This is a genomic window from Bacillus luti (assembly GCF_001884105.1).
GTDB classification, from domain to species: domain Bacteria; phylum Bacillota; class Bacilli; order Bacillales; family Bacillaceae_G; genus Bacillus_A; species Bacillus_A luti.
The window spans coordinates 57,672-115,342 of sequence record NZ_MACI01000057.1 but is presented as its reverse complement, the minus strand read 5'-3'; the positions used below and the strand labels follow the sequence as shown (position 1 = coordinate 115,342).

Sequence of the window (57,671 nt, the reverse complement as noted above, 5' to 3'; positions counted from 1 at the left end):
TAGAAGAGAAAATAAAGAGCTTACTAAACTTGCAGAACAATATAACAGCAATTGCATTTTTCATTCCCTAGATCTTCAAGATGTACATAACTTAGAAACTAACTTTAAAGAGATCATTTCATCTATAAAAAAAGACAATGTATCCTCTTTTCATTTAATTAATAATGCGGGCACAGTTGCACCTATGAAGCCAATTGAAAAAGCTGAAAGCGAACAATTCATTACGAACGTTCACATTAATTTACTTGCACCTATGATTCTTACATCTACGTTTATGAAACATACGAAAGACTGGAAAGTAGATAAACGCGTTATTAACATTTCATCTGGTGCAGGAAAAAATCCTTACTTTGGCTGGGGCGCTTATTGTACAACGAAAGCTGGTGTAAATATGTTTACACAGTGCGTAGCAACTGAAGAAGTGGAAAAAGAATATCCAGTAAAAATCGTCGCTTTTGCACCTGGTGTTGTTGATACAAATATGCAATCACAAATTCGTGAAACAAATAAAGAAGATTTCATAAATTTGGACCGCTTCATTGCATTAAAAGAAGAAGGAAAACTATTATCACCTGAATATGTTGCGAAAGCTATTCGTAACTTACTAGAAACTGAGGACTTCCCTCAAGGCGAGGTTATTAGAATTGATGAATAACAAAAAGGTGTGCTAAAATAGCACACCTTTTTGTTTTACTTCTCTAAAAATATGAGCACAGACTCCGCAATTTGCTCATAACCAATTTCTTGATAAATTTTATTCGATGTCGGATTCGCCAAATCAGTATATAACGTAGTTGTCTTGTACCCTTCGTCTAACATACGTTGACTAAGTGCTGCTACACAACTAGATGCATACCCATTTTTCCGCGCTTCTTTTGGCGTATACACAAAATTAACTGTTATATTATTTTTAGTTGGACGTGTTTTTGCAGCTACAGAAACAAGTTTTCCGTCTACTTCTAGACCGAATAGATGATGATTATTGATTAATGTATGTGCCGTTTGTTCCGCTTCTTCTTGTGTAGTTGGGAGCTTCACATCTTCGCAAAATTGATATATCCATTTTTCTATTAATGGTAGCTCATCACTGTTTACTTCTCGAAAAACCCCATCCTTGTTCCACTTCTGCTTAACTTGTTCTAATGCATACACCCCTTGCTCCATTACAACATTCGTTTTCTTATTTTCTAACGTCGCAATCTCTTCCGCTAATTGTTGTACAACTTTTTTATTACCGATCAATCCGGGAATATCCGGATATACTTTCTTTAACTCTTTTGCAAGTTCTTCGATTGCAACTCCCGAAACTTCAGAAGTTGCAACAATCATTTGTATCTTCTCTCCTGTTTGAAGAAATACAACTGCAATTTCTTCCCCTCGTTTCGCTACACCCATAAATACCGCTTCTGTAATATCTTGTAAAACACCTAACATTAAATTATTTTCTTGCGCATTCTCTTCTAAAAATGGTGTAACCTCTTCTTTAAAATTAAGTATCTCTTCATATACATGTAATTGAATCATCGACAATCTCTTCTCTCTATTTATAGTTTAATTACGTATTGGCGATTAATTCATTAAATCCTTCTTTTACGATTCAATAATATTCAAAACTAACGCATTCAAATCATTTTCAGCTTGTAAAATTCTCTGTTTTTCCTTTTCAAATACCTCTTCTTCTTTTTGAAACGACTCTTTTCGTTTTTTAATCATGCGCTCCATTTCTTTTTTACTCGGTCCACCGTATACATTTCTCTTTTGAATAAACTCTTCTGGCGATATAATTTCTTTCCACTCTTTTTCTAATAAATTTATTTTTAATTTTTCTTGTAAGTATACATTAACATCTTTCAAATGTAATTCATGAAGCTCTTTTTTCTGCTCCAATGACATATTTGCAATCGCACTTGCTGCATGATGCGCTTGCCGAAACGGAATGTCATAGTTTTTTGTTAAAACATCTGCAAAATCAGTTATCGTAATTGCATGTTTATAGGAACGACTTTTTAACGTTTCCTCTTCTACTTTCATCGTTCGAATGACTGCATTCATTATACAAAAAACACGAATGGTCTTTTCGATTCCTTTATATAAATACGGCTGCAAGTCATCTTCCGTATCGACAATGTCACCAAATGGTGTATTATGAATCATTTGAAACACTGTAAATGCTTCTCCTAAAGCGCTACTCGTAATAGCACGCGCATGCTCAATTGAAACCGGATTTCGTTTTTGCGGCATAATACTACTAATTTGTACATATGGCTTCGCAACAGTAATACCCTCATATTCTTTCGTCGCTAATAATAATAAATCATGAATCCATCTACTCGTATTTGTCATCATTACCATAAGTAACGAGCTAACCTCTAATAAATAATCCGCTCCAGCAACTGCATCATATGAATTCTCGATTACATTTGTAAATCCAAGTAAATGGGCAACTCGTTCTCGTTTAATTGGGAAACTTGTTGTAGAAAGAGCAGCTGCTCCCATTGGGGACTGATTTAAAAGTTTGTACGTTCTTTTCATTCGGTCTAAATCTCTTTGCATCGTATCATAAATCGCTAATGTATAATGACCAAATGTTGTTGGCTGTGCTGGTTGTGTATGTGTATAAGCTGGCATAATTGTTTCCTTATGATCATCTGCAAGTTGCAATATACTTTCTTGCAATAATAAATGATGTTCCATTAACCTTAGTACATATCGCCTTAAACTCATACGATACATCGTAACGCCCATATCATTTCTACTTCTACCAATATGCATATTACTTACAAAATCACATTTTGCTTCTTGAAAAATTAAATGTTCTACTAAAAAAAAGAGATCTTCATGTTGCTCTGTATATAGCAATTGATCTTTTGACATTCCTTCTATCTTCTTTAGTGCGTTTAATATAACTTTAGCTTCTTCCTTTTTCATTAAATTTTCTTCCGTTAGCATCGTAATATGCGCTTTGTGCACTTGAAACATATCTTTCAATAAGTAGTTACGCTGAAATTCAAATACATGTTGTAATACGCAATCTACATATGTTTTCCCAGGGAAATCAGCGCCTTCACTCTTTATAAACTCTTCTTTACTTTGTTTCATCACCTTTTCCCCTCTCACCTAAGTATTACTACCCATCATACCCAGAGATGGCGAAAAAGTGCTTGTACATAAAAATAAACTCGGCGCTTTAAGCACCGAGTTTACTTAATAAAAGTCGCATCATACTTATCACTTTGCAACACTTGGAAATGTAAGTTTGCTAAATGTTTCCGTATTTCTGCACTGTCGTCCTCATTTAAATCATTTGCTAAGAACACTATTTCTGTACAGTTCCCGCGTTTATCCATCGCATAAACTGCTTTTGTAACTGTCCATGGCGTATAGCCATTTTTTTGCCCTGCATGTCTAAATGTTTTACGATATTTCTTAGCACTCATATCTGTCTCAACGATATTCGCCCATACTTTTTCTTCTGCTTCTGTCAGGCCACCTTTATGATTTGCCTTTTGAAGCAGTACCATATAATCGTTTGCAGAAGCAGCCGGCAATCTATCTGACCAAATTTTGTCGTAACGTTCCTCCAAATAAAGAGGAATTTCCTTCTGCAATAATGGTCCTTTCTGTTTTAAGCGTTCATGAATAATCATCGCATACTCACGATATTGCTCTTGAGACATTTCTTTTAATTTTTTCTCTATTTTATATTTCGGAACATGTAGTTCTTTATGCAAATATCCAGGGATGTATAAAGATGAAACAATCGGAAATAGTGGTTGATGTGCAGGAAGCGATAAACTTTTTAAATTTCGATTAATGTTATCTAATCCTAGTACTTCCATTAAATATTCAGCATTTGCATTCGAACTAAACTTAACCATTCCTTTTGCCACTTCTTCTAAAGAAACCGCTCCTTCAGTTATCTTGCCTGTTTTCTCCAAATACCGTTGCCATCTATCTTGCGCACCACCATCTGTATTCGGTACATAATACCGATTCACATCATTAATAGAAACGAAACTAGACGGGTCAATTTTCCCTTCTGTAACTTGTTTCGTATATTCAAGCGCCACTATTAACTTCATCGTACTAGCAACTGGCAATACAATATTTGGATTTACCGAATAAACAACTTTATCATTTCTCTTTACTAAAAGCGCGCTATTTTTTTCATCTTTATGTTCTTCAATAAAAGATGCTATATACTGTGCATCATCATTATTTGAACTCCAAACTGTTTTCACTAAAAAATTACCCGATATTAGCAAAACGAAAATACCCACAATCACTGCGCATACTATAGTTTTTTTCAAGTAAAATTCCTCTCCTATTGTGTCACTCTTCTCTATTTATCTTTAAAAAACAAAATAATGGAGATGGTTATTTGAATAACCATCTCCATTATTTTAACTTGTATGCTCCTATTATGTCTACGTCATGATTTTCACAAAATCCTCAAGGAATTGTTTATAATGTAATGACCAACCAATTCGCACCCAATTTTTCAAGGCTTTTGAGTCAGGTTGAGGACGGAAATCTGCAATACTTTCTCCTTTTGCAATGCCAACTGTATCTACGTCGACACGACGATATACATAATCTAATAGAGACGGATTCGCCGCAACCATCATTGTAACAACGTCATGTACTGGACTACCTGTTATTTTCGGGTTTAACTTTTTATACGCTTTATAATAATACGTAAATATCGGCTCGATTAACTTATTAAAACTCGTTTTAGAGTGTTTCGTAATATATTTCACCATTTCTGGCGTAATAATTGCTTCAGATGTAACGTTAAGTGGCACTAATGTCACATTCTTAGCATTTTGCATAACTAATTGTGACGCAATCGGATCACCATGAAAATTCGCCTCTGCGACTGGTGTCACATTGCCAGGCATTAAAAAAGCACCGCCCATTATATAATATTCTTTCACATACTTCATCATCGGTTTTTCTAAAATAAAAGCTGTCGCAAGCGTCGTTGACCTGCCGGCATCAACAATGATTAACTCTCCCTTATACTTTTCAAGAATATCAAAAAAAGCACAAAAAGGTTTTATGTTCGGTGAAAAAGTTTTTGGAGGTTTAATTGGTCCTAATCCATCTGCCCCATGAATTTCTGGATAATACGTTGTAACATCTCCAGATAAAGGGATTTTCGCACCATTAATAACAGGTATATCTTCTCGCCCTGCCATTTTCAATAAATACGCCGCGTTGCTCGTTGCTTTTTCTTGCGTTACATTTCCATATCCCGTTACAACACCAACAATATCAATATCAGGATGCATAATTCCATACATGATGGCTAAAGAGTCATCAATTCCTGGGTCTCCTAAAAATAATACTTTTTTCATCGACCTCAACTCCATCCCCTCGATTGTTATTAATTTATGAATAGCCATACATATACAGAATAAAAAAGAACAAATTTATACGAAAAAACGCAGCCCTATACGGACTGCGTTCTCCATTTTATCTAGATTTTTTTCTTCATGGTAACCATGCTACCAATGATGTAAGCAATAAATGCAAAGCAGATTGGGAAAACAACTGTATGTATACCGAACGGATTTGGATAGAAAAGATGAACACACATATATGAGCCTACCCCAACTAAAATGGAAGCGAGTGCCCCAGTTGCATTCCCCTTTCTCCAATATAACCCTAACACAATCGGCCAAATGAAAGCCGCTTCTAATCCACCGAATGAAAATAAATTTAACCATATTAAAAAATCTGGTGGCTTAATCGCTGCTGCATAAACGAGCATCCCTACGATACCAGTAATCCACAGACTTCCTTTTTTTATTGTACTGTCTGCCGCATCTTTATTTATGTAGTTGACGTATATATCTTTAATAATCGACGAACTTACAAGTAACAATAACGAGTTTACTGTAGACATAATCGCTGCCATTGGTGCAGCTAAGAAAACTCCAGCTAACCAAGGTGGTAACACTTCCATCGCGAGTAGCGGCATAACTTTATCCGGTACCGTTATACCCGGAAGTACTACTCGTGCAAATACACCCGTTAAATGCATACCAATCATAATTGTACCCACAACAATCGTTCCAATTATAAGCGCTTGATGCATCGCTTTTGAATTTTTATACGACATTGCACGCACGCTAATTTGCGGTAAACCAACAACGCCAATTCCAATTAAAATCCAAAACGATGTCACATATGATTTCGTTAAACTACCATCTGCTCCAAACGGTGTAATTAAATTCGGATTAATTTGAACAAGCTCTTGCATAATCTTCTCAATTCCACCACCAGCAATGACAGTAGCAATTAAAATGATTGTCGTTCCAACTAGCATAATGATGCCTAACAGCGTATCTGATAAAGCGACTGCACGAAATCCACCGATTAATACGTACACAAGTACAGAAAAAGTAAATAAAAATAATGCTGTTGTATAAGATAAACCCGTTAGCGACTCAATTAATCTTCCACCGCCAACCCACTGGGCTACTGTTGCTGAGAATAAAAAGATAATAATACATAACGCAGAAAGGATCACGACTGCTTTATTATTATATCTTCCCTTTAAATAATCGATCAGAGTAATTGCTTCCATCTTCCTAGCGATAATGGCGAACTTTTTACCGATAACCGTTAATACGATATATCCAGTTACAACTTGAATCGCTGATAATAGTACCCATCCAAGCCCCATATTGTATGCTATACCAGGCCCACCAATGAAGCTACTTGCACTACCGTACGTAGCAATCATTGTCATTGCTAATAATAAACCGCCAAGCTCACGCCCACCAAGAAAGTATTCTTGCAAAAATTTATTTTGTGCCGTTGCTTGTACACGCCTTGAAGCATAAACACCAATTAAAAATACAACGATAAACGAAATTATCATTGGAATGATTACATACCAATTCATCTATTATTCCTCACTTTTTTCTTCCTCATCGAGTGAAATATCTTGAAATACAAAACGAACAACTAAACTAAGCAAAATAACCATAACGACAAATCCAACAATACAGCTATAAAAAAACCATGCTGGAAAACCGAATACGTATGTATAATCACTTGGGTTTTTACTGCCAAGCCCATAAGCAAATCCGTACCATATTATAAAATTAATAATAGCCAGTCCAAGACCAATTAATGCTTCTCTATGGGCGATTCGAAAGCGTGGATCATCATGATAATCCTTCATTTCTCTCCCTCCTCTCACGATGTATTATTGTACCATTGTTCTTCTAGTTTTTCCTACTAGAAAGCAAAAACAAGCAGGATTTTTTATCATCACATAGAAGACTCTCTTACATTACATATTTTTTACAATTGTAACACAAATGAAATTTGAATTTTCAGCATTTGTTAATTATGATTTTAATTAGAGGCTTTCCATCTAGTTCCCACATCCTTGATTTCGGAATAAACGCCGTCTCGTACTGCGTTTACATTATATTTTCAAGGGGGTTATACAATGAGTCAACTAGCTGTAAATCTTCATGAAAAGGTAGAAAAGTTTCTTCAAGGTACGAAAAAGTTATATGTGAATGGATCTTTCATCGAAAGCGCTTCCGGTAGAACGTTTAAAACACCTAACCCAGCAACCGGTGAAACACTTGCCGTCGTTTCTGAAGCTGGTCGCGAAGATATTCATAAAGCTGTAGTTGCAGCTCGCATGGCTTTTGATGAAGGCCCTTGGTCTCGCATGAGCACAGCTGAGCGAAGCCGCCTTATGTACAAATTGGCTGATTTAATGGAAGAACATAAAGAAGAGCTTGCACAGCTCGAAACATTAGATAACGGAAAGCCAATCCGTGAAACAATGGCAGCAGACATACCACTTGCAATAGAGCATATGCGCTATTATGCTGGCTGGGCTACGAAAATCGTTGGTCAAACAATTCCTGTTTCCGGTGATTATTTTAACTATACACGCCATGAGGCTGTTGGTGTCGTTGGTCAAATTATTCCTTGGAACTTCCCACTTCTTATGGCAATGTGGAAAATGGGAGCAGCACTTGCTACAGGATGTACAATCGTTTTAAAACCTGCAGAACAGACTCCACTTTCCGCTCTATACTTAGCTGAATTAATTGAAGAAGCTGGATTCCCGAAAGGTGTTATTAATATCGTTCCTGGATTCGGTGAATCAGCTGGACAAGCTCTCGTTAATCATCCACTCGTTGATAAAATTGCATTTACTGGTTCTACTCCAGTTGGTAAACAAATTATGAGACAAGCATCCGAATCATTAAAACGCGTTACACTTGAATTAGGCGGTAAATCACCAAATATCATTTTGCCAGATGCTGATTTATCTCGCGCGATTCCTGGTGCACTTTCTGGTGTTATGTTTAACCAAGGACAAGTATGTTCTGCTGGATCACGCTTATTTGTTCCGAAGAAAATGTATGATAATGTCATGGCTGATCTCGTCCTCTATTCTAAAAAACTAAATCAAGGTGTCGGTCTTAACCCTGAAACAACAATCGGGCCTCTCGTTTCCGAAGAACAACAAAAACGTGTAATGAGCTATATCGAAAAAGGAATTGAAGAAGGTGCTGAAGTACTTTGTGGAGGAAGTAATCCATTCGATCAAGGTTACTTTGTTTCCCCTACAGTATTCGCTGATGTAAATGATGAAATGACGATCGCAAAAGAAGAAATCTTCGGTCCAGTTATTTCGGCAATACCGTTTAACGATATTGATGAAGTAATTGAACGTGCGAATAAATCACAATTCGGCTTGGCAGCTGGTGTATGGACAGAAAATGTTAAAACAGCACACTATGTTGCAAGTAAAGTACGCGCAGGTACAGTATGGGTAAACTGTTATAACGTCTTTGATGCAGCATCTCCATTTGGAGGATTTAAACAATCTGGGCTTGGCCGTGAAATGGGCTCTTACGCATTAAATAACTATACAGAAGTGAAGAGCGTGTGGTTAAACTTAAATTAACGAAAAAGAACCTGACCTATCCGGTCAGGTTCTTTTCAATATGTATTCCTTTAAACTTGTAGCCCTCCGCTCACATTCAACACTTCTCCTGTAATATAGGATGCATATTCTGACGCTAAAAAGGCCGCTGCGTTCGCAATATCTTCTGGCGTTCCAATTCTACCAACTGGAATCGCTCCAACCATCTTTTCTTTCACTTTTTCTGGTATCGTTTTTGTCATATCTGTATCCATAAACCCTGGACAAATTGCATTACAAGTAATACCGAAACTTCCAACTTCTTTCGCCGCTGTTTTCGTTAAACCTACAACTCCTGCCTTTGTAGCCGCATAATTCGCTTGTCCAATATTCCCATCTCTACTAATAGAAGAAATATTAATAATCCTTCCATACCCTTGCTGTCTCATATAAAGAAGCGCTGGTTGCATGCAATAAAAAACACCGGTTAAGTTTACTTGCAGTACTTGTTCCCAAGAAGACTTCTCCATTTTATGTAACATTGCATCTCTTGTAATTCCAGCATTATTCACCAAAATATGTAATGTACCGAATTTTTGAACCGCATATTCAATTAACGACTTCGCTTCATTTTGATTACTCACATCGCATCGATATAAGCTCACTTCATATCCTTCATCCGATAACTCACGTGTCGTTTTTTGTAGCTTCTCTTCATTTACATCACTAATTAATACTTTCGCCCCTAGTTTTGCATAAACCCTTGCAATCTCTTTTCCAATTCCCTGTGCAGCTCCTGTTACAACAGCTGTTTTCCCATTTAGAAACTCCATCCCTATCCCCCATTTCTATTACTTATACTGTATATTTCGGCTCGTTGCTTTCCAAATCCTCTTTGTATAAAAAAGTCTATTTGTGTCAAACTAACTTTGCAACGTCGCATAAACACAAGGAGATTGTGTCGAATGAACAAAAAAAATTTCAAACAAAACAAAGCTACTGATGGCATTGATGTAGAGTTCTCTCGTGAACTTGCTGACCACAATGACTTAGAAGCAAACGCACGTGCAAATGCCGCTGATGCACGTCAAAAACGCCAGTCAACAGAAAAATAAGGAAAGCACAACCTTATTCTTTTCAACAGGGACCTACTACCCAACAAAATAAACCGAGAGATATCTCTCGGTTTATTTTCTATATTTTTTTATATAATGTGCCAAAGTAAGTAACGGATATATATGGGCATAGCTATGATAACGAATATAAAACCCACCTGGTAAACCTGTTCCAGTAGGATATTTTTCATTCACATAAGGATTCGCAAGTAAATATGAAATACCTTTTCGAATAATTGGTGTTTCTTTATCATAATAAGAAATGAGAGCATCTAACGCCCATGCCGTTTGAGAGGGTGTACTAAACGGTAAAGTAACGAACCTTTTCTCCACACTACTGTGGCAAGATTCTCCCCAACCACCATCTTCATGCTGTATATGTTCAAGCCATAAAGCTGCTCGTTTCATTGATGGATTGCTAGATGGAATTCCGAGTGACCGTAAACCTGTCATAACAGCCCACGTACCATATATATAACAAATCCCCCATTTCCCATACCATGATCCATTTTCCTCTTGTACATTCATTAACCAATTTATCGCACTTTGTTTTTGTTTCTCAGGTAATTCATTTTGCGCATATGTCCCGAAAAACTCTAATACCCTCCCTGTAATATCTGGTGTAGAAGGATCTGTAATCATATCACTTGCATTTTCGATTGGTAAATTTGCTAATATATTGCTCGTCACACCTTTTTCAAAAGCTCCCCAGCCACCATCATTATTTTGTAATCCTTTAACCCAATTAATCCCTTTCGGCCAAGCATTATCTACCTTTTCGTTCCCTCTACTTCTTGCCAACGCTCTTAACACAGCTGTTGTATCATCAACATCTGGAATTGTCGTATTCACATCCGAAAAACCCCAACCACCTGGAGTAAGCGCCGGAGCATGTACGCTCCAATCAGCTTTTTGTGTATGTTGTTTTTTTAATAAATATGTTGCTGCATGTTGAATCATCTTGTCATCTTTCGGAAAATGGGCCTCTTGTAACGCATAGCTGATTAAAGCCGTATCCCATACTGTTGAAGGAGAGTTTTGCAAATGATTCCCCCTTTCCATCTTCCATATATAAGATGTTATCCCGGCTATTGCCTTTTGAATCATTGATGATTGAAGAGAATACCCTAACGCAAGTAAAGCATAAATCATATAAAACGAGGCAGTTGCGTAACTATATAGCGTTCCATTTTCATCAATACGTTCTTTCATAAAACGTTCGACTTCCTCATATCCCTTATGATGTAACGAGAGTGGATACGAGATAATTTGTTTTACATCACTTACTAACGTTTGAAACATCGGAGACCGATTCTCCCGAAACCATTCTCCGCCCCCGCCCGCAATGTGATTTAAACTTGGCAATAACTTTTTACCTACTCGAAATCTTTTATTTAAACACAGCATCATCGGAATTAAATGGATACGTGCTGAGCTACTCAATTCAAATATACTGAGGGGGGAATCATTCTGTAGAAACATGATTGGTGTTGGTAAATGAAAGAGTGAAGGATATTCATATTCTCCATGAATCGCTAATAAAAACTTCGTCATAAAATGAGCACGCGCCACGCCTCCGCGTTCCTTTATAAAATTTTCCGCTCGCTTCATATTCGCATCTTCTTTTGTATATTTTTTCGAAGTAAGTAAGGCAGCATAAGATTGAATTGTAGCTGATAAATTACCTCCCACTTCATCTTCATACAATTTCCATGTCCCTTCATTCGTTTGAAGTGATGCTAATCTTTTTACAAACGGTTCTATCTCTTTATCTCTACCTAATAATTTTAATAAAAAAATCATATGGCAATCTGTTAGCGGAGCTCCTTCAAAACAAAATCGCCACGTACCATCTTGCCGTTGCATCGTTTGAAGTGCAGTTGCTCTTCTCGCTATTTCTTCATGCACTTTTTCATATAGTAACAAGTTATTCACCCATCCTTTCGAAATCCGTATAACGATATTCAAGAAGATAGCTGAATATGTATGAAAATAAAGAAAAGCAGAACATATAGTATGTTCTGCTCATAAGCAATATCCTACTCCGACAATAACCCCTAATAAAGCACCGACTACTACTTCATACGGTGTATGTCCGACAAGCTCATTTAACTTCTTATATTCTGTTTGTCTACCGTGAAAAAACTCATTCAATATTTTCGCTTGTTTACTTACGGCAAGCCTTACTCCTGAGGCATCATACATAACAATAATGGCAAAAATAGCAGCAATGGCAAACATGGAACTTTCCACGCCTTCCACAACTCCAACACCTGTCGCAAGCGCTGTAACAGTTGAAGCATGAGAACTTGGCATACCACCTGAAGCGAAAAACTTTGCAAAATCAAATTCACCCGTTTTGACTAATTTAAAAACTACTTTCGTAAACTGTGCTAAAAACCACGAGATTACAGCGGCCATAAGCGGATCATTATGTAAAATTGTTTCCATGTTCTCAGCTCCCTACTAGCTATAATGGAAATTCTATATAATATAAGTATAAAGAAAAATGCGTAGAAAATACTACGCATTATGATACTTTTGCTGATTTATTTTTTATAAATTTCGGTTGTTTCTGCACTAAGAACTTTGTTTTCGCTACCGAGAATACAAATAATGCAACCCATATACAGAAAAATGCAATCATATGAATAGATGTGAAATGTTCACCAAATACGAATACACCCAAAATTAAACTAATCGTTGGCGCAATATACTGTAAAAAACCTACCATATAAAGCGGAATAAGTTGCGCTCCTTTTGCGAAATAAAAAAGTGGTAACGCTGTAACAATGCCTGCTCCAATTAAAAGTAATGTCGATAGCATTGAAATAGAGCCAAAGGACCCGAAACCATGTACTCCTGTCATAACGAGATAAATGAGCGCAAACGGTGTCACTAACATCGTTTCCATCGTCAGTCCAATTGTTGCATCATAATTCAACAATTTTTTCGTTAATCCGTATAGTCCAAATGAAAAAGCAAGTGATAGAGAAACCCACGGAATAGCTCCGAAACGTACTGTTAAAATGATAACCCCTAATCCAGCTAAACCAACTGCAACATATTGCCAAAAGTTTAACTTTTCCTTTAAAACGACTGTCCCAAGTAAAATACTAATAAGTGGATTAATATAATAGCCAAGACTTGCTTCAATGACATGATTATGATTTACGGCCCATATATAGACAAACCAATTTCCACTAATCAAGACTGACGCTATTGTTAATGACATTAATAATTTAGGTCGTTTAAAAAGGTTCACAAACTCCCCAATAAATTGACGAAATCTCTTCGTCACACCTAAAACGATTAACATAAAAACGAACGCCCAAACGATGCGGTGCGCTAATATTTCATCCGCTGGAACTTCCTCAACCCATTTCCAATAAATCGGTAGAATTCCCCACATCGTATAAGCACCAGCCGCATATATTATCCCTTTTTTTTGCTGTGCTGTTTGACTCCCCATCTTCCATTTTCTCCTCTTCTTTTCTCTTTTTTCTCCATTATACGGTCTCACATGCTTACTTTACCAATAATCAATCCGCAATTCTTTCGACACTTCTCATACAACCCAAAATAAACATACTGTTAGAACGACAAGTAATGGTATACCGAAAACAAATTTCTTTTTATGTGTTTTATGATGAAACATATACATACCAATCCAAGCCCCAACTGCTCCCCCAGCTGCTGCTGATAAAAATAGCGTACTTTCTGGTGTTCTCCACTGTTTCTTCTTCGCTTTTCGTTTATCAAGCCCCATAAGGCTAAAAGCTATAACATTAATAATAATAAAATAAATCCATTTCATCGCTTTCTCTCCCTATGAAAAATTCGCTTAATGGTAACATGAAAAAACGATGGAAACAACTGAAGAACGCTTTTTAGCATGCTAGTTTAGTTGGTTGCTCTTAATTCATTACTTTCATATTTACATAGCCAATAGAAAGCGCGATTACAGCTATTAAAAAGAAAGATATTATGAGTATATATTTATATTTCTTTTTCATTTCCTTCACCTACTGTAGTCATATCACCCCAAAAGCTTCTCTCAATCTCTTTCTCATCGAAATGAAGCACTACAAGTAAACCAACGTATAAAGAAACCAAATTTAAAAACCATTCCCCATTATCATCTTTCTTAGCTAGACATTTAAATATCTCTTGAAATTGCATGCGTTCATCTGAAGTAACAACCGGTCGCACACCAAAATATTTCAATACGAAATGTAAATCCATCTGCACGGATAATGATAAAATATATTTTAATAGCTCCGTATACTCTGCACTATCTTTTTGACTATACAACTTCACAAGCTTTTGATGTAAATGAGGAATCGATAATGTTACGTCATTCATTTTTGTTGCTTCTATCGTTTCAATCATCTTTTTCATATTCATCACATTCACCCCTCCTGGAAAAATTCTAAAGCCAAAGAGTATTTACCTTACCTTATAATGTGCAATAATTGTGCCTTTCTCGTCTCTCGTTCTTCTTCACTAACTAAATCATACTTTTTTAGAAGATGGAAAATATCATTTAATATTTCCTGTGAATGATTCCCTTGTAAAAATCCCTTTAATCCTATAAAAATCTCTTCAGATAAAAATCTCTTCTGACTTTCAAGCTTATTCATCACATCTTTAATAGAATGATCAATGTTACATGCCATACTAAACTTCCTCCCCTATCCTCTATAAATAATATCCTCCGCTAACGATGTAAATACTTCTCCAACAAGAGAATCTTCATCATATACAGATGAACCGTTATTTTCTTCACGTTTTGCAAAAGGTATTTTGGCAATTACTTCTGTTTGCAATTGTTCTGCAAGCATTTCACCGCCACCTTTTCCGAAGAGGTAATTTTTCGATCCATCTTGTTCTTCATAATAAGCCATATTTTCTACAATACCTAAAATCTCATGATTCGTATGTTTTGCCATTACACCGACTCTTGAAGCAACGAATGAAGCTACATTGTGCGGAGTTGTAACGATTATTTCTTTCGCCTGCGGGATCATCGCCGCAACATCAATGGCAACATCTCCTGTACCTGGTGGTAAATCAAGCAGTAAATATTCTAAATCTCCCCAGTGCGTATTCGCAAGGAAATTTTGAATCCATTTATTTAACATCGGTCCGCGCCACATCACTGGATTATTTCCTTCTGTAAAAAATCCCATCGACATGATTTTAACACCGTGACTAACGACTGGAATTGCCATTTGATCAATCATAGTTGGTTTTTGATTCGTTTCCATCATAGCTGGAATACTAAAACCATATATATCTGCATCTAATATCCCCACCTTTTTGCCCATACGAGCTAGTGCAGTTGCAAGATTAATTGTCACTGTTGATTTTCCCACTCCGCCTTTTCCGCTCGTTACAGTAATAAACTGCACTCCTGAATCCGGGCGAAGCATGCTTGGCATACCAGTTTCTGTTCTAGTATTTTTCTTTAATTTCTCTGTTAAAGCTGCACGTTCTTCACTTGTCATAGAACCAAATGTTAAATCCACTTTAGAGGCACCAATTGCATGAAGTGATTCTTCAATATCTTGCTGAATTTTTGCCTTTAACGGACAACCTTGAATCGTTAGCACTACTTCAAGTTTAACCTCAGTTCCATTCATTTGTATATTTCTAACCATGTTTAATTCTACAATACTTTTGTGTAACTCCGGATCCTCCACATGTTTTAAAGCATTCATGATTTGTTCATGAGTAAGCATAGCACTCATCCCTTCCCGTCTTCTTAACTTATTTATAACATCATGTCCCAATACAGTTTTTTGTACTACATCAATCTAGCTATTTTTCAACCAATGAGAAATGACTCATCGTATAACACGTATTATCCTCCACTAACAGGTGGAATGAATGCGACTACATCTCCAACTTGTATCGTGTCTGCATTTGTTACAAACTCTTCGTTAACTGCTACCATTACCGTATCTAAAGATTGCAAGTGATAGCTTTCTTTCATCCATTCTTTTAATTGCCCAACAGTCATTTCTTGTTTTTCTAAAATTACTAGTCGATCTAATCCGACTTCCTCACGCAAATTTGCAAACAGTAAAATTGTAATCATTTCTCATTCTTCCTTCTTTGGTTTTCCTTCTGGATAAGGCGTATTTTCAAGTTGATCTCCAATCCACATCGTCCCATCTTCCCAAAATTCTTTTTTCCAAATTGGAACGATTCGTTTTATACGTTCAATCGCGTATTCATTCGCTTCATAAGCTACTTTACGATGCGGTGATGAAACAGCAATAACAACTGCAATATCCATTTTTTCGAGTCGCCCTACCCTATGTGTAATTGCTACTTTTACGTCCGGCCATTTTTCATTCATTTCTTCACCAATTCTCGTAAGTTGTTTTACCGCCATCGGTTTATATGCTTCGTACTCTAAATGTAGCGTTCGTTTTTCTTTTGTTAATTCTCTCACCGTACCAATAAATGTCGTAATTGCACCTGCTTCTCTTCTTGCTACTTTATTCGTTACTTCTTCAACTACAATCGGTATATCTACAATTTCAAATAGCGCTTGTCCCATTAGAACCACCTCTCACTTTACAAAATGTCCAAGGCCATTCACTACCCTCGTTATCCTCCAACAAGAGAATGTCTACGAACATACCTTTTTTATAACCTCTCGTACCACCTGGCAGTACAATAAATATATTTGTCTCCGCTAGAGAAGAAACCGCGCTAGATTTATCAAACCCTGACGGATAAGCAATTAATTGTCCTTCGTTATATGTCAGTTTTGCTCGCACAAACCTTGTAAATGGATTTGGTTTTAGAAAATCTTCTCCTAATAACGCCTTTTCTCTTTTTAAATGTGCTTTTTCACTAAACATATACGTCCGAATACAAGGTCTTACAAATAATTCAAACCCCACGTAACAAGCAGATGGATTTCCTGATAAACCAAATAATAACTTGCCATTTAATTGCGCTACAGTCGTAACGCTCCCTGGTCGCATTGCAACTTTATTGAAAAGAACCGATGCACCTAACTTTTCGTAAATAGCTGGTAAATAATCATAATCTCCTACTGATACACCGCCTGTTGTAATGAGCATATCTACTCGGCTTAACGCTTCTTTTACAGCTGTAAAACATGTATTAAAATCATCGCTAAACTTCCCAAAATATTTTACTCTTCCGCCTGCTCTTCGAATTTGAGACAATATCATATACGTATTACTATTTCGGATTTTCCCTGGCTGTAAGGAATCATTTACATCCAATAACTCACTACCGGTCGCTAACAACCCAATTACAGGCTTTCTCGCCACTGGCACCTCGCTATAGCCAAACGTAGCAAGAAGGGCTGAAATACCTGGATTAATGTATGACCCTTTCTTCGCAAGAACTGTTCCTTTACGAACATCTTCACCTTGAAAAGAAATATTGTCGCCTGTTTTGAATGATCGCTTCACTTCCATATAATTGTTTCCGACATCCTCATATTGACGAGCTAGTTCTAACATGACAACTGCATCACACCCTTTCGGAATCTGTGCTCCTGTCATAATTCGAACCGCTTGAAACGGACCGATTTCTTCATGAAATATCGATCCTGCCCCAATCTCTCCAACTACCTCAAATGCAATCGGTTTTTCATAACTCGCTAAAGTAGTGTCTTCTGCTCTAATAGCAAACCCGTCATACGGTGAACGATTGAATGAAGGCACATCATGGTCAGCTACTAAATCCTCTGCTAATATACGTCCGTAAGCTAATTCAATAGGTAGCAGCTCCTTTAATCCCTCATTAGCAAATCCCATTACTTTACGAACAGCTTCTTCAACCGTAATTGGCACTCTTCTTTCCATTGTTGACAACCCTTTCTATTAACCGAATACGCGATAATATAGCTGCTTCGCTTTCGAAATATCATTTGTACCATGAATAAAAACTCGACCATCTTGAAAAATAACAATGCGGTAATCGTCTAGTTGGTAAGATAGTAAATACGGATTTCGTTCTACTTTCCCAAGTTTTTTTAATACTGTTTCTATATCATCAAAATTGTACTGTCTATTTTCTACTGGTCTAATTTGAACTGTATTTCTTCCGCACAAGACAGCTACCCTCGTTTGATTTTCGTATGATAAATAAGGATAAGTTCGATTCAAACCGCAAGAAGGGCAATTGTCTGTTTTGATTTTCCCTAGTTTTATAATATGGTTTTGGTTACTCCATATATCAAACATGAAAAACGTTTTTCTAATTGCTGAGAAATCTTCCACTAAAATTTTGAGAGCTTCTGCCACTTGATATGCTGCGACGATTTGAACAGTCGGACTAATAATTCCAGCGGTATCACATGTCACACCTGTAACAGGAACATTTTTCAGTACACAATGTAAACATGGCGTCTTTCGCGGAATAATCGTATAACTCATACCGTACGAGCCAACGCAAGAACCGTATATCCAAGGAATATTATGTTTTTGTGATAAATCATTTATTACAAATCGAATATCAAAATTATCTGTTGCATCAATTATTACATCTATATTTTTTAATAGATCTCCCATATTTTCTACACTTGCATCCATCACGAAAGCATGTATTTGTACTTCCGAATTAATTTGTTCTAACCGATTTTTTGCAGCAATTGCTTTCGGCATTTTCTCTCTCGCATCTTCTTCAGAGTACAATTGTTGCCTTTGTAAATTACTCCATTCAACGTAGTCACGATCAATAATCGTTAACTTTCCAATACCTGCACGTACGAAACTTTCTGCACTTGCACTTCCTAATGCCCCTGCGCCTACAATTAACACATGTTTATTCCGAATTTTTTCTTGCCCTTTACTACCAATTGGTTTGAATAACTGTTGTCTTGAATACCGCTCAGCCATTACATACCCTTCCTCTCAAGAACTCTTTTTCATATTAGAGTGTTGTTTTTGATAACAAGCAAAATATGCAAATCCAACAAACCCAGCTCCTCCAATTACATTTCCGATAAAAACAGGAACAAAATTTTTAGCAAGGTCCATCCACGTTAGATGCCCTGCAAAAATAACAGCTGAAATGACAAACATATTTGCCACTACTTGTTGAAATCCGATCACTACAAATGCCATAATTGGAATCCATATTCCGATTATCTTTCCAACAAAATCACTCGTCCCATAAGCGAGCCAAAGCGCAAGGCAAACGAGCCAATTACAACCAATTGCTAAAATTAAAGTTCTCCCAAATGATTCATGTAACTTTCCTTCTGCTATCGCTACCGTTTTATTTAAATAATCTCCCTCTGTTAATCCCCCAAGATGACCAAAGCAATATGCAACGAAAATAGCTCCAACAAAATTCATAAACGTAATCCAAACCCAATTATTGAGTACACTTATCAATGTAATTTTCTTTGCATAAAGCGCCATAGACATTGACATCATATTTCCAGTAATCAATTCCCCTCCTGCTAATACTACGAGCATGAGTCCAATAGGAAAAACAGCGCCTCCTAAAATATTCACTAAACTCCCCCAGCGATCAGGTAAATTACCTAAAACTCGAATGTTAAGTAAAAATCCTAATGAAATAAATGCTCCTCCTAAAAAACCGAGAATAAGCATTGCTGGCAAGGTCTGACTTACTTTTTGAACACCGGCCTCAATTACGAGTTCAGCAATTTGTTCCGGTTTATGAAATGACATTACCAATTCCTCCATTTTCTCCAAATAAAAAAGCAGCTTCAAAAAACCTCCTCAAAATAAAGGTTTTTGAATGCTGCTTAACCTCTCTGCACATCTTTTACAGAGATATCAATCATCATTTTTACTATAAAATAGAAAATCTACAAACGTTGCACATTTTCCATTTTGTCTATGCTTTACCATAACGTCACTTATATATTAACCACCAATATGTGACATTTCAATTTTAGGCACTCTTTTTTTACTTGTATTACTTAAGCGTTCATCCGAATAGCGATCTTCTCGGTTATTCCATATATCGCGTACTACATCTGTTATTTCCTCGTCAGTGTATTCAGATCGAAGCACTTCTCTCAAATCATTTCCTTTAGAAGCGAACAAACAAGTATATAATTTTCCTTCTGCAGAAATACGGGCTCTCGTACATGATGAACAGAAAGAATCTGTGACAGATGAAATAATTCCTATTTCTTCATCACTTCCAACGTAACGATAACGAGTAGCTACCTCACCAGTATAATTCGCTTCTATCCGTTCTAATGGCATAACTTGATGAATCGCATCTACTATTTCTTGTTTCGAGACGACCTCTTTTAACTCCCAACCGTTATAATTTCCAACGTCCATATACTCAATAAAACGAAGAATATGTTTATTTTCTTTAAAATATTGTGCCATTTGCAAAATATCTTGTTCATTTTTCCCCTTTTGCACGACCATGTTTATTTTGACTTTCATACCAACTTCAGCCGCAGCCTGTATTCCTTCTAGAACCCTTTGCACTTTGCTTCTATTACCATTTAAATAGAAAAACCGCTCTTCTTCTAAGGAATCTAAACTAACTGTCACACGTGATAAACCCGCCTTATATAATTCAGGAGCAAATTTTTTCAGTAACGATCCATTTGTTGTTAAACCGATGTCTTCCACACCATCTATTCTATGAAGCCGCTCAATAAGGTTTGGAAGCCCTTTTCGAAGTAACGGTTCTCCTCCTGTAATTCGTAACTTTCTCACACCTAAAGAAACGAAAATACGTGTTATCCTTTCAATTTCATCAAAAGATAAAATTTTATCATTAGACAAAAACGAGTAATCAGGACCAAATATTTCTTCTGGCATACAATATCGACAGCGAAAATTACAGCGATCAGTAACTGAAATACGTAAATCCTTTAACGGGCGTTGCAATTTGTCTAATGTAACTGATTTCATCTTCATTGCCTCACTTTTACTTATTTTATATTTAAAACACGTTCTGGATGCGTATATACATTTAAAGACTCATTACGAATAAAACCTATTGTAGTAATGCCCAGCTCTTCTGCTAGCTGCAAAGCCAACTCAGTTGGAGCTGATTTTGACAATATAATTTCACAACCGATTTTTGCAACTTTCAATAATATTTCCGAAGAAATACGACCACTAAATACAATGATTTTATCTTTTATAGAAATATTATTTTTTAAGCAATATCCGTAAATTTTATCTAGCGCGTTATGTCTACCGATATCCATTCGGCTTAAAATAATACCATTCACATCGCACAAAGATGCATTATGAACTCCGCCTGTGTGACGAAATGTCTCCGCAGATTGCTGCATTTCTTCCATCAATCGAAAACAATCTTCTACACCAACCTGTACATGGACACCATTCATTTTCTTTGTGCTTAGTGCATCATTTGCAAAAACAAAACCTTGTCTACTCATACCACAGCATGACGTAATATAACGTTTATTTTGCATTTGTTCGTAATACGGATTCACTTTTGCCGTCGTGACATGTACAAATCCTTCTTTCTCTTGTACCCATATGTCATCAATATCTTCATACTTCCGAATGATTCCTTCAGACGCTAGGAAGCCTATTACCATATCTTCTATATATTCTGGAGTACTAACCATTGTAACAAACTCCTGTCCATTCATTTTAATCGTGACTGGAAACTCTGTTACAATGCTGTCCTCTATATGCTTAAATGACCCTTTGTCATAACGGAAGATTTCTCTTTCTACTTGTATCGGTTTCACGATCAGTATCCTTCTCTCACGTTATATTTTTATCAAAAACAAATACCGAAACCGCAATATCTTCTTCTACTTTCATATCTGAAAATAGATTTACTAATTTCGCTCCAACAAGTTCCTCCAAATGTTCACGGGAATTCGCAGCATACACTTCTTGAATCATTTTCGTTCTAGCCATATGAACCATTTCTGCACCATCCATCGTACTTGAAATGAATTTTTCAGTAGGTGTTAAGTTTCCATAAAGTGTTGCAATCGCCATATTTTCAGCAAATACAGTATGAATCCGCTCTGGTCCTTTTCCGAAAAGTTCCTTTCGAAGTTTTCTTAACATATCATTAAATTCATGTACTTTTTTTGACATACAGTCATACCCCCAAAAACACTCATTTTACTTTCGTATATATTTTACCAAAATGACCCTTTCATCCAAACTATTTCGTACGAGCATTTAGATGAAAAGGTTCATTTGTTAAAACTTATTCGTCTTTTAACCCTTTACCCATACCTTTTAAGAAGTGTAAACCAAATCCGATAGCACGGTTAATATCAGGATCTTTCAATACTTTCATAAGATCGAATACCCCGACTTTTTTATTACTCTCTAGATGTTCATTACCTTCTTCTAGCCCTACTAATAAGCTACCTATAAGCTTTTTCGTAAGTTCCGGATCAAGTTCTGTTAAAGCCCCCGCAGCACCCATCATATTATTAATTAAATTTGTAACAGGTTCACGAGTTACTTGGCCAAGAACAATTTTTGCGATTGGCTCTTTCGCTTTCAGCATAGAATTTGCCGCTTCTAGCATACCAATATCATTCAATTCTCCTACTATATTAAACATTTGATTTAGAGCGTCTTCATTATTAGCTAGAAGCTCCTTTAAATCCTCTAATTTTTGCTGTTTTATTTCTTCTTCAGTTAATTCTTGTCTTTGAATCGATTTTATAGGTGCAGCCATATTTTTCTCCTCCTACTTATCCGTTAAATGCACATACCCTGGACGTGCCCACTTACGATCTACCTCAATACCCGCTTGAGGATGACGTTTTTTATTACGTGGGTTCGCTTTTGGCATCGGATTTTCGCCATCAATTTCTAGCACTTCCATACGCACTTTCGTCTGTTTATAAGCAGGTGTGTTCGTACGCACGTCCACAGCTGGACCTGTTAAGAAATTAATTGCTGTTTCATTATCTGTAGAGTTCATCGGTAAATATAACTCATTCGCTTTTACACGATCTGTAACGAGTACACGTAATTTTAATGCTCCAAAAGGAGAGACAAGACGAACTAATGAACCTGTTTTCACTCCACGTTCTTTTGCAAGTTCTGGAGAAACTTCAACAAACACACCAGGTACTTTCTTTTGAATACCTGTTGATTTATTTGTCATATTCCCTTCATGGAAATGCTCAAGCATACGACCGTTGTTAATGTGAAGGTCGAACTCAGCTGGGAATTCAGCTGGACGTACCCAGTCAGCAATCGCAAAACGAGCTTTTTTATCTGGGAAGTTAAATCCGTCTTGGAAAAGAAGTGGTGTATTCGTTCCATCAAAACTTCCCCAATGGAAACTATTCCATCCTTCCAGTACTTCATAATTTGCTTGTGAGAATAGTGGTGATAAACTTGCCATTTCAGCAAAGATTTCACTTGGATGACTATAATTCCAATTTGCACCTAATTTATTCGCAATCGCCTGCACGATCCACCAGTCTGGCTTCGCATCCCCAAGCGTAGGAAGAACTTGATATAGTCTTTGAACACGACGTTCTGTATTTGTGAAAGTACCTTCTTTCTCAAGAGATGGTGCTGCTGGTAATACAACATCTGCATATTGAGCAGTTTTAGAAAGGAAAACATCTTGCACAACGAAGAAATCAAGGCTCGATAACACTTCATGTACATGGTTCGCATTAGAGTCTACAAGAGCCATATCTTCTCCGACAAGATACATAGCTTTCATTTTTCCTTCGTCAATTGCATGAAGCATTTCAATATTATTAAGACCTGGCTCACTATTAATTTCCACTCCATATGCAATTTCAAATTTCGCACGTTCCATATCGTTAGTAACGTGCTGGTATCCAGGAAGCCAACCTGGTAAAGTTCCCATATCGCAAGCACCTTGTACGTTATTATGGCCTCGAAGTGGGTATGCACCTGCTCCTGGACGACGATAGTTCCCTGTTGCAAGAAGTAAGTTGGAAATTGCAGCGGAAGTATCAGAACCGCCTGTATTTTGCGTTACACCCATACCCCAAAGGATACATGTACCATCTGCATCACGAATCATTTCAGCCATTTGAATAAGTGTTTCTTTTGAAATACCTGTCATTTCTTCTGCATATTCAAGCGTATATTCTTTTAGACTTTCTTTGAAATCTTCAAAGAAGTTTACGTTCTTATCAATAAATTGTTGATCGTGCCAACCTTGATCAATCATATATTTCGTAACAGCCATTAACCATACTTGGTCTGTTCCTTGTTTTGGGCTAACAAAGACGTCTGAACGCTCTGCCATTTCTGTTTTACGAAGATCAGCTACAATTAACTTTTGTCCGTGTAATTTATGCGCACGTTTAATGCGTGTAGCTAAAACAGGATGACCTTCTGTCGGATTACATCCTACAATAATAACAAGACCAGATTTGGCAATATCTTTAATCGTTCCTGCATCACCACCCATACCAATTGTACGGAATAATCCGTCCGTAGCTGGTGATTGACAATAACGTGAACAGTTATCAATATTGTTCGTTTCAAATACTTGTCGAGCTAATTTTTGAATGACATAATTGTCTTCATTTGTAATTTTAGATGAAGAAATAAAACCGATAGCATCTTTACCGTACTCTTCTTTAATGGATCCTAGTTTACTTGCAACTACATTCAGTGCTTCTTCCCATGTCGATTCAACAAACGCTCCATTTTTACGAATTAAAGGTTTCGTAATTCGTTCTTTTGAATTTACGAAATCCCAACCGAATTTTCCTTTTACACAAGTAGAAATTGCGTTAACTGGCGCATCAGAAGAAGGCTGCACTTTAAGAATTTTACGCCCTTTCGTCCACACTTCAAATGAACAACCTACGCCGCAAAATGTACATACTGTTTTCGTTTTCTTCGTACGAGTATCACGCATGGCCGCTTCCACTTCTGATACCGCAAAAATGCCACTATATCCAGGCTCAACCTCTTTAATTAAATCTACCATCGGTTCAAGAATATCTGGTTTTAATCCTGTCATAAATCCAGCTTCACCGAGCATCGTTTTCTCCATTAAAGCGTTACAAGGACAAATGGTTACACATTGACCACAGCTCACGCATGAAGAATCATTAATATTTACACCTTCATCCCAAATAACTCGTGGGCGTTCCGCTTCCCAGTCTATTGATAACGTTTCATTTACTTGTAAGTTTTGACATACCTCAACACATTGACCACATGCAATACATTGATTAGGATCATAGCGATAAAACGGATGCGTCATATCAACTTCACTTACATCTACTTTCGGCTCGTAAGGATATTTTTGATGTTCAATTTCCATTAATTCTGCTGTATTATGCAATTTACAGTTCCCATTGTTGTTGTCACATACTGTACAGTATAATAAGTGATTTTCTAGTAACCGATCCATTGCTTCCGTTTGTGCTTCTTTCGCACGAGCAGAATTACGTTCAATGTTCATGCCTTCCGTGACTACTGCTGAACAAGAACGCATTAACTTTCCGTCAACTTCTACAATACAAGTGTCACATGTTTGAATAGGATCTACTTCTGGCACGTAACAAATTTGCGGATGTTCAATCCCGTTCTCATTAATAACACCTAATATCGTTGAACCAGGTTCCGCTGTATACTTTTTCCCGTCAATTGTAATATGAACCATGTTGTTATTCATGGTCTTTCCCCCTTTTTGAGAATAAAAAAACTCCACCACGAAAATATACGCACCACATTTTGGGCACGCTATCATCATGGTGGAGTAGTTTATTAGCACATCTTGCTAAAATACCAATCCATTTATTCATAAATAAAACGATAGATTCATAACAGGTCATATCACGATTCCATCTTTAACACTATAATTATAGCGTTAAAGATAAAAATATACAATATAAATTTAAAACTACGCATATGTCCGCACAGAACTATCCATAATAACCCATATAAAACATAACAAGGAGTAGGCGAACAAATGGGGTCTTTTAATAAATGGATACGCGGCGAAAAATCTTTTTCTGCACAAGAACAAGCTGATTACACATTAAATAAACCTATTTCTGCTTCTCTTCCACTTAACCTAAAACACTTGTCAAAACTGTTTAGCGGTATTCCAGAATTGATTACGCGCACTTTCTCGTTAAAAAACGGACAAGAAGCTGCACTTATATATATGGAAGGACTTGTCGATAAAAATGTTATTAACGTAGACATTCTTCGCCCCCTCCTATTTAAAGAGTGGAATGAGGATGATTGTTTAGAATCTTCAGTTACAATTGGAAATATAAAAAAAGTTCAGCAGTGGTCAGATATTGAACAATCCCTTTTACATGGTAAAAGCATTTTATTTATAAATGGACAACTTTCCGCTTTAGAACTTGATACGCAAGCGGCGCCAAAAAGGAGTATTGAAGAACCTACAACAGAAAGCTCCATAAAAAGCTCACACGAAGGATTTAATGAAGTAGCGAGCGATAGTCTTGCACTTATTCGTCGATATATTCCAAATCGTGAATTGAAAGTAAAAGAATTCACTGTTGGCGAACGAGCAACTTCAAAAGTTTTTTTGCTTTATCTAGCAGACGTTGCGAACGAAGATGTCGTAAAAGAAATGGCATCCCGTATCGAATCAGTACAAGTTGATGCGATTCTTACTACTGGTGAATTAGAGGGTTTTGTTGAAGATAATTCCTATACTCTCTTTCCGCAATTATCAATAACTGAACGCCCTGACACAACAGCACATCATATTTTAGATGGGCGAATCGCTGTTGTTGTAGATCGCTCACCAGGCGTATTAATTGGTCCTATGACTTTTTCGGCTTTTTTTCAGACGATAGATGATTATAGTTTTAGACCAATGATTCCATCTTTTATACGACTCCTTCGTTTCACCGGATTATTTATTGCAATATTTGCTCCTGCTCTTTATATTGCTATGATTTCTTTTCATTATGAAGTCATTCCACTGAAATTATTATTAACAATTGGAGAGTCTCGAGCTAAAATCCCGTTCCCTCCTATACTTGAAGCACTATTGATGGAGTTAGTACTTGAAATGCTTCGTGAAGCTGCCGTACGGCTTCCTGGTCCAGTTGGACAAACGATCGGCGTCGTAGGAGGAATTGTAATTGGACAGGCAGCAGTTCAAGCAGGTATTGTAAGCAACGTTATGGTTATCGTCGTGTCGATTACTGCTGTTGCTTCTTTCATTATCCCTAACATGGAAATGTCCGCAGGAATTCGGCTCCTTCGATTCCCAATGATGATGATAGCCTCTTTATTTGGTGTCATTGGTATTATGGTTGGAATGGCAATCATAATCATACATATTCTTTCTATGGAATCGCTTGGTGTGCCATATGGTAGTCCTTTTTCTCCGTCATTTGCTTCAGATTTAAAGGACATTCTTATTCGTTTACCATGGAAAATAATGAAAAAACGCCCGCTCTCTCTTAACTTAAAACAAGAAAACAGGCAACAAGATATCAAAGAAAGGAAGGAAGACAAGTGACAAAGTGTGCAAAAAGGGAGATCACTTTATTCCAATACATTCTAACTATTAGCGGTGTTCAAGTTGGGTTCGGCGTACTCACACTTCCGCGTGAAGTTGCACAAGGAGCAAATACTGATGGCTGGATGTCAGTTATTATCGGATGTGCTATAACTACATTTGTAAGTCTTTGTATCGTACAAATTATGGCAAAACATCCTGGTTATTCTTTACTTGATGTATTAACACGTTATTTTGGAAACTGGCTAGGAAAAGCCGCAATGCTTCTTTGGATTTTATATGCTATACTTGCCGCTGTTTCCTTAATTTTCTCACTCTTATATGTCATTCATATTTGGATTTTACCTAGAACTCCAATGTTTTTAATTATGATTTTACTATCTATTCCAATGCTGATGCTCGCATGTAAAGGCGTTCTTGTTATAAGTCGCTACGCTGTTTTCACTGTGTTTTTCACACTGTGGATGCCTTTGTTATTGTTTATCCCTCTTAAAGATGGGCATTGGATATACCTTCTCCCTCTTCTTAAAGAGGGCTGGATACCAGTTTTAAACACCGTAAAATCAACTATTATTGCATTTCTTGGATTTGAGTTTGCATTTGTCCTTTATCCTTATTTGAATAACAAATCATCTGCGAAAAAAGGGATTGTTATCGCAAATTTAATTACACTATTTATTTATCTTCAAGTCACGTTCGTTTCTTTCGTTTATTTTAGTCCAGATGGGATAACAAAATTTTTATGGCCCACTCTTTCTCTTGTTACACCATTTCACTTTTCATTTCTTGAGCGCTTTGAAATTATCTTTTTATCATTTTATCTCTTCATTATTTTTGATTCTTGTATTCCTTATATTTTTACTGCTTCTGATGGAATCAATCAATTACTTAACAAAAAAGGGAGCTCCTTACCTATTTGTTTTTTATTATTCGGGTGTATTGTTGTCTTATTCTTTTATATCCCTTCCTCTTACCAAATAAGTGCTTTACGAGATTTTTGGGGAAATGCCAGCTATTTTATCGTTTTTCTGTTTCCAGTCATATTTCTCTTATACATGACACTTTATCAGCATTGGAAAAGGAGAAAAATATAAATGAGACGCTTTATTCATTTCACTATACTGTGCTATTTCTTCTTAATCTTTTTGACAGGCTGTGGCGATCGGCTCGATTTAGAAAAGCAATCCATTTCATTAATTTACGGTTTTGATGCACAAGCAAAAGGAAAATTAATTGTGTATCACGTAAATCCAATTTTCAATGAAGATGTTGCTAAAAAATACGAAACCCATGAAGCGAAAGTAAAAACGCCCCGAGAAGCAAAAGCAACATTTAACAGCTCAAGCAACGGTTTAGTTTCTACAGAAAAATTACAGCTCATTTTATTTAGCACTAATTTTTTAAAACAGGAAGGTGCAATGCCTTACCTTGATGTTTGGTATCGTGATCCTAAAAACACTGGAAATATGCGCATGGTTGCAGTAAATGGTCCCATTTCTTCTGTTATATATAATAATTTTAAAGATAAGCCCTCTCTTCCTGAGTATTTAACAGATTTAATTAATACGAACAAACTATACAATCGGACTGTTTTTACCACATTCCATGAATTTCACAGACAAACGTTTAATAAAGGGATTACACCTGCAATTTCAGAAATAAAAAAAGAAAAAAAAGACGTAATTGTTACTGGTTCCGCACTATTAACTTCTCGAGGAATCTATAAAATGTCATTAGATCGTTATGAAAGCGCCCTTCTTCTTTTGTTACAAAAGAAGGCTAATACACCCGTTTCTCTTACAATGAAGATGCCTTCTGATTTGGTTGAAAGTAATAGTGCTTTAAAAGATACAGACGGCGGCGATTTCATAACAATAAACGTTCTTACTATGAAACGTATGATTGGGACCGGCTATAGCGATAACCGCTTCCAATTTAATATTAAAATGAATTTTAATATATCCATAGCTGAGATGACATTCAACATGGATATAGATAAAGACAATAAGAAATTAACTGCACTTATTACAAAACAACTAAATAAAGATTTAAATGAATTAATCCACAAAATTCAAAAACAGCAACTTGATCCATTCGGATTTGGTGATTATGCGAGAGCATTTCAATATAAAGAATGGAAAAAGGTTGAAGACGATTGGCCGAAAGCTTTTTCAAAGGCAAGTGTAAAAGTAACATCTACAATTAAAATTTTAGAAAGCGGTATTATTAAATAGTAAAAAACACTCTATTTGCTCCTATACGTTCAAAGGGCAAATAGAGTGTTATTCTCTTTCTATTTTGAAACTGCCTATATAATCATGCTTCTGTTTCTTTTTCTTCGTTTTCCGCCTGTTCCAACCTTTGTTGCTCCGCGATTTCAGCTGAAATCATCCCATAATAAATTTCTGGATACAATCCAAATATTTGATATACACTTCCTAAAAATGGCATCGGAATCCCTCTTTTCTAAAGTTGTATTGCCACTCTTAAGGATTCCCTTTTCACTCATTATACATTCGTTTTTGGCGATTCTTCTTCATCGTGAACGTGTAATAAATTTTGCCACTTTTTATACGGTGCACTATTTGGATCCACATATCCTTTCGCATACGAACGATCCCACAATTGTTTAATAAACATTTCTTTTTCTTTCTTCGCAACCATATCCGCACCAGTACCATAATAGTTTTGGAAGTATAACTCAATTTCATCAAGGAATAATCTTAATAATTCATCTGATGTTTCTTCTAACGTCGGATCATATTTCGCTTCACGGTCATACATTAAAATCATATCTAAAAGATTATGAACGTGTTCTTTTCTGAGCCATCTTACATCTTGTGCCCCTAATACGAATGGGTGTGTATATAAATGTCCACCTTGTATCATAGCTTTTTCTTGTTCTTCCTCAAACCTGGACAAGATGTTTTCATAAATGAACGGATTATGAAGCAATGCTCTGTGTAGTTTATAACTTTCGCTTGAAATATTTTTTCCCATAGACTGAATTAAGAAGCTACGTCCTACACCGTTATATTGATACACAAACTGCCCATCAACAGCAACTAAACTAATCCAGCGATACATATACGCGTATAGAAGAGCTCGATTACATTTATCGTAATCTAATTTTGTTTGAGTTGCATTCAAGTCTGGCATAAAGGCCGGTAAGTGCCAATACTTATCTAAATGCGGTGTCAAACTAGATTTTTTACTATTTAATTTGTTCACTCGGCGATAATATGATTGGAAGTAGTCACCCTTATCATTCATAAAGCCGTTTGCAATATGCCCTGATGATAATTTAGGAAAGTCTTGTAGCGACAAGCCGTAATGCGCCCGATAACAGATTACTTCAAACGGCGAAAAGGCTTCATGTACTGTATCTTTTTCTTTAAACATCTCTTGAATTAATTCCTCTTGCAGTTCTTTCTTTAAAGATGGATGTATACCCCAATATTGTAATTCCCTATGATGGGAAACTTTCGGTACGAACGGACTTGCTAAATGGAATAAGTCTTCAATTTTTTCACGGACGTATTCATCGCGATCACGCTTCTTATAATCCGCTTCTTTTCGTAATGCCTCTACAATATTCAGCTCTAATTTATCACGATAGCGTATTTGTAGTTCGTCATAACAATAGCTCAGTATATGTTCACGGTAGAAATCTTCAACCTTTTTCGACTGAATCTCTTCCGTTTTCGCATCCCTGCAATATTCCCCGTACAAACTCATATAAATTTCCGCAGATATATCTTTCGGTAATACACCTAAATTTAAATGTTGCTGCATATCTTGCCAAATCTTTTCTTGCAACTTCTCTTCAGCTAATACGTATACATTCGTTGGGTTTGTTTTCCCTTCAAATTCCTTACTTCGTTTTTGAATTTCAAATAATAAATTTTCACGTGTTTCGTGTAAATTATCAAAAAACCTTTCCCAATATTGAATCATTTTACTAACTGCTTGATATAGTGATTGATACACAAGTTCTAATAACATTTCTTTACGATACTCATTTAATTTGTGTACATATTGCGTTACGATGTCTTCAAACTCTTTTTTGAATAGACGTTGCTGATTATTAACCATTTTTCCAAACCAGCCTTGTTGCTGAGCAATTTCTACTCGGCGAACAGCAGTTACCGTTCCATCAACATTACTTACATTAAATTTCTTATCGTAGTTTTGAATTAAATTACGCTTTTGTTCATTATTTTCATGGAGTCGATTCATTTTTTCTACTAACTGCTTTCGAATTTCGTATAACATAAAACGAGCTGCTACTGGATGGACAGGGTCTGTCTTCTTTAAAAACCATGTATTCAATTGATATGACTGTCCTTCAGATCCACTTTGTGAAAACCGATCCGATTCAATCATGTCATATAAAAGAGTTGTTACATGTTCATGTACACGACTCGGAATCGCATACGCATATAAACGAACCGCATGATCAACCCTTGCTACTTCCCCTTTCATTTGTTCCATCATTTTCAGTTTCGCAGCTGAAATTTTGCACTCGTGCTGCAAGCGATTTAATTCCTCATCTTTTTGCACCGTCCGCTGTACATAACTTTCTACAGCCTCTAAAAACAGTTTAGATTTCGCAACCCCGATTTTGCCTCCCTCTGCTCCTTCACGTGTTTCATTGTACATTTGTCTATAGAAAATATGAGCTTGTTCTGGGCGAGTAGCAAGATGTTCTAAGTCTTCTAAATAACTCTTCCCACGCTCTGGCTTTTCACGCTGCATACCACGTTTTACATCTTGATCGTATCTTTGTTTCTTTTCTTGAAACAATTGATCTAAATGAAGCCACGATTCATCTAAACCTTGCACAGCCCATTTTAAAGCACAATATTTTAACACGTGCTCATATGGATAAATAATCTTTGCCGTTCCTGCTCCGCAATACCGCCCTTTCCCACTCGATTCTGCTAATTGCTGAATTTGATTATCTTCCTGTGCAAAATGATTTGCAGACATCGGGCTAAATAACTGTAAATAAATAGTATTTGCCATTTGCTCCATATAATCTGATAAATTGTGCAGATGGTGTCCATGTAGATTTTCGTAATCGTATAAGAAACAGTAATTGTACGGTAAATGATGTTGTTTAATCGTATGATTCGTTCTCCCGTCTTCGTCTACTTGATCGGGTCGATATTCTAATTCAATCGTCACTCCGCCACGTTTTGATAATTCTCCAGTAGAACCGAGTGTAATGGCATGTAATTCTTTTAACGATGCATAGCCGTTTGCTTGCACCGTTTCAAACTCTTTCGCACTAACTGTCCTCGTCTTCACTAAAACGTCCGGCATTAGAAACGCACCACGTATTAAAATGTTGTGATGCTGCAGTTTTTTTCGAAGCATTTCACGTAAGTATAATGCGATTTGTAGAAACATCCCCGAACCTGTTCCGCCCGCTAGTGATGTTACTATAATGACACGTACTCCATATTCTGTCTGGTCACTTGTAACCGGAAAAATCTTCTCAATTTCTTGCCAAAAGGACGTCAATTTATCTTCTTTCATCGCAGCGCGTAATGCTAAACGGGAAATGACACGTAACTGTCCGGCTCCTTCTGTTAACGGTTTATCAAGTATAGTTGGATCCATCGGAAACCATTCTGGAATCGTTGGATCTCCCGCAATATACTCCCTAGGCGTTTTACTAGAACTTGTTTGCGTCTTAAACTTTCGAATATGATCAAATTTACTCAATGTATTCACATCTGTATCAAATACGTGCATTGCTACTTTTTTTCGGCGTTCCTCAGGCAGCCTTTCATATATTTGATGTGTCACAGTACTACCGATTCCACCTAAACCAATTAATATCGTTGGAACTTGTAACGTCATGTGAACCACCTTCCTATTCTTGCTTGTTTGAAAAGAGAAGGGAAAGATAATACGCTCCTCTTTTCCCATCTATTATTCACACTCGTATTTGTAAATCTCCTTACCATATCCTCTATCAATTACTAAAAGTTCATTTGGATATAGTGTCTTATGTTCTATTCCAACCTCATCCTCTGTTATAAACATCCCATCAATAATCATTCCTACTACTTGTGACTCTTTCGCTACAAAGATAGATTTCGATCCTTTCTTTGCTATAAATGTAACGGATTGAACAGTCTTTCTTTCCGCTCTAAATGGAATACCAAAATAATGTTTCCACCATTTATTTTTAAGTAATTCCGGCTCGGATTGATATAACCAATCTTTCGCTACCTCTTGATCCCATTCGTAATACAAAAGTGCTTTCCGGTGAAACCTCGGACGAATAATCCATCCTAACACGATTATTCCTACTATTATCAGTAATAACGTAATAGGAATAACAAGCTTAAAAATAAGCGCATACTTTTCATAGAACGGCGCATTTTGAATATGAAGTGATATTTTTTTCTTTACTTCTTGTAACTTTGAATCCTGTACTATGATGGTAGCTTCTACGGTGCCGGTATCTGTAAAATTGAACGTGTCGGAGTAATGAGGTCGAGGATAAAGATAAATTTGATTGCCATGTTGTTTTATTTCATAGTTGATTGATTGTTCAGATGTGACACCAGTAGATTTTAATAGTTTCTTTACAGCCTCTTCTGTCATCGGCTTATCATCTAACTGTGGTTGTAATATAAATGGTTTACTATTCTCTAAATTCGTTACTTTTTCTTCATAAGCTTTCGTAACAGTTTGAAGTGATAATTTAGGCTTTTCAGTTGTTTCGATTTTAAATTCTTTCGTCTGTCTGTAAAATCCCTTTATGTTCATATGAACTTTCCCGCGTACTAATCCTTTAGTAAGCTTCGTTTCGTAATAAAACACATGTCTGTTATCGTCCCACTTCATCGCATATTGCTTTCCCTCTATTTCTACTTCTGCCTGGAAGTAAGAAGACTGAACTGGCAACTCAGTAGGTTTCGCTTCAATAACAGCTGTCACACCTTCATACATTTCCTCAACATTTTTTCTATTCTTATCCTCTTTGTCATAAGTAGAAACGTTATAGTTAAGCGCCGGTTCGACTAGTACTTGTAACCCTTCTTTCTCAATGTCCCGATCCACTTCTATCGTATAAGTTCCTGGTTTAATAACTTCCTCATTTTCCGTACTGATATGAACTATATTTCCGAACAATTTCGCTTCGCCTGGTGCATGTATGGAAAAAGAAGATTGTAATTGTAATGGTTTAGAAATTTGTGTGACCTGATAATTAGATAAAGAAGGCGATTGTCGTACAAGCGTCATACGCTTTAACGGAAATGGTGTTGTAATCTCTACTTTCTTCCCTACTACTTTCGTTTTTACAATTGATTCAACAGAGGAAAACGGATCACGATTTGCAACTAATGCTGCCACTTGATTGACGCTTTTTACAATACCATCCTCTCCACTAGATGGCATCGTAACTCCATTTATCTCTTTCTTCCATATTTCCTTAAACGTATTTAGTTGCTCCTTTTCTTGTTTTCCTAAATCCTCTTCCATCGTAATTAAAATTGGATGTAACGATATCTTTTTTACATCCATTTCCTTCTTAAACTGTGCTAACTTCTGTGTAATTTGTTCTTTTCCACCAATCTTATCTTTTTCTAAATCATTAAATGCCCCGTCAGTTAAGACAATAAGCCAAAATTCACGTTTTCCATCTATATCTGCTTCCTTTTTTATAGATTGCATTGCCGTTTCTACTGCGCTAAACGGAGTATTTAAATACGTTTTCCATGCTCCAATTCCCTCAATTTCTGTTTGTCTCTTATCCTTCGTTAACGAAATGTTTAATGGATCATTCGGCTTGCTCATTGGAACGTAAGAAAATGTATCTTTTTCATCTAATAGCGCAACCAAACTTTGCAAAGCGTAATTGGCATATTTCCAGCGATCGTTATTTCTCATGCTGCCCGAATCGTCATATACAAGTGAAACGACCCTTTCCTTTGCCTCCTCTCCTTTTGCAAAAGCTGATAAAGGTAAACATATAAATAGAAACAACATGAACGTGGCACAAATTCGGATTTTCATGATGAGGCTTCGCCACCTTTGTAGACAAATTCCTATGTTTAAATTTATGAGAGGAAACAAGATATATGACTTGTATTTTAGGACAACTAACCTATCATAACTTTATTATGTAAACAGTAATATACACTTGGTAATATTTTTTCTACCATTACTTATCCAATTATATAAGTAAAAAAGCCTGTTTAAGTTCTACACTTAAAGCAGACTTTTCCTACTTTTCATATTGAAAACACATAACAAAAAGTTCGATTTTAAATTAATACATCACTTCAATTGTAAATCCACCAGGTGCTTTAACATAAAACGTGTACGCATGTGCACGTTTAGGAGGTTCGACCAAAAATCCATCCTCCTTCAATCTTTGATTCATCTTATTTACTTGTTCTTCACTTTCTTGAGGAAACCCTACATGAAATGTTTGCGGATAATGTACGTCTTTCCCTTTCATTAACGTTAATATAAATCCATCATTATCACGCATAACCGCAAAGCCATTTCCCCTTGTTCCGCTACAAGTTAAACCAAAATACTTTTCTAAAAACTCTCTCGCAGCTACTACATCTGCAACTGTTAAATTAAGATGTTTAATTCCCAACCCAACACCTTCTTTCTTAATTTTCTAACATTTTATCATACAAATAAAAAACACGCCTTTCACAGCGTGTTTCATTGCTTCACATACACTTCAACAACCGGATTCTCTTTATGATCCGCATGTAAGCGTATATTCTCTTCACTCGTACTATAAATACTAGCTAATAACATAATCGTTAACACATTAGGAGTTTTTGCATCGCTCCCATATTTCCTTTCCAGCGCTTCCTTATATTCAAAATCCAAGTCCCCCTGCACATATGTATACACTTCAAATCCATCTTCTAAATTGCAAACTATCGTATCAATAATATCTGCCCCTACTTGTTTTTTCATTTCATCTCGTAATGCTTCAATAAATGCTTCCCACGGTACTTCGTATGTCTGAAACTGATCTGTAGATTTCATTGCCTTTTCCTCCTTACTATATCCTTTTCCTATATTCCCCCTTTCACATAACAATTATGATAGATAGGTCATTCGTACAAGCCGCACTTGTCCCCTTTACATATCGTATTACTGTAATGCGGAAGGAGGAAAGAACATGCATAGACAAAAATGTTATGATACATGTCAGCGGTACTTCGGAAAAGTTGTTCGGATTGAAGACCGGGATGGACGTGTTCATTTAGGAAAAATAATTGATGTGACAAGAGACTCTGTATGGATTGAACCAATGCAACAACGCTCATCTTTTGATACAGGATTCGGATACTATAACGCATATGCAAACGGTGGTTGTGACCTTTGCGGTGGTCTTAGCAGATGTGATAGCTGTGGATTTGGTTGTGGTGGCGGATTCAGTAGCTGTGGCTGTGGAGGTCGTGGTTGCGGTAATTGTGGTTGCGGAGACGGCTGGGGCGGCCGTGGTTGTGGCTGGGGCGTTGAACTCGGATTTGGTTTTATCTTCGGAATTACTTTAGCTGCATTATTTTTCATTTAACATAGTAAAGAGTTGGCTAAAGACAACCAACTCTTTTTCTTTACTTTTCACATATAAATATGCGATGACCTAAAACATGTTGGTACATAAGTCTTACATGTTCATGCTGTACCCACGCCTCATATAAATCATTTGGAATATATGATGATACATTCCATTCTGGCTCTTCTGTGTAGCTAGAGATCGTTTCTGCAATTGTTCCACCGCCAGCAATTTTAACTCTTTTAAAATTTGCTTTTTGAAATAATTGTACCCACTCTCTCTCAGTTAATAGTTCTTTCATCCCATATAACTGGGTAATTTTTTCTTCCTCTTTTTTCTCAATATGTGTATCAATAATCATTTCAATAACAACAAGTTTGCCACTCTTCTGCAATACACGATAGCACTCCGAGATAACTCTTTCTTTATCTGTAAAAGCGAGTATCGATTCCCCAAGTACAAACTCAAATGAATCGTTTAGGCAAGGTAATTGTTCTGCATCCCCTTGAATTAATTGTATATTCAATCCTTCAAACATCCATCTATCTTTCGCCTTTTGAATCATAATTTCATTCTTTTCAACCGCTGTTACTTTATAACCAAATCTTTTTGTCATATACGCCGCTGTTTTTCCAGTGCCACAACCTATCTCAAGAACATTCGCTTCATGTCTAAGAGGTAGTTGTTCTAACAATTGTTTCGTTAATGTAAAACCACCAGGATGAGCACTACCTATTCCGTAATAAGCTAAAAAATCTATATATACGTTTCGTCTCATCGGATTCTCCCTTTTTTTATTTTATATATTCGTGGAAAGAAGAAAAGTGCATAGAAAAAAGGGCGCATTATGTGCGCCCTTCATCTTATTTTTCATCACCGATATATGCCCATTTGTAGCTGTAATCTCCACCAACTGGATGGTGAACAATACCTTTAACTTTTGCTTTTTGAACGATTGCATCACCACGTTGATATAATGGTGCAATTGCTGCGTCTTCAAGTAGCATTTTCTCAGCTTTCAGTAAGCTATCCCAACGTTCTTTTGTTTTTGTTAATAGCTCACCTTTACCTTTTGCTACAATTTCATCATATTTCGGATTTGAGTATCCAGTTTGGTTATGAGGTCCATCTGTAACAAACATATCAATGAATGTCATTGGATCTAAGTAGTCAGGTCCCCAACCAGCATAAGATAAATCATAATCTAGGTCAGACTCTAATTTTAATTTTTGTTTAAACGGCTGGTTTTTCAAATTCACTGTTAAGCCTGGTAAGTTTTTCTCAAGCTCCCCTTTTAGGAACTCCCCTACTTTTTTCGCATTATCGCTATCATAGTTTAATAGCTCAATTGTTACTTGCTCTTTTCCAAGGTCTTTTTTCGCTTTTTCCCAATGCTCTTTTGCCTTTTTCACATCAGTTTTTAAAATATCACCGTTTTCTTTACGGAAGTCTTTTCCGTCCGGACTCTTAGCAAATTCTTTTGGTACTAAGTAATCTGCAGGTGTCGAGCCGTCATTTAAAATAACATTCGTTAAACCTTTTTTATCGTACGCCTTCGCAATCGCTAAACGTAAATCTTTGTTCTTTAACACTGTATCTTGGCCACCACGTTTTTGGTTTAAACGTAAGAAGAATGTTGAAGGTGTTTTTTGTGTATAGAAATCTGGATTCGATTTATACTTATCAACAAATTCAGATACAAGTCCAGAACGATCAATTTGTCCACTTTCATATAAGTTTACACGTGTGCCGCTATCTTTTACTACGTTAAAGTTGATTTCTTCTAACTTAACTGTTTTATTATCCCAGTATTGTGCATTTTTCTTTAATTTCCAACCTTCTTCATGTTTCCAGTCTGTTAATGTAAATGGTCCGTTGTATAGCGTTGTATCTGCTTCTAAACCGAATTTCTCACCTTTTTCTTTTACGAATTTTTCATTTAACGGATAGAATGTTCCGAATGAAGTTAATTCTACAAAGTAAGGAACTGGATTTTCTAATTCAACTTCTAACGTGTAATCATCTACCGCTTTTACACCTAACGTATCAAGCGGTGCTTTTCCTTCATTAATTGCTTTTGCATTCTTTACATCAAACATAATGTATGCATATTCCGCTGCTGTATTTTTATCTACCGCACGTTTCCAAGAAAATACGAAATCTTTCGCTGTTACAGGATCACCATTCGACCATTTCGCATTTTTATTTAATGTAAATGTATACTTTTTGCCATCATCACTCTTTTTATATGATTCAGCAACCCCTGGAGTTGCTTTATTCTCTTTATCAAGTCGATATAAACCTTCCATTACGTTGTTTAAAGCAAGAAACGATACTTGGTCTGTCGCTTTCGAAGAATCCATAGATGGAATCTCTTGAGCCTCTGTTAAATTCAGTACTTGCTTCGCTGCTAATTTTCCACCTTCTTTTTCACCGCTTTTCGGTGTTGTGCTTGCCTTGTCTTTTTCCCCTGATCCAGAGCAAGCTGTTAATGCCATACTCATTACTAAAACTGGTGCTACGACCGCTGTTAATTTTTTCATCTTTTTTCTCTTCATTTTCTTGTACCCTCCCCAATTATATGTACGATATTAACATTTAGAAATTCTCTGCTAACTTTCGTTATCAGAAAATTCTTATTAATTAATATTCTACTATTTTTTCACGTTTTGTAAAGTAGTTTTGTAAAATTTCTAAATTTTTTCACTTTTCAATACTATCAACTTGTTATTTTACTATTATTACTAGACGAATTATCCCCCATCTACTATATGTATACATGGCTACCCTTATTCTTCTCTATTACTAAATTTTATATTTGTTTTATTCATGTATAACCGTTACTGAACACCACTACAGCGATGCTTTGAAATCGCTTTCAAAACATACTCTATTCTCTTATACATATAAAAGAACATTTCAAAAGCAGCTCAGCCACTTTTGAAATGCTTTCATATTATTTTTTTCCGCCATCCTCAGTTACATATGCCCACTTAAAACTATATTCTGGACTAATGTTATGCTTAACAATTCCTTTTACATTTGGCTTCATTACATACGATCTTCCTGTTTGATATAAAGGAACTAATCCTGCATCTTCTTCAAGGAATAATTTTTCTGCTTTTCCTAACGTTTCCCAACGCTTCTTCGGATCAGACAGTAATTCATTACCTGCTTTCCCTACCATTTCATCGTATTTTGGATTTGAATAACTCATTTGGTTATATGGGCTCTTCGATTCAAACATATCAATAAACGTCATTGGATCCGCATAGTCTGGGCTCCAACCAGCGTAAGAGATTTCATAATCTTGAGCTGACTCTAATTTTAACTTTTGTTTGAACGGCTGAATTTTCGTATTAATCGTTACGCCTTTTAAATTCTTCTCAATTTGATCTTTTACATAGTCTCCGATTTTCTTCGCAACTCCATCATCATAACTTAACAATTCAATTGTAACTTGATCTTTTCCAAGTTCTTTTTTCGCTTCTTCCCATGCTGCTGCGCCTTTTTTCGGATCATATTTCAGGCCATTTTTAAATGTATCTTGGTAATCTTTACCGTCTGGTCCTGATGCAAGCCCTTTTGGAACTAATTGATCCGTTGCTTTTGATCCATTATTTAAAATTACATTCGCCAAGCCTTTTTTATCAACTGATAATGCAATTGCTTCACGAAGCTTTTTGCTCTTTAATGGCGTATCTTGTCCGTTACGTTTTTGATTTAAACGTAAGAAGAATGTGCTTGATTCTGCATACTCACCGTATTCATCTTTATTCGACTTATATTTATCTACGAATTCTCCTGATAGTAATGTAAAATCAATCGATCCTGTATCATATAAATTTACTTTCGTAGCAACTTCTTTTACAACACTGTAATTAATTTCTTCTAGTTTCACAGTCTTTTTATCCCAATATTTATCATTTTTCTTCAATTGCCACCCTTGTTCATGTTTCCATGAAGCCATAACGAATGGCCCATTATACACCGTTGTATCTGCTTCTAAACCGAACTTATCGCCTTTTTCTTTTACAAACTTTTCATTTAGCGGATAATATGATGGGAATGCTAGTAAATTTAAGAAATATGGTACTGGCTTTTCTAATTCTACTTCTAATGTATAATCATCTACCGCTTTTGCCCCTAATTCTGTTACAGGTTTTTCTCCTTTATTAATTGCCTCTGCATTTTTAATATAATAGGCAATAAACGCATATTCTGCTGCTGTATTTTTGTCAAGTAAGCGCTGCCATCCATATACGAAATCTTTCGCTGTTACAGGATCACCATTCGACCATTTCGCGTCTTTACGTAGTTTAAATGTATATTTTTTGCCATCCTCGCTTTTCGTACTAGATTCTGCTGCTGCAGGAATTGGCTTATTATCTTTATCAAGACGATACAATCCTTCCATCGTGTTTCCTAAGATTTGTGCACCTAACGTATCAGTAGATTTAGAAGTGTCCATCGTTGGAATTTCTTGATTTTCTGTACGATTTAATACTTGTTTCGCTGCATACTTAATATCAGATTTTTTTTCTTCCCCACTATTAGATGTAGTATTCGTTTTCTTTCCCTCACCTGACCCAGAGCATGCTGTTAATGCCATACTCATCGCTAAAACCGGTACTACAACTGCCGTTAACTTTTTCATCTTTTTTCTCTTCATTTTTGTATCCTCCCTAATTATACGTACATTACCAAACTTTGAGAGACCCCTAGTTAATATTTATTTTCAGAAAATTACAACTAATGTTATTCTACTCTTTTTCCCGCATTTGTAAATAGTTTTATTTTAAATATTCTGATTTTTTAACTCGTAATTTAGTATAATTTATCCCCCATCTACTATATGTACACACTATAGGCCTTATTCTTCTCTATTTAACTGCACTAAAAATTAATATTTTAAGCACACTAAAAAAAGCATTTCAAAGTAGCATAGCCGCTTTGAAATGCTTTTGAATCACTATTATTTTTCAGTTACATATGCCCATTTAAAGCTGAATTCTGGACTGATATTATGTTTTACTACACCTTTTACATTTGGTTGTAAAACATAAGAATCTCCACGTTGGTATAAAGGTACAATCGCTGCATCTTCTTCAAGTAATGTTTTTTCAGCTTTCCCTAGCTCTTCCCAACGTTTTTTCGCATCATTCATTAATTCCGTTCCAGCCTTCTTCACCATTTCATCATATTTAGGATCAGAGAAGCTCATTTGGTTGTGAGAATGCTTAGACTCAAACATATCTAAGAATGTCATTGGATCTGCATAATCTGGATTCCAACCACCATACGAAATATCATATTGTTGCTCAGATTCTAATTTTAGTTTTTGCTTAAATGGTTGAAGCTTAATGTTAACTGTTACACCTTTTAAGTTTTTCTCAATCTGGTCTTTAATGTATTCTCCAACTTTTTTCGCATTACCAGTATCGTAGTTTAAGAATTCAATTGTAACTTGATCTTTTCCAAGTTCTTTTTTCGCTTCTTCCCAAGCTGCAGCAGCTTTTTTCGCATCTGGTTTCAAACCATTTTTAAATGTTTCTTGGAAGTCTTTACCGTCTGGTCCAGCTGCTAAGCCTTTTGGTACTAAAGAGTCAATTTCTTTTGATCCATCATTTAAAATTACGTTTGCTAAATTCTTTTTATCAATTGAAAGTGCAATTGCTTCACGTAATTTTTTGCTCTTTAATGGCGTATCTTGTCCATCACGTTTTTGGTTCATACGAATGAAGTACGTACTCACTTGTGAATATGTTCCGAATTCATCTTTCTTACTTCTGTATTTATCAACGAACTCTCCATTTAATAAAGCAAAGTCAACTTGACCGCTATCATATAGATTGACTAAAGTTGCAGCCTCTTTAACAACACTAAAGTTAACTTCTTCAAGTTTTACAGTCTTTTTATCCCAATATTGATCATTTTTCTTTAATTGCCATCCTTGTTCATGCTTCCAATCTTTAAGAACGAACGGTCCGTTATAGACTGTTGTATCAGACTCTAAACCGAACTTCTCGCCCTTTTCTTTAACGAACTTTTCGTTTAATGGATAGTATGATGGGAATGCTACTAAGTTTAAGAAGTACGGTACTGCTTGCTCTAACTCAACTTCAAGCGTCAGATCATCTACCGCCTTCACGCCTAATTCAGCTACAGGTTTTTCTCCTTTATTAACTACTTCTGCATTTTTAATCGGGAATGCGATAAATGCATACTCAGCAGCAGTTTTTGGATCTAATAGACGTTGCCAAGCGTATACGAAATCTTTCGCAGTTACTGGATCTCCATTTGACCATTTTGCATCTTTGCGTAGTTTGAACGTATATTTTTTACCATCTTCACTTTTCGTGCTAGATTCTGCTGCCGCTGGAATTGGCTTATTGTCTTTATCGAGACGGTATAACCCTTCCATCGTATTCCCTAGCATTTGTGAAGATACTGTATCAGTTGATTTTGAAGAGTCCATTGTCGGAATCTCTTGTGTTACTGTTCGATTTAATACTTGTTTTGCTGCTAATTTTTCCCCTGACTTACTATCTCCACTAGAGCTAGAATTTGTGCTTGTCTTCTTATCTCCACCTGATGTAGAACATGCTGTTAACGCCATGCTCATTGCTAAAACTGGTGCTACAACTGCTGTTAGTTTTTTCATTTGTTTCTTTTTCATTTTCTGTACCCTCCCTAATTCTAAACGATACCTATTCAAGAATTTTCTGATAATTCTGTTTTTCTTTATATATTTATCAGACGATTCTTATTAATTCTTATTCTACTAATTTTTTGAATTTTGTAAAGTATTATTATTAAAAATTTTTAAAAAATTATTTTTTTACAGTAATATTCATAAAAATTCCATATACTATTCACATTCTATTTCCTATTCATGCAAATGTACCGTTTTAATAGTGTTTATTATATTTATAACTTAAATCTCTATAAGTTATTGTTAATAAATAATGTATATTTTTAGAAATTTCTTTCCTGCAAAAATAAAAAAGCCAGCAATGCTGACTTTTTATCCGGCCATTTTCTCTCTTTTCATTTGCTCTACTACTGTTGTATATTTCTCATCGTCGAATTCATTTTCACTTTTCGCAACAACTACAGTCGCAACACCGTTACCAATTAAATTAACGATGGCACGTGCTTCTGACGGCAATTCATCTCCACCTGAATTGTTGGGTTTCACCCGTAACACAAATCAAATAGAGTCTTCTTGCCGAAAGAGATAAAAAAGCAGACATTACGTCTGCTTCAATTCTCCTCAATCTGCTTCTCACTTAATCCAAGGTGTGTTCTAAGAGTATTACTCAAACTCTGTAAATCTTTTTTATTAGGGTTATAATAATATACAGGTTGTCCCTTGGGTCCGTTAGGTAAATATAGATCATCACCGGCTAATTGAGTCTTTTCAATCGAACCATTTAAACCATATTTATAAAAAGATAAAATATCATCCATTGCTAAATTTGTTTTAAAATCACCGTCAACTGCCTCAACCATCTTCTCTAGCTTTGTAATTGAACCTACACTTTTTAATTTACTTAAAATCGCTTCAATAACAAGTTGTTGGCGCTGACCTCTCATTGCATCACTATCAATATGGCGCGTTCTTGCTAGTGCGAGTGCTTCTTCCCCTGTTAATTTTTGTAGTCCTTTTTTCAAATGAATCGCGTCAGGTTCATCTTTACTATTTTGTTCTGTAAATTCAACTGGGACATCTACTTCAATACCATCTAACCCATCAACAATTTTAATAAATGAGCTGAAATTAAACTTCACAAAATAATCAACTGGCACTTGCAATAGTTTTTCTACTGCTTCAACAGATGCTTGCGGCCCCCCATCTTTACCATTTTTAATAAACCCTCTTCCATATGCATGCGTTATTTTATCCTTTTTCTTTTCAATTGGGACATATGTATATGTATCACGTGGTATGCTTGTTAATTTCACAGTCTTATCGTCTTTATTAAAAGTAGCCAACAATAACGCATCTGTATGAAATGCACCATTATACTCCTTTTGTCGTTCTTGATTTTCATCAATTCCCATAATTAAAAGTGAAACATTATTGGTAATCGGCTTTACAGTTTCCTCACGTAAATTTGATTTTTCACCACGTGCTAAATTAACATTTGATTTTTGTACAAGATTAGAAGTTTTCATATATACGTAAGCACCATATCCAACTCCGCCAAATAGTAATACTACTAACAATACACTTATTATCGTTGTCTTTTTATATTTTCGTTTATTTTTCTTTTCTCTTGAAGAAGAGTGATTCTCCATATAGTTTCCTCCGTTTTCTATTCATCTAATATATTTTTCAATTTCTCATAATTAGCGCTTTCCTTTTGAAATGCATTCTCTTTCAATCCTTTATCTATTTGTATCCATTCGGTCGTAATCGAATATTGAATCATACCTTCGTGGAAACTAAGAAACTTCAACATAATCCCTGTATTTTTCTCTACAACCATTTCAAATTTCCCTCTTAAATCTTCAGATGTACTTGCAGGCATTTCTATGTTTATTGTCCCTTCTATTTTGTGGCAATCAAGTCCCAGATACTTCGTTTCTTTATAATTCCAATCTTTATATCGGATTAATAAATCAGCAAATTCTGATTGAATACTAGACTTCGCGAATCCCACATATTCATCATCATATCTTTTTTTCTCACCTGATTTTCTCAATAACCTTTCCGTAGGATTTAATTTTAATAGTTCATTGTTTCTTTCTTTCGGGATCCATTTTGTCTCTTTATATGTATACTTCTCGTCATCAAATTCTTTTTTCTTGCCCTCGTTATATATAAGCGTTCGTTTTTTCGATAGTTTATCTTCTTTAGAAGAGATACCTCTTTGCTTTCCTGTATCAATTGCATATTTATATGTTGTAGCGATTCTTGAAGAGCTAGAGTACTCCTCAAATTGTCCTGAAATATTATTAAAATGATCAATTGAATCAAGCATCTTTTGATGAATCTTTTCTTTATCTGGATAATTTACGTTCGACTTTATTTCCTCTTCATTTTCGTAATCAGAAAATGCCTTTTTCTTTACATATTCAAATACTCCACCGTTTTGCGCAAAGCTTTGTATAGAAAACTCAGACATAGATACAATTGAAAGCACTAGAACAGCAACACTTATAACCATCGTATACACTCTGTAATCTTTCTTTTTTACCGGCAGATTATGTAGTGTACCATTAATCTTTTCATTTAATTCTGGCGGCACTATAACATTCTCTTCTTTTATTCTTTTTTTTAATTTCTCATCAAATAATTTTTCATTATCCATCCTTTACACCCCCTCTTCCATCTTTAATCGTTTTTGCAGTTGTTCCCTCGCACGTGACAATCTCGATTTCACTGTTCCTTTTGGTACTTCTAAAAGCTTCGCAATACTATCTTGATTCATATCTTCATAGTAATAAAGAACCGTAACAGCTCTTAGCTCTTCATGTAACGATTGAATCGCATTACACAAATCTATATCTTCATACTGATCACACGCACTCATATTGTAATCATTCTCTTCTGTCACAATTACATTTTTATACGCTCTAATAATATTGTTACATTCATTCATTAAAATTCGAATTAACCAAGTTTGAAAAAACTCTTCTTTTTTTAATTTTTTTATATTCTCATAGGCTTTTAAAATTGTTGTCTGTATCGCATCCTCTATATTTGGCTCATCTCGTAACATAGCCTTTGCAATACGATACATCTTCACTTTTTCTGTATGTATAAGCGCCATAAACGCTTCATGATCACCTTTTTTCGCTAAAGAAACACCCGTTTCTTCTTTTACAATCATTTTATATAAAGGGATTACTTTCACAATTGCTCCTCCTGTTTCATCCTCACTTCAAATTTAACTTTACATGTATTAGACGGATGAGCCTATGAAAAGGTTCAATTTTTCGAATATTTTTGTAAACAAAAAGGTAAATATCCTTTTTAGAATGCTACACAAGAAACATATCAGTTGAAATTTCCAAATGAAAAAAGCCCACTTTCTCAGTGGACTTTCTACTTTACAACGGTAAATCCCTCTTCCTAAACACTACAATCGCTATGATGAAAATACAAAGTGCTCCAGCAGTTAACCCTATACTTACCGGCCATATATTATACGTTCCTTCAGCAATTTCTTTCGGACGAAATAGCGTAAATAATGATATATTTCTCATCCACTCTAACTTATCGCTTAATTTCCCTACCATATCTAATGCGAAAAATAAAATAGTTAAACTTGCTGAATAGCTAAGTGCCTTTCTTTCGTCATTACATATACAAGAAAAGAAAAACGAATACGCACTAACAACTAAAAATATGAGCCCCCCGACTATATTTATCTTCAAAAATAGTTCTTTATTTAAGTTATTATCTTGTAAAAACCATTCTGCCCCTACTATACCCGCTACATACGTAACGGATACAATAATCAATAGTCCCAATATGAGAACAGCAGCTTGCGTGATTGCAATTTGTACTCTAGATACAGGTGTCGCTAATAAATATGCCATCGCTCCTTTATCTACATGCCGTGCCATTAAATGTGTCGCAACTGTAACGCAAAAAATTGTTAATATGATAATAAACAATAGACTATAGTACTCACCAGCTAAAAAATCCATCACATTTTGAATTGGACTTTCCATACCAACAATTTTTTTCACACTATCAGGCATAGCACTTATTAATTCATTTAACCCTTTCGCTGATACCATTGAAGGGAATATCCAAATTAATAACCATAAATAAAGAGCTGCACCAGTTGCGTAACTCAAAATACTTTTTTGTGTCTCTTTCAAACTAGCTAAAAACAATTGCTTATTCATGCTTTACCCCTTCTTTCTTATCGTAATAATGCATAAATAAATGTTCTAAATCCATTGCTCTCGTTTGAAGTGCCGTTACATTATAGTTTGAAAGTGTTTGTAAAACCGTTTGATAGTTTCCTTGTACAATAATCGATGCTTCTCTACCTTTCACCACTTCAAATTGCAAATCACACTTTGTAAGAGACTCAATTTCTTCTTGCGACGATACTGTTACATCTATCACTTGTCGTCTCATGCTTTGTAAATCATGAATATTTTCAACTGTTACAAGGCGCCCATCTTTAATAATCGCTACTCGGTCACATGTACGCTCAATCTCCGTGAATATATGTGAAGACATAAGAATCGTTTTTCCTCTTTGCTTTTCCTCTAATATTAAATCTATAAACACTTGCTGCATAAGTGGATCGAGTCCTGATGTCGGTTCATCTAAAATTAACACTTCCGGATCATGCATAAAAGCAGCAACAATTCCTACTTTTTGCTTCATTCCTTTAGACATTTTTCGAATCGGTGTTTTCACATCGAATTGCAGACGTTCTATTAGTTCATCTCGCCTTTTCGTATCCTTTAACCCGCGCATTCCTTGCATTAACTTTAAAAACTCTAATCCGTTCATTCCTTCAATAAAAGAAATTTCTCCCGGTAAATATCCGACTTGTCTTTGAATTTTCGCTGCTTCATTCCAACAATCTAATCCGAAAATTGATGATTTTCCATCTGTCGGTTTTATAAATCCCATTAAATTACGAATTGTTGTGGATTTCCCGGCACCATTTGGTCCTAAGTAGCCAAAAACTTCTCCTTCTTTTACATCAAAGGTTATATGAAACAAACCTTTTCCATTTGAAAACTGTTTTGTGACATTTTGAACTGAAATCATAATTCCACCTCATTTTTTGAAATATTTAATATATGATATTTCAAAATTATTGTACTCCTCATCTTTCATATTCGCAACAACTTTTTGAAATATTTATATGTCCATATTTCAAAAATATTGTTTTCACCTATATTTTCTTGTATATTTTTATTGAGGTGATTGTATTGAACGGCTTTGAAAAAGTGAAAGAAAAGAAAAAACGTGCCATTAAAGATGCGGCCTTTAAATTATTTTCAGAACGTGGATTTAATGAAGTGAAAATAGAACATATTGCAAAAAAAGCTAACGTTTCTCAAGTTACCATTTATAATCATTTTGGAAGTAAAGATGCGTTATTTAGGGAGCTTATACAAGAATTTATCATATCTGAATTTCAATATTATAAAGAGCTTGCTGAAGAAAAATTACCTTTTCATGATATGATGCAAAAAATGATTGTAAGAAAAATGAATACTGGCGGGTTATTTCAGCCTGATATGTTACTACAAATGATGCAAAGAGATGAAATTCTCCGAGAGTTTATTTATAGTTATCAAAATGAAAAAATACTGCCATGGTATTTAGAAATATTAGAACAAGCACAGCGCAATAATGAAATTAATCCTCATCTTACTAAAGAAATGATGTTACTTTACATTCAAATGTTTACTAAATTAGGTGATGATTTTGGGGCACAGCTTCTTGAAGGAGATCGCGAAAAACATATACAAGATATCGTTACGATGTTCTTTTATGGACTATCCGTCCCAGAAAAATAATTTTTCCTAAAAAACAAATAAAATCACAAAAAAGCCCTTTGGACATTTAAATCTCAAGGGCTTTTTCATGTCAAAAAATGACTAAAACTAACTTTATCTTAAAGAAGTTAAATGCTGCTTTATAGATAATACCTTATTATAGATTAACTCTTTTAGCATAACAGGCTGAATGGAGAGAATCGTTTCACCGAAATTCAGAAAATAACTTGAAATAAACTCAACTTCTTGTTTGTTAAAATAGCCTGTTATACTATAATTCTCATTTTCTTTTTGCATCTTCATGGAAGGATAATTCTCTTTATCAAAAATGTCTTTTCCTTTTTGATTAACAATGACAATAAAATCAGTTGCATCAGGCTTTCTATGAAAATTAGTAAGATAACTTAACAACTCTTCAAGATTTTTGGGATTCGTATTGCTTGTTTCCTCAATAAAAAGAATTTTATCACATCTAATTATTTGAACATGATTTGTCTCAAAGTTAAAGATTTTAGCATACCACTGGCTAAATTTAGATTCAATTCGAATAAATTGGGCGACCAATACTTTCTCCACATCTTTTTTTAAATATGTTAAATTATAAACTCGCTCAGCAAAAATCCCCTGTAAAATTTCTTTTAAGAACGGACTAAAATTACTATGATTTGTTACTTCAAAAGAAAGCGTTCGTTCCATAATTGAAATATTTTTACTCACATTATCAGGTAATACATGTTTAAATTTATTTTCAAGCGCAATACTTTCTATATTAAATGGTTTTGTCTTGTATCCATTTAATGTAAGAATCGAAAAGTATAACGCATACATTTCATCCGCACTAAAATAAATTGGCGATAACACACTATTTTCTATAATTTTATAACTTCCATTTCTACCTAATTCAGAATATATTGGTACACCTATTTCTTCCAATGATTGAATATCTCGTAAAGCTGTACTTTTAGAAATATCATATTTAACCATTAAATCTTTTAAATTAAAATGCCTTTTATTATTTAAGAAAATAAGCATATCATTAATTCGTTCCGTTTTTTTCATATTTCCCTCCCTAAAGGTATCATGTATTGAAACCTTTTTAGTCTATATTATAATTATTAACTAATAAAGGAGTTATATATTTATGACATTAGAAATAGCTATTTTTCTTTCCATGAATGGGCATGCAAAGGAGGCAATTAATTTTTATACACGCAATTTAGAAGCTAAGCAGTTAATGAGTGTTACGTATGAAGAACTAGCCAAAAGAGATCGTTCTTTTAAAATTACAAGTGAAAATAAAGATCATATTGCTCACTCTGTTTTACAAATTGGGAATACAAAGCTAATGATAGCAGAAGATACAATGAATCCTAAGGAACGTTATAACGTTGGAAATAATATGTCACTTTGCATTCAAAGCGCTAATTTAGAAGAAATACAAAGATTTTATAATAATTTAATTTCCGATAAGAACGTGAAGATACTCTCTCCGCTAGAAAAAAATATATTTAGTGAAGCATATGGGATTATTGAAGATCCTTACGGCATACAAATCCAGTTAATGTATGACAAACGACTAAACTAAATAATTTGCCATATTCACATATTCCTAATAAAAAAGACACGAAATTCGTGTCTTTTTTATTTTATAGGAATGACTCTACCCGTTTCACTACTTTCAATTGCTAATTGAATAAGTCGAATAACTTCTAAGCCTTCTTGCGCTGTTACAGGTGGTTTCTCACCATTTACAATACTATCTCTTACACCTTTATAATACATGTCATAACAGCCAACTTCTGTCGGAATACGCTCTAGCTTTTCTTCAGCATCTAAAGTAGCAAAATTCTCTTCAGCGTCTACTCCATAACTGTTATCGCCTGGCTTCATTCCATTTTTTAATTGTTCCTCCTGTGAATCCATACCGTATTTCACGATAGAACCTTTATCTCCATGCAGTGTAAAGTGTGGACCTGCTTGCTTTACGTAACTGCTACTATGTAAAGTGACACGTTTCACACCGTAGTGAAGTATAACATGGAAGTAGTCATCAATTTCTGCACCTGGTCGTTGTTTGATCACATCTGCACTTATCGCATCTGGTTTCCCAAATAATGATAATGCTTGGTCAATTAAATGCGAACCTAAATCATATAGTATACCTGATCCTGGTAAATTCTTTTCTCTCCAGCGATCGCGTACATTAGGACGGAAACGATCAAAATGAGCTTCATATGCGTATATATTTCCTAGTCTATTGTCTTCTAACAATTTCTTTATCGTTAAGAAATCATTATCAAAACGACGATTATGATATACGCTCAATACGACATTATGCTGCTTGGCTAATGCGATAAGTTCTTCCCCTTCTTCAATTGAAACAACAAATGGTTTCTCTACAACAACATGCTTACCGTTTAATATTGCTTCTTTTACATATGGAAAATGAGTTGTATTCGGTGAAGTAATGACCACTAAGTCAATATCAGCCCGCTTCACCAATTCATCAATTGTACTAACGACGTTAGCATTCGGTAATGTTTCTTTTACTATCTCTTCTTTTGAAGATAATACGGCACGAATATCGTATTCTTCTATCGTTTGTAATAATGGGATGTGAAATGTTGTACTAGAAAATCCAAACCCTACAATCCCTACACCTATTTTTTTCATGTTGCCCCTCCAGTTGTCCCGCTATTTGTGGGCAGTAAGACCCCCACTGATTAAAGTTTCACTTTATGAGAACGATTTCATTCAGTTATTATAACAAGATTATTATTATTTACATAATAAATTGCCTAGAAAAAAGCATCTTGCCATTATTCATGGCAAGATGCTTTTTTTATTCCGGTCGTTTTTTCGTCCACGTTTCAATAACTTCACCAGTATCATTAACATCTAGTACTAAACTACCGTTACTATACCGGTCCTTATTTCGATACGCTTTCGGATCAATTTCTTCTACGATATGTTTCTCTGTCTTCATGTAAACTAGTTCATCGTCTCTAACAATTTCAATACCGACAATACGGTATGGATTACGTTTTAACTCTTTGAAAATAACAAGACCTCGCTTCGCCCTCGTTGATTTCTCAATTTCTGATGCTTTTAGGCGTTTTACAGCACCGCGCTGCGTTACGAGAATAAGTTGATCTTTGTCACCATTTAATGGTTTACCAGAAGCAACATAGTCATCTTCTTTTAAATTAATTGCTTTCACACCAGCGGCTCTTACACCGACTGGACTTACTTCATCTTCATGGAAAATAAGTGCATATGCACCGTGTGTAGCAAGAACGATATCACTCGTTCCATCTGTTGCAAATATATCGACAACTTCATCATCTTTTTTCAAGTTTACAGCAACAAACGCTCTGGAGTAACGCTGTACTTTATATTGATTTAATTCCGTCTTCTTAATCATACCATTCTTTGTTACAAATACGATAAATCGCTTTTCTTCCTCAAAGTTCGGTACGACCGTTGCCCAAATAATTGTTTCATCTCGGTCGAGTGAAACGATATTAGCAACGTGCTGACCTAAATCTTTCCAACGAATATCTGGCATTTCGTATACTGGCAGATATATATAGTTTCCTTTATTCGTAAATAAGAGGACTGTCTCTGTCGTATTCGTATCGAATCGTTCAAGTAAGATGTCACCCTCTTTCATACCGAAGTCTTTGCCATTTGAGGCATTATGTGAACGCCATCCAGTACGTTTCACATATCCTTCTTTCGTTACAGTAACGATGACATCTTCTTGTGGGATCATCACTTCTACATCTATTTTAATTTCCTCGATTTGGTCTTCAATAATAGCACGTCGATCATCACTATATGTTTTCTTCACTCTCTTTAAATCTGTTTTAATGACTTGAAGTAATCTTTTTTCACTTTGTAAAATCGACTGTAGTTCTATAATTTTCTTATTAAGCTCATCCGCTTCTTGTTGTAGTGCTGTAATATCTGTATTCGTTAAACGATATAATTGCAAGGATACAATCGCTTCCGCTTGCGCTTCTGTAAAACCAAATTTCGCACTTAAATTATCTTTCGCATTACGCTTATCTTTAGAAGCACGGATTGTTTCGATTACTTGGTCTAAAATCGATAATGCTTTCTTTAAACCTTCTACAATATGTTGACGGTTTTCTGCCTTTCGTAATTCATATTGTGAACGTCTCGTAACAACTTCTTTTTGATGTCCAATATATGCATCCAAAATTTTCGGTAATGTCATAAGTGTTGGACGACGATTATTGATCGCAACCATATTGAAGTTGTATGGAATTTGTAAGTCTGTATTTTTATATAAATAATTTAAAATACCTTCAGAATTTGCTTCTTTTTTTAATTCTACGACAATGCGAAGACCTGTACGGTCAGTCTCATCACGCACTTCAGCAATACCGTCTAATTTTTTATCTAGACGTAGTTCATCCATTTTCTTAACAAGGTTCGCTTTATTCACTTCGTAAGGAATTTCAGTGATTACGATTTGCTGTTTACCACCACCGCGCATCATTTCAACTTCTGCTTTTCCACGAATAATAATTTTACCTTTCCCTGTTTCATACGCCTTTTTAATCCCATCAATCCCTTGAATAATACCGCCAGTTGGGAAATCTGGCCCTTTCATAACTGTTAATAAATCATCAACAGTACTATTCGGTTTATCAATACGCATCATTGTAGCATCAATAACTTCTCCAAGATGATGCGGAGGAATTTCGGTTGCATAACCAGCGGAAATCCCTGTAGATCCGTTCACTAATAAGTTCGGGAACGCTGCTGGTAATACAACTGGTTCTTCACTCGTATCATCAAAGTTTGACACGAATTCCACTGTTTCTTTATCAAGATCACGTAATAACTCAGATGCAATTGGTGATAAGCGGGCTTCTGTATAACGCATTGCCGCTGCTGGATCGCCATCAACACTACCATTATTACCATGCATTTCAACTAAAACATTACGTACTTTCCAAGTTTGGCTTAAACGTACCATCGCCTCATATACAGAGGAATCACCATGCGGATGATAATTACCGATAACGTTACCGACTGTTTTGGCTGATTTACGAAACGCTTTATCATGTACATTACCTTCTACATACATGGAATATAAAATACGTCTTTGTACTGGCTTTAAGCCATCACGTGCATCTGGAAGTGCACGATCTTGAATAATATATTTACTATAACGTGCAAAGCGGTCACCTAACACGTCTTCAAGCGGGAGGTCATGAAACTTCTCTGCTTGCATGTTATTCCACCTCCGTCTCCATAATCATTTCATTTTCTAAAATATTTCCTTCTTCTTGCATACCGAACTGTACATTGCGTTCAATCCATTTACGACGAGGTTCTACTTTATCACCCATTAACGTTGTAACGCGGCGTTCTGCTCTCGCTGCATCATCAATTTTCACACGAATTAACGTACGCGTTTCAGGATTCATTGTCGTTTCCCATAATTGATCCGCATTCATTTCACCAAGTCCTTTGTAGCGCTGTAACATATAGCCTTTCCCAACCTTTTTCGTTACACCATCTAATTCATCATCTGACCATGCGTATTCAATTACTTCACTCTTCCCTTTACCTTTACTCACTTTGTATAAAGGTGGAAGTGCGATAAATACTTTACCAGCTTCGATAAGTGGTTTCATATATCTGTAGAAGAACGTTAGTAACAATACTTGAATGTGAGCTCCATCTGTATCGGCATCAGTCATAATTACCACTTTATCGTAGTTAATATCTTCCACATCGAACTCATTTCCTACGCCGCCGCCAATCGCATAAATAATTGTATTAATCTCTTCATTTTTAAAGATATCAGCAAGCTTTGCTTTTTCTGTATTAATTACTTTACCACGTAACGGTAATACCGCTTGAAAACGACGATCTCGTCCTTGCTTTGCAGAACCACCGGCAGAGTCACCCTCTACTAAATATAATTCATTTTTTTGCGGATTACGTGATTGTGCAGGTGTTAATTTACCACTTAATGTACCTTCTGATTTTTTCTTCTTCTTGCCACTACGTGCTTCTTCTCTCGCTTTACGAGCAGCCTCACGCGCTTGTGCTGCTTTCACTGCTTTTCTCACAAGAAGCGTAGCTACATCCGGATTTTCTTCTAAAAAGTATGCCAAATGCTCAGATACAATAGCATCAATTGAAGAACGCGCTTCACTTGTACCTAGTTTCCCTTTCGTCTGTCCTTCAAACTGAAGTACTTCTTCTGGTACACGTACAGAAACGATAGCTGCTACGCCTTCACGAATATCTGTACCTTCTAAATTTTTATCTTTTTCTTTTAATAGTGAAACTTTACGAGCATACTCATTAAACACACGTGTCATTGCTGTTTTAAACCCAGCTTCGTGTGTTCCACCATCTTTTGTACGTACGTTATTGACAAACGACAGAATGTTTTCTGAGTAACCATCGTTAAATTGAAATGCTAGTTCTGCTTCAATCCCATTTTGTTCACCAGTGAAGTATACAACTGGATGAATGGAATCTTTTTCTTCGTTTAAATATGAAACGAAAGCTTCAATTCCTGTTTCATAGTGAAATACATCTTCTAAATCATTTCGTTCGTCTTTTATTGAAATCTTCATTCCTTTTAATAAGAATGCTGATTCGCGTAATCTTTCACATAATGTTTCATAATTGTAATTTGTTGTACTGAAAATCGTTGTATCTGGTTTAAAGTGCATCGTTGTACCAGATTCTTTCGTTTTCCCAATTTTCTCTAACGTCGTTGCAGGGGTACCACCATTTTCAAAGCGTTGTTCATAAACGTTTCCATCACGCTTAATCGTTACGACTAGCCATTCTGATAATGCGTTTACAACTGATGCCCCAACACCGTGTAAACCACCACTCGTTTTATAGCCGCCTTGACCAAACTTACCACCAGCATGAAGTACAGTTAAAATAACTTCAGGTGTAGGTTTCCCAAGTTTATGCATTCCCGTAGGCATTCCTCGCCCTTTATCAATAACGCTAATACTATTATCTTTATGTATTACGACAGAAATTTCGTCGCCAAATCCCGCTAACGCTTCGTCAACGGAGTTATCTACTATTTCATATACTAAATGATGCAATCCACGGCTATCCGTACTCCCGATATACATACCCGGGCGTTTTCGAACGGCTTCAAGTCCTTCTAACACTTGAATTGCATCTTCATTGTATTGGAACTGATGCTTCGCCAAACTCCTTGCCCCTTTCCTAATCAAATCAGAACATATGTTTCTATTATAGAATAACGCCTCGACTATAGTTTTGGCAAGTTATCTTATCTCTTTTATATACCATTTTCAATAGAAAAATCCTTGTTTTTTCACAAGGATTCCTCTAGGCTACTATTTCAGAAAAATAATCGTTTGTCAACGAGAAATGGATATGTATTCCATGATTACACATTCCAAACCTTTATCATGATCCAAATGATCAATATCCAAAATGGGATAACAAGTAACAATCCCCAAAAACAGCCTTTAAAAAATCTCATGATGAACACCTCGTCCATCGGCCCTTCTTATCTATAACAAGGGCTGAATCAATCTTTCTATCTTTAAAATCTATACTATTTTGTCATCGCATGTTCTACTTTAATACAACGATCCATTATTACGGTATAGTCTTTTTCTTTTAAAAATTTATATGTATCTTCATCTTGTACTCCTAATTGTGCCCAAAAAACATCTGCGTCAATCTCAACAAACTCTTGTGCAACATCCATTAAAAACTCTGAGCGACGAAATACATTTACAATGTCAACGTGTTCTTTAATATCTTTTAGTGAAGAAACGGCCTTTTCTCCAAGCACCTCATCTACTGTTGGGTTTACTGGAATAATGCGATACCCAGCATCTTGCATTGCTTTTGAAACCATGTACGATGTACGTTCTGGTTTATCCGATAATCCAACAACCGCAATCGTTTTGCTTTTCTTTAATACTTCTCCAATTTCCGTACGAGTTGGGTTTTCAATTTTCATAATTAATCCCTCCTATTCCTTTAGTATAGCCGATAAAGAAAGTCTCTTTCAATATGAAAGAGACTTTCTTTTATTCCGATTATTGATTCT

Annotated in this window: 53 protein-coding genes and 1 pseudogene (2 of these 54 cut by a window edge); 9 read left to right on the top strand and 45 right to left on the bottom strand. The window is 35.7% G+C overall.

Features of this window, described 5'->3' with window-relative positions:
- Positions 1–655 carry the 3' portion of a (S)-benzoin forming benzil reductase gene (locus tag BAQ48_RS13110; protein WP_071711412.1) on the top strand. Its footprint begins 95 nt before the window's first position, so the window shows 655 of its 750 coding nt (coding positions 96–750); its start codon lies beyond the left edge, outside the window; the stop codon is at positions 653–655.
- A gap of 35 nt (positions 656–690) precedes the next feature.
- Here the strand turns inward: BAQ48_RS13110 and BAQ48_RS13105 are convergent, their stop codons facing one another.
- The 6 genes from BAQ48_RS13105 to BAQ48_RS13080 form a co-directional block, all read right to left on the bottom strand.
- Positions 691–1,524: a GNAT family N-acetyltransferase gene (locus BAQ48_RS13105; RefSeq protein ID WP_071711411.1), complete on the bottom strand. Its 834-nt coding sequence runs from the start codon at positions 1,522–1,524 to the stop codon at positions 691–693.
- Between the two features lie 66 nt (positions 1,525–1,590).
- Positions 1,591–3,099 carry an argininosuccinate lyase gene (gene argH / locus BAQ48_RS13100; protein WP_071711410.1) on the bottom strand — a complete coding sequence of 503 codons (1,509 nt, stop codon included), beginning with the start codon at positions 3,097–3,099 and terminating at the stop codon, positions 1,591–1,593.
- A 101-nt stretch (positions 3,100–3,200) separates the two neighbouring features.
- Positions 3,201–4,310: a serine hydrolase gene (locus BAQ48_RS13095; RefSeq protein ID WP_071711409.1), complete on the bottom strand. Its 1,110-nt coding sequence runs from the start codon at positions 4,308–4,310 to the stop codon at positions 3,201–3,203.
- 117 nt (positions 4,311–4,427) lie between these two features.
- Complete coding sequence (locus tag BAQ48_RS13090; RefSeq protein WP_071711408.1) at positions 4,428–5,360, bottom strand: nucleoside hydrolase; 933 nt, start codon at positions 5,358–5,360, stop codon at positions 4,428–4,430.
- 122 nt (positions 5,361–5,482) lie between these two features.
- On the bottom strand, positions 5,483–6,916 hold the full coding sequence (gene panF / locus BAQ48_RS13085; protein WP_071711407.1) for a sodium/pantothenate symporter: 1,434 nt from the start codon (positions 6,914–6,916) through the stop codon (positions 5,483–5,485).
- A 3-nt stretch (positions 6,917–6,919) separates the two neighbouring features.
- Positions 6,920–7,198 (bottom strand): YhdT family protein, encoded by a 279-nt coding sequence (locus tag BAQ48_RS13080; RefSeq protein WP_071711406.1) that lies wholly within the window; start codon positions 7,196–7,198, stop codon positions 6,920–6,922.
- A gap of 273 nt (positions 7,199–7,471) precedes the next feature.
- Between BAQ48_RS13080 and dhaS the strand changes: the two genes are divergently transcribed.
- Positions 7,472–8,956: an aldehyde dehydrogenase DhaS gene (dhaS, locus tag BAQ48_RS13075; protein WP_071711405.1), complete on the top strand. Its 1,485-nt coding sequence runs from the start codon at positions 7,472–7,474 to the stop codon at positions 8,954–8,956.
- A gap of 50 nt (positions 8,957–9,006) precedes the next feature.
- Here dhaS and fabG read toward each other — a convergent pair whose 3' ends face one another.
- Entirely contained in the window at positions 9,007–9,747 is a 741-nt protein-coding gene (fabG, locus tag BAQ48_RS13070; RefSeq protein ID WP_071711404.1) for a 3-oxoacyl-ACP reductase FabG, read from the bottom strand.
- A 132-nt stretch (positions 9,748–9,879) separates the two neighbouring features.
- Here fabG and BAQ48_RS13065 point away from each other — a divergent pair, with 132 nt between their 5' ends.
- Entirely contained in the window at positions 9,880–10,029 is a 150-nt protein-coding gene (locus BAQ48_RS13065) for a YfhD family protein (protein ID WP_001035808.1), read from the top strand.
- Positions 10,030–10,101: 72 nt separating this feature from the next.
- On the opposite strand, the gene BAQ48_RS13060 is transcribed toward BAQ48_RS13065, so the two are convergent.
- From BAQ48_RS13060 to fdhF, 17 genes are all read right to left on the bottom strand, one after another.
- Positions 10,102–11,955, bottom strand: a complete 1,854-nt coding sequence (locus BAQ48_RS13060) for a terpene cyclase/mutase family protein (protein ID WP_071711403.1) — start codon at positions 11,953–11,955, stop codon at positions 10,102–10,104.
- Positions 11,956–12,054: 99 nt separating this feature from the next.
- Positions 12,055–12,480, bottom strand: a complete 426-nt coding sequence (locus BAQ48_RS13055) for a divergent PAP2 family protein (RefSeq protein ID WP_000447814.1) — start codon at positions 12,478–12,480, stop codon at positions 12,055–12,057.
- Between the two features lie 79 nt (positions 12,481–12,559).
- Positions 12,560–13,501, bottom strand: coding sequence for an EamA family transporter RarD (gene rarD, locus BAQ48_RS13050; RefSeq protein WP_071711402.1), 942 nt, complete (start codon positions 13,499–13,501; stop codon positions 12,560–12,562).
- Between the two features lie 96 nt (positions 13,502–13,597).
- Entirely contained in the window at positions 13,598–13,846 is a 249-nt protein-coding gene (locus BAQ48_RS13045) for a DUF1294 domain-containing protein (protein WP_071711401.1), read from the bottom strand.
- Between the two features lie 182 nt (positions 13,847–14,028).
- Entirely contained in the window at positions 14,029–14,436 is a 408-nt protein-coding gene (locus BAQ48_RS13040) for a nucleoside triphosphate pyrophosphohydrolase family protein (RefSeq protein WP_071711504.1), read from the bottom strand.
- A 47-nt stretch (positions 14,437–14,483) separates the two neighbouring features.
- Positions 14,484–14,708 (bottom strand): group-specific protein, encoded by a 225-nt coding sequence (locus BAQ48_RS13035; protein WP_071711400.1) that lies wholly within the window; start codon positions 14,706–14,708, stop codon positions 14,484–14,486.
- A gap of 15 nt (positions 14,709–14,723) precedes the next feature.
- Positions 14,724–15,773: an Mrp/NBP35 family ATP-binding protein gene (locus tag BAQ48_RS13030; protein ID WP_071711399.1), complete on the bottom strand. Its 1,050-nt coding sequence runs from the start codon at positions 15,771–15,773 to the stop codon at positions 14,724–14,726.
- A gap of 122 nt (positions 15,774–15,895) precedes the next feature.
- A complete protein-coding gene (gene moaD, locus BAQ48_RS13025; protein WP_071711398.1) occupies positions 15,896–16,132 on the bottom strand; it encodes a molybdopterin converting factor subunit 1 in 237 nt (78 codons plus the stop codon).
- A gap of 3 nt (positions 16,133–16,135) precedes the next feature.
- Positions 16,136–16,600: a molybdopterin synthase catalytic subunit MoaE gene (gene moaE, locus BAQ48_RS13020; protein WP_071711397.1), complete on the bottom strand. Its 465-nt coding sequence runs from the start codon at positions 16,598–16,600 to the stop codon at positions 16,136–16,138.
- The gene (locus BAQ48_RS13015; protein WP_071711396.1) at positions 16,581–17,888 is read right to left on the bottom strand and encodes a molybdopterin molybdotransferase MoeA; all 1,308 of its coding nucleotides are present in this window, start codon (positions 17,886–17,888) and stop codon (positions 16,581–16,583) included. The genes moaE and BAQ48_RS13015 overlap by 20 nt, the downstream gene beginning before the upstream one ends.
- Positions 17,889–17,906: 18 nt before the next feature.
- Positions 17,907–18,923: a molybdopterin-synthase adenylyltransferase MoeB gene (locus tag BAQ48_RS13010; protein ID WP_071711395.1), complete on the bottom strand. Its 1,017-nt coding sequence runs from the start codon at positions 18,921–18,923 to the stop codon at positions 17,907–17,909.
- Positions 18,924–18,938: 15 nt separating this feature from the next.
- Positions 18,939–19,727: a formate channel gene (locus tag BAQ48_RS13005; protein ID WP_071711394.1), complete on the bottom strand. Its 789-nt coding sequence runs from the start codon at positions 19,725–19,727 to the stop codon at positions 18,939–18,941.
- Positions 19,728–19,925: 198 nt separating this feature from the next.
- Complete coding sequence (gene moaA / locus BAQ48_RS13000; protein WP_071711393.1) at positions 19,926–20,942, bottom strand: GTP 3',8-cyclase MoaA; 1,017 nt, start codon at positions 20,940–20,942, stop codon at positions 19,926–19,928.
- A 20-nt stretch (positions 20,943–20,962) separates the two neighbouring features.
- A complete protein-coding gene (gene fdhD, locus BAQ48_RS12995; RefSeq protein WP_071711392.1) occupies positions 20,963–21,760 on the bottom strand; it encodes a formate dehydrogenase accessory sulfurtransferase FdhD in 798 nt (265 codons plus the stop codon).
- A gap of 16 nt (positions 21,761–21,776) precedes the next feature.
- The gene (locus BAQ48_RS12990) at positions 21,777–22,121 is read right to left on the bottom strand and encodes a Na-translocating system protein MpsC family protein (RefSeq protein ID WP_071711391.1); all 345 of its coding nucleotides are present in this window, start codon (positions 22,119–22,121) and stop codon (positions 21,777–21,779) included.
- Between the two features lie 115 nt (positions 22,122–22,236).
- Positions 22,237–22,719, bottom strand: a complete 483-nt coding sequence (locus tag BAQ48_RS12985; protein WP_071711390.1) for a helical membrane plugin domain-containing protein — start codon at positions 22,717–22,719, stop codon at positions 22,237–22,239.
- Positions 22,720–22,731: 12 nt separating this feature from the next.
- Positions 22,732–25,671 (bottom strand): formate dehydrogenase subunit alpha, encoded by a 2,940-nt coding sequence (gene fdhF, locus BAQ48_RS12980; RefSeq protein WP_071711389.1) that lies wholly within the window; start codon positions 25,669–25,671, stop codon positions 22,732–22,734.
- 297 nt (positions 25,672–25,968) lie between these two features.
- Here fdhF and BAQ48_RS12975 point away from each other — a divergent pair, with 297 nt between their 5' ends.
- The 3 genes from BAQ48_RS12975 to BAQ48_RS12965 are packed head-to-tail and all read left to right on the top strand — an operon-like array spanning position 25,969 to position 29,741.
- Entirely contained in the window at positions 25,969–27,507 is a 1,539-nt protein-coding gene (locus tag BAQ48_RS12975) for a spore germination protein (protein ID WP_071711388.1), read from the top strand.
- Positions 27,504–28,601 (top strand): endospore germination permease, encoded by a 1,098-nt coding sequence (locus BAQ48_RS12970; RefSeq protein ID WP_071711387.1) that lies wholly within the window; start codon positions 27,504–27,506, stop codon positions 28,599–28,601. Before BAQ48_RS12975 ends, BAQ48_RS12970 begins: the two co-directional genes overlap by 4 nt.
- Positions 28,602–29,741, top strand: a complete 1,140-nt coding sequence (locus BAQ48_RS12965) for a Ger(x)C family spore germination protein (protein WP_071711386.1) — start codon at positions 28,602–28,604, stop codon at positions 29,739–29,741.
- A gap of 82 nt (positions 29,742–29,823) precedes the next feature.
- Here the strand turns inward: BAQ48_RS12965 and BAQ48_RS12960 are convergent, their stop codons facing one another.
- From BAQ48_RS12960 to BAQ48_RS12940, 5 genes are all read right to left on the bottom strand, one after another.
- A complete protein-coding gene (locus BAQ48_RS12960; protein WP_001116172.1) occupies positions 29,824–29,958 on the bottom strand; it encodes a hypothetical protein in 135 nt (44 codons plus the stop codon).
- Positions 29,959–30,015: 57 nt separating this feature from the next.
- Positions 30,016–33,378: a tubulin-like doman-containing protein gene (locus BAQ48_RS12955; protein WP_071711385.1), complete on the bottom strand. Its 3,363-nt coding sequence runs from the start codon at positions 33,376–33,378 to the stop codon at positions 30,016–30,018.
- Positions 33,379–33,450: 72 nt separating this feature from the next.
- The gene (locus BAQ48_RS12950; RefSeq protein WP_071711384.1) at positions 33,451–35,547 is read right to left on the bottom strand and encodes a vWA domain-containing protein; all 2,097 of its coding nucleotides are present in this window, start codon (positions 35,545–35,547) and stop codon (positions 33,451–33,453) included.
- Between the two features lie 256 nt (positions 35,548–35,803).
- The gene (locus BAQ48_RS12945; RefSeq protein ID WP_071711383.1) at positions 35,804–36,142 is read right to left on the bottom strand and encodes a VOC family protein; all 339 of its coding nucleotides are present in this window, start codon (positions 36,140–36,142) and stop codon (positions 35,804–35,806) included.
- 71 nt (positions 36,143–36,213) lie between these two features.
- Entirely contained in the window at positions 36,214–36,549 is a 336-nt protein-coding gene (locus BAQ48_RS12940; RefSeq protein WP_071711382.1) for a hypothetical protein, read from the bottom strand.
- A 136-nt stretch (positions 36,550–36,685) separates the two neighbouring features.
- Between BAQ48_RS12940 and BAQ48_RS12935 the strand changes: the two genes are divergently transcribed.
- On the top strand, positions 36,686–37,084 hold the full coding sequence (locus BAQ48_RS12935; RefSeq protein WP_000554979.1) for a hypothetical protein: 399 nt from the start codon (positions 36,686–36,688) through the stop codon (positions 37,082–37,084).
- Positions 37,085–37,124: 40 nt separating this feature from the next.
- On the opposite strand, the gene BAQ48_RS12930 is transcribed toward BAQ48_RS12935, so the two are convergent.
- The 10 genes and pseudogenes from BAQ48_RS12930 to BAQ48_RS12890 all read right to left on the bottom strand — a co-directional run bounded on the left by BAQ48_RS12930 (position 37,125) and on the right by BAQ48_RS12890 (position 48,821).
- The gene (locus BAQ48_RS12930) at positions 37,125–37,844 is read right to left on the bottom strand and encodes a class I SAM-dependent methyltransferase (RefSeq protein ID WP_071711381.1); all 720 of its coding nucleotides are present in this window, start codon (positions 37,842–37,844) and stop codon (positions 37,125–37,127) included.
- An 85-nt stretch (positions 37,845–37,929) separates the two neighbouring features.
- Positions 37,930–39,624 (bottom strand): peptide ABC transporter substrate-binding protein, encoded by a 1,695-nt coding sequence (locus BAQ48_RS12925; protein WP_071711380.1) that lies wholly within the window; start codon positions 39,622–39,624, stop codon positions 37,930–37,932.
- Positions 39,625–40,022: 398 nt separating this feature from the next.
- A complete protein-coding gene (locus BAQ48_RS12920) occupies positions 40,023–41,738 on the bottom strand; it encodes a peptide ABC transporter substrate-binding protein (protein WP_000823461.1) in 1,716 nt (571 codons plus the stop codon).
- Between the two features lie 303 nt (positions 41,739–42,041).
- Positions 42,042–43,745, bottom strand: a complete 1,704-nt coding sequence (locus tag BAQ48_RS12915) for a peptide ABC transporter substrate-binding protein (protein WP_000730164.1) — start codon at positions 43,743–43,745, stop codon at positions 42,042–42,044.
- A 348-nt stretch (positions 43,746–44,093) separates the two neighbouring features.
- A pseudogene (locus BAQ48_RS28260) lies at positions 44,094–44,249 on the bottom strand (C4-dicarboxylate ABC transporter); the annotation flags it as partial.
- A gap of 83 nt (positions 44,250–44,332) precedes the next feature.
- The gene (locus tag BAQ48_RS12910; protein ID WP_071711379.1) at positions 44,333–45,370 is read right to left on the bottom strand and encodes an LCP family protein; all 1,038 of its coding nucleotides are present in this window, start codon (positions 45,368–45,370) and stop codon (positions 44,333–44,335) included.
- A 17-nt stretch (positions 45,371–45,387) separates the two neighbouring features.
- Positions 45,388–46,386: an anti-sigma factor gene (locus tag BAQ48_RS12905; RefSeq protein ID WP_071711378.1), complete on the bottom strand. Its 999-nt coding sequence runs from the start codon at positions 46,384–46,386 to the stop codon at positions 45,388–45,390.
- A 3-nt stretch (positions 46,387–46,389) separates the two neighbouring features.
- Complete coding sequence (locus tag BAQ48_RS12900) at positions 46,390–46,932, bottom strand: sigma-70 family RNA polymerase sigma factor (protein WP_071711377.1); 543 nt, start codon at positions 46,930–46,932, stop codon at positions 46,390–46,392.
- A gap of 196 nt (positions 46,933–47,128) precedes the next feature.
- A complete protein-coding gene (locus BAQ48_RS12895) occupies positions 47,129–47,935 on the bottom strand; it encodes an ABC transporter permease subunit (protein ID WP_071711376.1) in 807 nt (268 codons plus the stop codon).
- Positions 47,928–48,821, bottom strand: coding sequence for an ABC transporter ATP-binding protein (locus BAQ48_RS12890; protein WP_071711375.1), 894 nt, complete (start codon positions 48,819–48,821; stop codon positions 47,928–47,930). Before BAQ48_RS12890 ends, BAQ48_RS12895 begins: the two co-directional genes overlap by 8 nt.
- Positions 48,822–48,985: 164 nt before the next feature.
- Between BAQ48_RS12890 and BAQ48_RS12885 the strand changes: the two genes are divergently transcribed.
- Positions 48,986–49,579: a TetR/AcrR family transcriptional regulator gene (locus BAQ48_RS12885; protein WP_016086833.1), complete on the top strand. Its 594-nt coding sequence runs from the start codon at positions 48,986–48,988 to the stop codon at positions 49,577–49,579.
- Positions 49,580–49,672: 93 nt separating this feature from the next.
- Here BAQ48_RS12885 and BAQ48_RS12880 read toward each other — a convergent pair whose 3' ends face one another.
- The gene (locus BAQ48_RS12880) at positions 49,673–50,617 is read right to left on the bottom strand and encodes a helix-turn-helix transcriptional regulator (protein WP_071711374.1); all 945 of its coding nucleotides are present in this window, start codon (positions 50,615–50,617) and stop codon (positions 49,673–49,675) included.
- A gap of 82 nt (positions 50,618–50,699) precedes the next feature.
- Between BAQ48_RS12880 and BAQ48_RS12875 the strand changes: the two genes are divergently transcribed.
- A complete protein-coding gene (locus tag BAQ48_RS12875; protein ID WP_071711373.1) occupies positions 50,700–51,143 on the top strand; it encodes a VOC family protein in 444 nt (147 codons plus the stop codon).
- Between the two features lie 56 nt (positions 51,144–51,199).
- On the opposite strand, the gene BAQ48_RS12870 is transcribed toward BAQ48_RS12875, so the two are convergent.
- The 5 genes from BAQ48_RS12870 to BAQ48_RS12850 form a co-directional block, all read right to left on the bottom strand.
- Positions 51,200–52,231: an oxidoreductase gene (locus tag BAQ48_RS12870; protein WP_071711372.1), complete on the bottom strand. Its 1,032-nt coding sequence runs from the start codon at positions 52,229–52,231 to the stop codon at positions 51,200–51,202.
- A gap of 169 nt (positions 52,232–52,400) precedes the next feature.
- Positions 52,401–54,827 (bottom strand): DNA topoisomerase IV subunit A, encoded by a 2,427-nt coding sequence (gene parC / locus BAQ48_RS12865; RefSeq protein ID WP_071711371.1) that lies wholly within the window; start codon positions 54,825–54,827, stop codon positions 52,401–52,403.
- 1 nt (position 54,828) lies between these two features.
- Positions 54,829–56,793: a DNA topoisomerase IV subunit B gene (gene parE, locus BAQ48_RS12860; RefSeq protein ID WP_071711370.1), complete on the bottom strand. Its 1,965-nt coding sequence runs from the start codon at positions 56,791–56,793 to the stop codon at positions 54,829–54,831.
- 374 nt (positions 56,794–57,167) lie between these two features.
- The gene (locus BAQ48_RS12855) at positions 57,168–57,581 is read right to left on the bottom strand and encodes a CoA-binding protein (RefSeq protein ID WP_000687810.1); all 414 of its coding nucleotides are present in this window, start codon (positions 57,579–57,581) and stop codon (positions 57,168–57,170) included.
- Between the two features lie 79 nt (positions 57,582–57,660).
- Positions 57,661–57,671, bottom strand: partial view of a S1C family serine protease gene (locus BAQ48_RS12850; RefSeq protein ID WP_000542624.1) — the 3' portion only. It continues 1,231 nt past the right edge of the window; the window shows 11 of its 1,242 coding nt (coding positions 1,232–1,242); its start codon lies off the right edge, out of view — the gene reads right to left on this strand; the stop codon is at positions 57,661–57,663.

Excerpts from the sequence above, each read along its gene's own strand:
- BAQ48_RS13105 (WP_071711411.1), bottom strand. The coding sequence starts at position 1,524 with ATGATTCAATTACATGTATATGAAGAGATACTTAATTTTAAAGAAGAG.
- argH (WP_071711410.1), bottom strand. The coding sequence starts at position 3,099 with ATGAAACAAAGTAAAGAAGAGTTTATAAAGAGTGAAGGCGCTGATTTC.
- BAQ48_RS13090 (WP_071711408.1), bottom strand. The coding sequence starts at position 5,360 with ATGAAAAAAGTATTATTTTTAGGAGACCCAGGAATTGATGACTCTTTA.
- panF (WP_071711407.1), bottom strand. The coding sequence starts at position 6,916 with ATGAATTGGTATGTAATCATTCCAATGATAATTTCGTTTATCGTTGTA.
- BAQ48_RS13080 (WP_071711406.1), bottom strand. The coding sequence starts at position 7,198 with ATGAAGGATTATCATGATGATCCACGCTTTCGAATCGCCCATAGAGAA.
- dhaS (WP_071711405.1), top strand. The coding sequence starts at position 7,472 with ATGAGTCAACTAGCTGTAAATCTTCATGAAAAGGTAGAAAAGTTTCTT.
- fabG (WP_071711404.1), bottom strand. The coding sequence starts at position 9,747 with ATGGAGTTTCTAAATGGGAAAACAGCTGTTGTAACAGGAGCTGCACAG.
- BAQ48_RS13065 (WP_001035808.1), top strand. The coding sequence starts at position 9,880 with ATGAACAAAAAAAATTTCAAACAAAACAAAGCTACTGATGGCATTGAT.
- BAQ48_RS13055 (WP_000447814.1), bottom strand. The coding sequence starts at position 12,480 with ATGGAAACAATTTTACATAATGATCCGCTTATGGCCGCTGTAATCTCG.
- rarD (WP_071711402.1), bottom strand. The coding sequence starts at position 13,501 with ATGGGGAGTCAAACAGCACAGCAAAAAAAAGGGATAATATATGCGGCT.
- BAQ48_RS13045 (WP_071711401.1), bottom strand. The coding sequence starts at position 13,846 with ATGAAATGGATTTATTTTATTATTATTAATGTTATAGCTTTTAGCCTT.
- BAQ48_RS13040 (WP_071711504.1), bottom strand. The coding sequence starts at position 14,436 with ATGAATATGAAAAAGATGATTGAAACGATAGAAGCAACAAAAATGAAT.
- BAQ48_RS13035 (WP_071711400.1), bottom strand. The coding sequence starts at position 14,708 with ATGGCATGTAACATTGATCATTCTATTAAAGATGTGATGAATAAGCTT.
- BAQ48_RS13030 (WP_071711399.1), bottom strand. The coding sequence starts at position 15,773 with ATGCTTACTCATGAACAAATCATGAATGCTTTAAAACATGTGGAGGAT.
- moaD (WP_071711398.1), bottom strand. The coding sequence starts at position 16,132 with ATGATTACAATTTTACTGTTTGCAAATTTGCGTGAGGAAGTCGGATTA.
- moaE (WP_071711397.1), bottom strand. The coding sequence starts at position 16,600 with ATGGGACAAGCGCTATTTGAAATTGTAGATATACCGATTGTAGTTGAA.
- BAQ48_RS13015 (WP_071711396.1), bottom strand. The coding sequence starts at position 17,888 with ATGGAAAGAAGAGTGCCAATTACGGTTGAAGAAGCTGTTCGTAAAGTA.
- BAQ48_RS13010 (WP_071711395.1), bottom strand. The coding sequence starts at position 18,923 with ATGGCTGAGCGGTATTCAAGACAACAGTTATTCAAACCAATTGGTAGT.
- BAQ48_RS13005 (WP_071711394.1), bottom strand. The coding sequence starts at position 19,727 with ATGTCATTTCATAAACCGGAACAAATTGCTGAACTCGTAATTGAGGCC.
- moaA (WP_071711393.1), bottom strand. The coding sequence starts at position 20,942 with ATGAAATCAGTTACATTAGACAAATTGCAACGCCCGTTAAAGGATTTA.
- BAQ48_RS12990 (WP_071711391.1), bottom strand. The coding sequence starts at position 22,121 with ATGTCAAAAAAAGTACATGAATTTAATGATATGTTAAGAAAACTTCGA.
- BAQ48_RS12985 (WP_071711390.1), bottom strand. The coding sequence starts at position 22,719 with ATGGCTGCACCTATAAAATCGATTCAAAGACAAGAATTAACTGAAGAA.
- fdhF (WP_071711389.1), bottom strand. The coding sequence starts at position 25,671 with ATGAATAACAACATGGTTCATATTACAATTGACGGGAAAAAGTATACA.
- BAQ48_RS12975 (WP_071711388.1), top strand. The coding sequence starts at position 25,969 with ATGGGGTCTTTTAATAAATGGATACGCGGCGAAAAATCTTTTTCTGCA.
- BAQ48_RS12965 (WP_071711386.1), top strand. The coding sequence starts at position 28,602 with ATGAGACGCTTTATTCATTTCACTATACTGTGCTATTTCTTCTTAATC.
- BAQ48_RS12960 (WP_001116172.1), bottom strand. The coding sequence starts at position 29,958 with ATGCCATTTTTAGGAAGTGTATATCAAATATTTGGATTGTATCCAGAA.
- BAQ48_RS12955 (WP_071711385.1), bottom strand. The coding sequence starts at position 33,378 with ATGACGTTACAAGTTCCAACGATATTAATTGGTTTAGGTGGAATCGGT.
- BAQ48_RS12950 (WP_071711384.1), bottom strand. The coding sequence starts at position 35,547 with ATGAAAATCCGAATTTGTGCCACGTTCATGTTGTTTCTATTTATATGT.
- BAQ48_RS12940 (WP_071711382.1), bottom strand. The coding sequence starts at position 36,549 with ATGAAATCTACAGATCAGTTTCAGACATACGAAGTACCGTGGGAAGCA.
- BAQ48_RS12935 (WP_000554979.1), top strand. The coding sequence starts at position 36,686 with ATGCATAGACAAAAATGTTATGATACATGTCAGCGGTACTTCGGAAAA.
- BAQ48_RS12930 (WP_071711381.1), bottom strand. The coding sequence starts at position 37,844 with ATGAGACGAAACGTATATATAGATTTTTTAGCTTATTACGGAATAGGT.
- BAQ48_RS12925 (WP_071711380.1), bottom strand. The coding sequence starts at position 39,624 with ATGAAGAGAAAAAAGATGAAAAAATTAACAGCGGTCGTAGCACCAGTT.
- BAQ48_RS12920 (WP_000823461.1), bottom strand. The coding sequence starts at position 41,738 with ATGAAGAGAAAAAAGATGAAAAAGTTAACGGCAGTTGTAGTACCGGTT.
- BAQ48_RS12915 (WP_000730164.1), bottom strand. The coding sequence starts at position 43,745 with ATGAAAAAGAAACAAATGAAAAAACTAACAGCAGTTGTAGCACCAGTT.
- BAQ48_RS12910 (WP_071711379.1), bottom strand. The coding sequence starts at position 45,370 with ATGGAGAATCACTCTTCTTCAAGAGAAAAGAAAAATAAACGAAAATAT.
- BAQ48_RS12905 (WP_071711378.1), bottom strand. The coding sequence starts at position 46,386 with ATGGATAATGAAAAATTATTTGATGAGAAATTAAAAAAAAGAATAAAA.
- BAQ48_RS12895 (WP_071711376.1), bottom strand. The coding sequence starts at position 47,935 with ATGAATAAGCAATTGTTTTTAGCTAGTTTGAAAGAGACACAAAAAAGT.
- BAQ48_RS12890 (WP_071711375.1), bottom strand. The coding sequence starts at position 48,821 with ATGATTTCAGTTCAAAATGTCACAAAACAGTTTTCAAATGGAAAAGGT.
- BAQ48_RS12880 (WP_071711374.1), bottom strand. The coding sequence starts at position 50,617 with ATGAAAAAAACGGAACGAATTAATGATATGCTTATTTTCTTAAATAAT.
- BAQ48_RS12875 (WP_071711373.1), top strand. The coding sequence starts at position 50,700 with ATGACATTAGAAATAGCTATTTTTCTTTCCATGAATGGGCATGCAAAG.
- BAQ48_RS12870 (WP_071711372.1), bottom strand. The coding sequence starts at position 52,231 with ATGAAAAAAATAGGTGTAGGGATTGTAGGGTTTGGATTTTCTAGTACA.
- parC (WP_071711371.1), bottom strand. The coding sequence starts at position 54,827 with ATGCAAGCAGAGAAGTTTCATGACCTCCCGCTTGAAGACGTGTTAGGT.
- BAQ48_RS12855 (WP_000687810.1), bottom strand. The coding sequence starts at position 57,581 with ATGAAAATTGAAAACCCAACTCGTACGGAAATTGGAGAAGTATTAAAG.